We start from the raw sequence: 57,671 nt of genomic DNA, 5'->3' as shown, positions 1-57,671 counted from the left end.
ATTCCGCGCCGCGCGCAGCTCCGCGCTCGGTTTCGGTTCTCCGTAGCACCCGATGCTCACCTCACCGGAAGGACACCGCAGCCATGCTGACGGGCAGTAAGACCGAGATCAGCACCTTCAAGGGCCAGGAAAGGGCGCTGCGCGCCGACCGGATCGGTACGACCGGACTCCTGCTCTCGGTGCTGGCGGCCAGCGCGCCGCTCATGGTCGTCGCGGGCGTCATGCCCACGACGTACGGTGCGACCGGGATCGTCGGGCAGCCGCTGCTGTTCGTGATCCTCGGTGTGGTGATGGCGCTCTTCAGCGTCGGCTACGCGGAGATGAGCCGGCATGTGCACAACGCCGGTGCCTTCTACGCCTACATCGCCCGCGGCCTCGGCGCCACGGCCGGTGTCGGCGCGTCCTTTGTCGCCCTCGTCTCGTACAGCCTCATGCAGGTCGGCATCTACGGGATCTTCGGCTTCGAGGTCGTCGGCCAGCTCGACCAGCACTTCGACATATCCATCGACTGGTGGATACCGGCGCTCTTCGCGGTGCTGCTCACCGGCGGGCTGGGCGCGCTGAAGATCGACCTGAACGCCAAGGTGCTCGGCGTGCTGCTGGTCGTCGAATGCGCCCTGGTCGTCGTGTGCGACATCGCCTTCGCCGCGGACCCGGACAAGAGACAGGGCCTGTCCCTGACCGGCTTCGACCCCGGCACGCTGACGGGTGCGGGTCTCGGTATCGCGCTCTGCTTCGCCGTCGTCGGCTTCGTCGGCTTCGAACAGGCCCCCGTGTACGCGGAGGAGACCAGCCGTCCGGGGCGGGCCGTGGCGCGCGCGATGTTCCTCGCCGTCGCCTTCGCGAGCGTCTTCTTCGCCCTCACCGCATGGCTGATGGGTGTGGCCGCCGGTCCTTCGCAGATCGTCGGAGCGGCGCAGGAGCAGAGTGCGGGCCTGCTGTTCGGTCTCACGGAGTCGCGGCTCGGCGGGACCTTCACCGACCTGCTGCACGTGTTCTTCCTGACGGGCATCTTCGCCTCGATGCTCAGTTTCCACAACGTCGTCGCCCGCTACGCCTTCGCGATGGGCCGCGAGGGGCTGCTGCCCTCCGCCGTCGGCCGCACGTCGAAGTCGAGCGGTGCCCCCGCGATCGGCTCGATGCTGCAGACCGTGGTCTCCCTCCTCGTCGTGGTCGTCTTCGCGGTCACCGACGACAAGCCGGCCGGGGACCCGACCGTGCCGGTGCTGCGGCTGTTCACCTGGGGCGGCAACGTCGGCGCCGTCGGCGTCATCCTCCTCATGGCGGTCGCCTCGGCCTCCGTCATCGCCTTCTTCGTCCGCCGCGGGGCCGGCCGTGCCCAGATCTGGCGGCTGCTGAGCGCCGGCGTGGCCGGGGCCGCCCTGCTCTTCGTGCTCGTCTACGCGGTCAAGGACTTCGATGTGCTGATCGGTCCTGACCAGGACGCCGCGCTGGCCTGGATCCTGCCGGGCATCGTGGCGCTCTCCGGTGTCGTCGGCATCGTGCTGGGCCTGGTGCTGAAGGCCACGAAGCCCGAGGTGCACGCGCGTGTCGGCCTGGGCAACGAGGCGTTCCAGCTGGAGAAGGCCGCGGCCTCCGAGACCTCCGCCTGACCGCAGGCCACCGGCCCGCCACGCCCTGGAGGCGCGGCGGGCCGGTGGCGTTTCCGGGACCCGCCCGTCCGGCCCTTGCCAGGACTGGAACACGTTCCTAACATCACTGATGTGACATCAGTACTGTCAAAGTGATCGGGGAGCTGATGGACGTGCAGGCAGGCCCGGGCCCACTGGCCGGCGTCAGGGTCGTCGAGCTGGCCGGGATCGGCCCCGGGCCGTTCGCCGCGATGGTGCTGGCCGACCTGGGGGCCGATGTCGTGCGGGTCGACCGGCCCGGCGGTTCCGGGCTGGGCATCGACCCGTCGTACGACATCACCAACCGCAACAAGAGGTCCGTGCTGCTGGACCTGAAGTCCCCGCAGGGCCCCGCTGCCGTCCTCGACCTGGTCGAACGTGCCGACATCCTGGTCGAGGGATACCGGCCGGGCGTCGCCGAACGGCTGGGCGTCGGCCCCGAGCAGGCGCTGGCCCGCAACCCCCGCCTGGTGTACGGGCGGATGACCGGCTGGGGCCAGGAGGGCCCGCTCGCGCACACCGCGGGCCATGACATCGGCTACATCGCCATCACCGGCGCACTGGGCATGATCGGCCCGGCCGACGGCCCGCCGGCCATCCCCGCCAACCTCGTCGGCGACTACGCGGGCGGCTCGCTCTACCTCGTCATCGGCGTGCTCGCGGCCCTGCAGCACGCCCGCACCACCGGCACCGGACAGGTTGTCGACGCCGCGATCGTGGACGGCACCGCGCATCTGACCTCGATGATCCACGGCATGGTCGCGGCCGGCGGCTGGCAGGACCGGCGCGGCGCCAACCTGCTCGACGGCGGCTGCCCGTTCTACGGCGTCTACGAGACCGCGGACGGCGGCTACATGGCGGTCGGAGCCCTGGAGAAGCGCTTCTACGCCGAGTTCGCCGCGCTGCTGGAGCTCGGCGACGACGCCCCGGACCGCGGCGACCTCGCCCGCTGGGGCGATCTGCGCGCCGCCGTCGCCGCTCGCTTCAAGACCCGCACCCGCGAGGAGTGGACGGCCGTCTTCGAGCGGTCCGACGCCTGCGTCGCCCCGGTGCTGTCGCTGCGCGAGGCTCCCGCCCATCCGCATCTCGCCGCCCGCGGCACCTTCACCGAGGACGGCGGCCTCGTCCAGCCCGCCCCCGCGCCCCGCTTCTCCGCCACTCCCGGCGCCGTACGCCTCCCGCCCGCCCAGCCGGGCGCGCACACCGCGGAGGTGGCCCGGGACTGGCAGCTTCCCGCCCTCGACCAAAGCCCCGCCCTCGACCAAGGCCCCGTACTCGACCAAGGCCCCGCGCTCGACGCGTCCGAAAGCCTCCGAGGAGACAAATCCGTATGAAGCGTGAGATCTTCACCTCCGACCACGACGCCTTCCGTGAGACCGTGCGGACCTTCCTGGCCAAGGAGGCGCTGCCGCACCACGAGCGCTGGGAGAAGGCGGGCATCGTCGACCGGGAGGCATGGCTCGCCGCGGGCCGCCAGGGCCTGCTCGGTGTCGCGGTGCCCGAGGAGTTCGGCGGCGGGGGAGAGCCGGACTTCCGCTACGGGGTCGTCCTGGGCGAGGAGTTCACCAGGGCGGGCGTCTCGGGGCTGGCCATCGGCCTGCACAACGACATCATCGGCCCGTACCTCACCTCGCTGGCCACCGACGAGCAGAAGCGCCGCTGGCTGCCGGGCTTCTGCTCCGGCGAGATCATCACCGCGATCGCCATGACGGAACCGGGCGCCGGCTCCGACCTGCAGGGCATCCGCACCACCGCCGCCGACCACGGGGACCACTGGATCCTGAACGGCTCCAAGACCTTCATCTCCAACGGCATCCTCGCCGACCTCGTCATCGTCGTGGCCCGCACCGGCCACGAGCCCGGCCAGGAGGGAGCGAAGGGCCTGAGCCTGCTGGTCGTCGAGCGCGGTATGCCGGGCTTCGAACGCGGCCGCAACCTGGACAAGATCGGCCAGCACGCGCAGGACACCGCGGAGCTGTCGTTCAGTGATGTGCGGGTGCCGAAGGCCAACCTGCTGGGCGGCGAGAACCAGGCGTTCCTGCACCTGATGACCAATCTCGCGCAGGAGCGGCTGGCCATCGCGGTCTCCGGGATCGCCGCCGCCGAATCGGTCCTGGAGCTGACCACCGAGTACGTCAAGCAGCGCGAGGCGTTCGGCCGTCCGCTGGCCAAGCTCCAGCACATCCGGTTCGAGATCGCGGAGATGGCCACCGAGTGCGCCGTCACCCGCTCCTTCATCGACCGTTGCATCACCGAGCACAGCGCCGGCGGGCTCGACGCCGTCCATGCCTCGATGGCCAAGTGGTGGGCGACGGAACTGCAGAAGCGGGTCGCCGACCGCTGTCTGCAACTGCACGGCGGATACGGCTACATGGCCGAATACCGGGTCGCGAGGGCGTTCACCGACGGCCGTATCCAGACCATCTACGGCGGCACCACGGAGATCATGAAGGAGATCATCGGCCGTTCACTGCTCTCCTGATCCTCCGACCGACCTCCGGACCCCTCATTCCCGAAAGGCACCCGACGTGAGTCCCGAAGCGTACGTATTCGACGCCATCCGCACCCCGCGCGGCCGCGGCAAGGCCAATGGCGCACTGCACGGCACCAAGCCGATCGACCTGGTGGTCGGCCTCATCCACGAGATCCGCCGCCGGTTCCCCGGCCTGGACCCGGCCGCCATCGACGACATCGTGCTGGGCGTCGTCGGCCCGATCGGCGACCAGGGCTCCGACATCGCCAAGATCGCGGCGATCGCGGCGGGGCTGCCCGACACCGTCGCGGGTCTGCAGGAGAACCGCTTCTGTGCCTCGGGCCTGGAAGCGGTCAACCTGGCGGCGGCGAAGGTGCGCTCCGGCTGGGAGGACCTCGTGCTGGCCGGCGGCGTGGAGTCCATGTCGCGCGTCCCGCTCGGCACCGACGGCGGCGCCTGGGCGATGGACCCGATGACCAACTTCGAGACCGGCTTCGTCCCGCAGGGCGTCGGCGCCGACCTCATCGCCACCATCGAGGGCTTCTCCCGCCATGACGTCGACTCCTTCGCGGCCCTGTCGCAGGAGCGGGCCGCCGAGGCGTGGAAGGACGGCCGCTTCGCCCGGTCCGTCGTCCCGGTCCTGGACCGCAACGGCCTGACCGTCCTGGACCACGACGAGTTCATCCGCCCCGGCACCACCGCCGAGACCCTCGCTGCCCTCAAGCCGTCCTTCGCGACGGTCGGCGAGGCGGGCGGCTTCGACGCCGTGGCGCTGCAGAAGTACCACTGGGTCGAGAAGATCGACCACGTCCACCACGCGGGCAACTCCTCGGGCATCGTGGACGGCGCGGCGCTCGTCGCCATCGGCAACCGCGAGACTGGCGAGCGGTACGGCCTCACCCCGCGGGCCCGTATCGTCTCGGCCGCCGTGTCCGGCGCCGACCCGACGATCATGCTGACCGGCCCCGCGCCCGCCGCCCGCAAGGCGCTCGCCAAGGCGGGCCTCAGCATCGGTGACATCGACCTGGTGGAGATCAACGAGGCGTTCGCCGCCGTTGTGCTGCGCTTCGTCCGCGAGATGGGCCTGAGCCTGGACAAGGTCAACGTCAACGGTGGCGCCATCGCCATGGGCCACCCGCTCGGCGCCACCGGCGCGATGATCCTCGGCACCCTCATCGACGAACTGGAACGGCGCGATCTGCGCTACGGCCTGCTGACGCTGTGCGTGGGCGGCGGCATGGGCATCGCCACTGTCATCGAGCGCGTCTGACGCCGAGTCCAACCCCCTTACGGAGACCTTGAGATGAGCGAGTCCACCACCATCCGCTGGGAGCAGGACGGGAACGGCGACGGAATCGTCACCCTGATCCTCGATGACCCCAACCAGTCCGCCAACACCATGAACGCGGCCTTCGCCGACTCCCTGGACGCCGTCCTGGACCGGCTGGAGGCCGAGGCCGACACCGTACGCGGCGTCATCATCACCTCCGCCAAGAAGACCTTCTTCGCCGGCGGTGACCTGCGCGACCTGATCCGCGCCACGCCCGAGAACGCCGCCGACGTCTTCGCGGGCTCGATGCGCATCAAGGGCCGGCTGCGCCGCCTGGAGACCCTCGGCAAGCCGGTCGTCGCCGCGATCAACGGCGCCGCGCTCGGCGGCGGGTACGAGATCGCGCTCGCCTGCCACCACCGGATCGCCCTGGACGCCCCCGGCTCCAAGATCGGCCTGCCCGAGGTCACCCTCGGGCTGCTGCCCGGCGGCGGCGGAGTGGTGCGCACCGTGCGGCTGCTCGGGATCGCCGACGCGCTGCTCAAGGTGCTGCTGCAGGGCCGGCAGTACGCCCCGCGGCAGGCGCTGGAGTCCGGCCTCATCCACGAGGTCGCCACCGACCGCGAGGAGATGCTGGCCGGGGCGCGCGCGTTCATCGACGCGAACCCGCAGGTCCAGCAGCCCTGGGACGTCAAGGGGTACAAGATCCCCGGCGGCACCCCGAAGAGCCCGGCGTTCGCGGCGAACCTGCCGGCCTTCCCGTCCAACCTGCGCAAGCAGCTGGCCGGCGCCCCGTACCCGGCGCCGCGCAACATCCTGGCCGCGGCCGTCGAGGGCGCCCAGGTCGACATCGACACCGCGCTGGCGATCGAGGGCCGGTACTTCACCGAACTGGCCTGCGGCCCGATCTCGAAGAACATGATCCAGGCGTTCTTCTTCGATCTGCAGGCCGTCAACTCCGGTGCCAACCGCCCGCAGGGCATCGACCCGCGCCCGGTCACCAAGGTCGCCGTGCTCGGCGCCGGGATGATGGGCGCCGGCATCGCCTACTCCTGCGCCAAGGCGGGCATTCAGGTCGTCCTGAAGGACGTGTCCGCCGAGGCCGCCGAGCGCGGCAAGGCGTACTCGGCCGCCATCCTGGACAAGGCCCTCGCCCGGGGTCGCACCACCCAGGCCAAGCGCGACGAGCTGCTCGGCCGCATCAGGGCGACCGGTGACCCGCGGGACCTCGCGGGCTGCGACGCCGTCATCGAGGCGGTCTTCGAGGACCCGTCGCTCAAGCACAAGGTCTTCCAGGAGATCGAGGACGTCATCGCCCCCGACGCCCTGCTCTGCTCCAACACCTCGACGTTGCCGATCTCGCTGCTCGCCGAAGGCGTCAAGCGGCGGCAGGACTTCATCGGGCTGCACTTCTTCTCGCCCGTCGACAAGATGCCGCTGGTGGAGATCATCAAGGGCGAGCACACCAGCGAGGAGGCGCTGGCCCGCGCCTTCGACCTGGTGCGGCAGATCCGCAAGACCCCGATCGTCGTCAACGACTCGCGCGGCTTCTTCACCTCGCGCGTCATCGGGCACTTCATCAACGAGGGCGTCGCGATGGTCGGCGAGGGACTGGACCCGTCCTCCGTCGAGCAGGCCGCCGCTCAGGCCGGTTACCCGGCGAAGGTGCTCTCGCTCCTGGACGAGCTGACGCTCACCCTGCCGCGCAAGATCCGCGCGGAGTCCCGGCGTGCCATCGAGGCCGAGGGCGGCACCTGGCAGACCCACCCGGCCGACCGGGTCATGGACCGGCTGATCGACGACTTCGGCCGCACCGGTCGCAGCGGCGGCGCCGGGTTCTACGACTACGAGGACGGCAGGCGGACCCGGCTGTGGCCCGGCCTGCGCGAGCACTTCAGCAAGCCCGACGCGCGGATCCCGTTCCGGGACATGCAGGAGCGGATGCTCTTCTCCGAGGCCCTGGACACCGTCCGGCTCCTCGAAGAAGGCGTTCTGACCTCGGTGGCCGACGCCAACATCGGCTCGATCATGGGCATCGGCTTCCCCGCCTGGACCGGCGGCGTCCTGCAGTACATCAACGGCTACGAGGGCGGGCTGCCCGGCTTCGTGGCCCGCGCCGGCGAGCTGACGGCCGCGTACGGCGAGCGCTTCACCCCGCCCGCCCTGCTGGTGGAGAAGGCGGAGAAGGGCGAGACCTTCAGCGACAACTGACGGTTGCCGACAGGCGGCAGCTGTCGGCGTACGGGCTTCGGCCTCAGTCCCGCGCGGACGAGGTCGAAGCCCGCAGCTCCTCCGCCAGCGACCGTTGAAAGGCCGTCACCAGCGCCTGGACCAGCGCCGGTTGGATGTACTCGGTGAGCGCACGCATCCGGGCGGTCTCCTCCGGGCTCGGGTCGCCGTCCAGATAGGGCTGCCACACCTGCTCGCGGAAGAGCTTCTGCAGCTCGTGGGCGACGGCCCGGGTGTGCTTCAGCACGATCTCGCGGGTGGCGAGCACCGTCTCCAGCGGGATCGGCACGTCCAGCAGCCGCACCCCCAGGTGCAGCATCGCCGGATTGACGAGGAAGATCTCCGGGCGGTCGGTGCGGTCGAGCACGCCCATCGCCGACAGCCGGTCCACGTCGTGATCGGTCAGCTCCCGGCCCGCCCGCCGCTCCAGCTGCGCGCGCGGCGTCTCCTCGGCGGAGTCCGGCACCCAGGCGGCGACCAGCGCCCGGTGCATCGCCAGATCCTCCGCCGTGATGTCGGCCGGCAGCTGCAGGAGATAGCGCTCGATGGCGGCCAACGTCAGCCCCTGGTGCTGCAGTTCCTCGATCAGCGACAACCGGGCCAGGTGCTCGGGCCCGTAGAGCCCCACCCGCCGCGGACCCAGCACGGGCGGCGGAAGCAAGCCCTTGCTGCTGTAGAAACGAAGCGTACGGACGGTGACTCCGGCCCGCGCCGCCAGTTCGTCGACGGTGAGGCCGGCCGGCTGGATCAGGGACTGCGTCATGCGCTGCGCCTCGCTTCCGTCGGTACGCCGGTGCCGCCCCGGTCGATGCGGCGATCGTGCTCAACAGTATTGCTGTCTCAGCGATGGTGTGAAAGCTTGCGGTTCCCGTACCCCGCCAGGTTCCAGGAGACCGGCCGCCAGGCCGGCCAGGAGGCCGTCATGCCCACGATCCTGCGACTCCCCGCCGAACCGTCCGAGCTCACCCTCCCCGCGCTGCTGCTGCGCAACGCCGAGGACCACGGGGACCTCCCCGCGCTGTCCTGGCGTACCGCCGACGGATCCGGCTGGACCACCCTCACGTGGTCCGATGTCCGCCGCAAGGTGGCCGTCCTCGCCTCCGGCTACGCCGCGATCGGCGTGGAGCGCGGCGAGCACGTCCTGCTGATGATGGGCAACCGGCCCGAGCACTGGCTCTCCGACCTCGCCCTGGTCCACCTGGGCGCCGTGCCGGTCTCCGTCTACGGCACGGCCGCGCCCGAGCAGATCGCCCATATCGCCCGGCACAGCAGGGCCCGGCTGGTGGTCGTGGAATCGGCGCGGGAGGCCGCCCGGTGGGAGCCGCTCGTCGACGACCCGCAGACCCGGCTGCGCCGGCTCGTCGTGGTGGAACCGGGCGAGGCGGGGCCGCACGTCGCGTACTCCTCCATCGCCGCGCAGGGCGTCCGGCTGTACGACGCCGAAGCCTTCGACAAGGGCTGGCGCGCGGTGGGTGCGGCCGACCCGCTCACCGTCGTCTACACCTCCGGAACCACCGGCGACCCCAAGGGCGTCGTGATCTCGCACCGCAACGTGCTGCTCAACGGCATCGCGCTGGACCGCGTCGCGGACTTCCCCGGCCACGCCGCGCACATCTGCTACCTGCCCTTCGCCCACATAGCCGAGCGCATGCTCGGCATCTATCTGCCGGTCTTCCGGGCCGCGCACGTCCACCTCTGCGCCGATCCGCTGGCCGTCGCCGCGACCGCCAGGGAACTGCACCCGGTGCAGTTCTTCGGCGTGCCCCGGGTCTGGGAGAAGCTCACCTCCGCCGTGCGAACCGCGCTCGGTCTGCTGCCCGAGGAGCGGCGCGTGGCCTTCGACGCCGCCGCGGAGACCGCGCGAGCCGTGGTGAAGTGCCGCGAGCGCGGCGAGCAGCCGCCGGCCGCCCTGGCCGCGGCCTACGCCGAGGCGAAGGCCGGGGTGCTCGACCCGGTGCTGGCTCTGGCCGGCTTCGAACGGCTGGTCTGGACGGCGAGCGCCGCCGCGCCGATGCCCGTGGACATCCTGGAGTTCTGGGCCGGCTTCGGCCTCGTCATCGTCGACGCCTGGGGCCTGACGGAGACGACCGGCGTGGCCACCACCAACAGCCCCGGCGGCTTCCGGTTCGGCTCCGTCGGACGCCCGCTGGACGGGGTGGAGATACAGACTGCCGAGGACGGCGAGATCCTGGTGCGCGGACCGATCGTCTGCGACGGCTATCTGCGGCCGGACGGCACGGTGCTCTCCGCCACCGACGCCGACGGATGGTTCCCCACCGGGGACGTCGGCCGGATCGACGAGGACGGCTATCTGTGGATCACCGACCGCAAGAAGGAGATCATCGTGCTCTCCTCGGGCAAGAACGTGGCCCCTGCGGCGGTCGAGAACGCGCTGAAGGAGCACCCGCTGATCGGCCAGGCCCTCGTGCACGGCGACGGCCGCCCCTACCTCGTCGCGCTGCTCGTTCTCGACCCCGAGCCGGCCGCCGCCTGGGCCGGCCGCGAGGGCCCGGAGTTGCTGCGCGCCGAGATCGCCCGCGCGGTCGCCAGCGCCAACGCGCGGCTCAGCCGTCCGGAGCAGATCAAGCGCTACCACCTGCTCACCGAGGAGTGGGGACCGGCCACCGGAGAGCTCACACCGTCGCTGAAGCTGAAGCGCCGGGTGATCCGCAGTACGTACGCTGAGGAGATCGATTCCCTGTACGAGGGGTAGGACCCGTGCACCACCGACTCCTGCGCGCGGCGCTCTGCGCGCTGCTCCTCGTGACCGCGTGCGGGGCCGGCCGGCCCTCCGCGTCCCCGCCCGCGGACAGCCCCTCCGGTGTCGGTGATCCGCTGTTCCCGCTGGCGGGCAACGGCGGCTACGACGTCTCCCACTACGGGCTCGTCCTGGAGTACGACCCCGGCACCCGGCTGCTGCGCGGCACCGCGCGGATCACCGCGCGGGCCACCCGGGCGCTGACGACCTTCAACCTGGACCTGTCGGGACTGGAGGTCGGCAAGGTCACCGTTGACGGGGCCGGGGCCAAGAACTCCCGCGCCGGGACCGAACTGACCGTGCGGCCCGCCCACGCCGTCGTCGCGGGCGCGGAGTTCACCGCCGTCGTCGAGTACTCCGGCGTCCCCGGCACCATCCAGGACGCCGACGGCTCGCACGAGGGCTGGGTCCCCACCGACGACGGCGCGCTCGGCCTGGGCGAACCGGTCGGTTCGATGGCGTGGTTCCCCGGCAACAACCACCCCTCGGACAAGGCCGCCTACGACATCACGGTGACCGTGCCGGAAGGCCTGACCGCGGTGTCCAACGGCGAGCTCACCGACACCCGCACCTCGGGCGGCCGGTCCACCTTCCAGTGGCACAGCGCCGAGCCGATGGCGAGCTATCTGGCGACCGTCGCCATCGGGAAGTTCCAGGTGACCCGGTCGACCACGGCCTCGGGACTGCCGGTCTACGTGGCTGTCGACCCCCGCGAGGCGGGCGAGGACCGCTCCGGCGTGCTGCGCAGGATCCCGGAGATCGTGGACTGGGAGAGCGGGCTCTTCGGCCCGTACCCCCTCTCGTCCACCGGCGCCGTCGTCGACCGCGTCGACCGGGACATCGTCGACTACGCCCTGGAGACCCAGACGAAGCCGGTGTTCCCAGGCGACAGCAAGGGCACGACGCTGGACGAACCGACCCTGGTCCACGAACTGGCGCACCAGTGGTTCGGCGACTCCGTCACGCCCCGCACCTGGCGGCACATGTGGCTCAACGAGGGCTTCGCCACCTACGCCGAGTGGCTGTGGGACGAGCAGCACGGCGGGCAGAGCGCCCAGCAGCACTTCGACGCCGCCTACCAGGACGACACCCAGTGGGCGTTCCCGGCCGCCGACCCCGGAAAGCCGGAGAACGTCTCCGACGCCCCGGTCTACGGCCGCGGCGCGATGGTCCTGCACAAGGTGCGGCAGGCGGTGGGCGACGCGCGGTTCTTCGCCATCCTGCGTGGCTGGGCCGCCGGGCACCGGGGCGGGAACGTCGACTCCGCCGAGTTCATGGCGTGGTGCGAGAAGCAGTCCGGCAAGGACCTCTGGGGCCTGTTCGCCGCCTGGCTGTACGGCGACGGCCGCCCCAAGGCGCCCTAGGAGGCAGGGGTTGCGCCGCGCAGCGGGGCGCCGACCTCGTGCATGTGGCTGAGTGCCTGGGCGTACGAGTCGAGCAGCCCGGTCTCGGTGTAGCGGACGCCCAGCCGGTCGCAGTGCTCGCGGACCAGTGGCTGGGTGAGGCGCAGGTGCGGGCGGGGCATGTTCGGGAAGAGGTGGTGCTCGATCTGGTAGTTGAGCCCGCCGAGGAACCAGTCGGTGACCAGCCCGCCGCGTACGTTGCGGGAGGTGAGGACCTGGCGGCGCAGGTGGCCCCAGCGCGATCCCGGCTCCGGCATCTCCATGCCCTTGTGGTTCGGCGCGAAGGCGGAGCCCAGGTGCAGGCCGAACAGTGCGTGGTGCAGCAACGCGAAGGCGATGGCCTGTCCGACGGGCATCGCGATCAGCAACAGGGAGAGGTAGCCGAGGAGATGGGCGGTGAGTAGTGCGCCTTCGACGCCGCGCTCGCGGGCCGGGCGGCTCTTCAGGCTCTGGAAGCTGGAGACCTTCAGCGCGATGCCTTCCAGCAGCAGCATCGGGAAGAACAGCCGCGCCTGGTGCCGGGTGAGGAAGCGTGCGAAGCCCTGCCGTTCGACGGCCTGGGCCCGTGTCCAGACCAGCGCGCCCACCTCGACGTCCGGGTCCTTCTCGATGTGGTTGGGGTTGGCATGGTGGCGGTTGTGCTTGTCGTTCCACCATCCGTAGCTCATACCGAGCAGCAGATTCGCGTGCACCAGACCGATGAGCCGGTTGCGGTCCCGGCTGCGGGCTATCTGCTGGTGTCCGGCGTCATGTCCGAAGAAGGCGGTACGGGCGCCGAAGACCGCGGCCGGCAGGGCGAGGAGCAGCACCAGCCAGGAGCCGCCGAGCATCAGCACCCCGCCCCATATGCAGCCCAGTGCGGCCAGGTTCAGGGCGATCGCGGCGGCGTAGTACCCGGGCCTGCGTTTGAAGAGCCCGCGCTCCTTGACCTCCCGCAGCAAGGGGGCGAAATCGCTGCCCGCCGGACAGTCGGCGTCGTCGGAGGCGGCGGTGACAGGGGCTGCGAGAATGCTGACGGGGGGCATTGGTGCTCCTCGATGCTGGCGTGCGGAATCCGTACGTCGAACGTACGGATCAGCGGCCCGGAGCAGCCATGGCGGCATCACCCCAACCGCTGGGGTGCCAAGCCCCCGGATATTCGGGGGCTAGCCCCCGCACGGTCCTGTAAGTATGGGCTGCGTGAATGCAACAACCGACCACGCCGCCGAGTGGGAGACAGCCCCCCTGGCGCCAGGCCATCCCGAGGCATCCGCCCTGCTGCGGCAGTACTACGTCGAACTGGTCGCCCGGTACTACGACCGGCCGGCGACCGACGAGGAAGTGGACCAGGTCCTGCTGGAGGAACCCAGCGACGATCTGGTCCTCCCCACCGGTTACTTCCTGGTCGCACGCCGTGACGGTGTGCCGCTGGGCTGCCTGGGCGTCCGGGTGCTGGACCGGGACACCGCGGAACTGACGCGGATGTTCGTGCACGCCGACGCCCGGGGCCAGGGCGTCGCGAGCCGGCTGATCGCCGCCGCCGAGCAGGCCGCCCGCGACATCCTGGGCGTGGCCGTGCTGCGGCTCGACACCCGCAAGGACCTGATCGAGGCCCGCGCGCTGTACGCCCGGCACGGATACCGCGAGATCCCGCCGTACAACGACAGCCAGTACGCCGACCACTGGTTCGAGAAGAAGCTGGTCTGAGGCAACCGCGCACTTCCCCGAGCCGTTCACCACACCGTGGGCGCACGCGGGAGCCGGGCCGGCGCGGGCATAATGCACGCAGAAGTCCAGCGGAGAGAGCAGGTTCAGCATCGTGACGATGTCTGTTGCAGGGTCGGTCGGGCCGTCGGTCGAGCGCAGGATCGCCGAGGAACTCGGGGTACGGCAGGCACAGGTGCAGGCGGCCGTCGACCTGCTCGACGGCGGCGCCACCGTGCCGTTCATCGCCCGCTACCGCAAGGAAGCCACCGGCACGCTCGACGACGCGCAGCTGCGCACCCTGGAGGAGCGGCTGCGCTACCTGCGGGAGCTGGACGAGCGCCGGGCCGCGATCCTGGAGTCCATCGAGTCGCAGGGCAAGTTGGACGACGCGCTGAAGGCGCAGATCCTGGCCGCCGACTCCAAGGCGCGGCTGGAGGACATCTACCTGCCCTTCAAGACCAAGCGGCGCACCAAGGCGCAGATCGCCCGGGAGGCCGGCCTGGAGCCGCTGGCGGACGCGCTGCTGGCCGACCCCGGCCTCGACCCGCAGGCGGTGGCCGCCGGCTACACCGACGCGGAGAAGGGCGTCGAGGACGCGGCCGCCGCGCTGGAAGGGGCCCGCTCCATCCTCACCGAACGGTTCTCCGAGGACGCCGACCTGGTCGGCGAACTGCGCACCCGGATGTGGTCCAGGGGCCGCCTGGTGGCGAAGGTGCGCGAGGGACGGGAGGAGGCCGGCGCCAAGTTCTCCGACTACTTCGACTTCACCGAGCCGTTCGCCAAGCTCCCCTCGCACCGCGTGCTGGCCATGCTGCGCGGCGAGAAGGAGGAGGTCCTCGACCTCACCCTGGAGCCCGAGGAGCCGAGCGAGGGCCCCAGCAGCTACGAGCGCAGCATCTCGCACCACTTCGGCATCGCCGACCGGGGACGGCCCGGTGACCGCTGGATGGCGGACACCGTGCGCTGGGCCTGGCGCACCCGCTTCCTGGTCCGGCTCGGCATCGACCTGCGCGGACAGCTGCGCCAGGGCGCCGAGGACGAGGCCGTCCGGGTCTTCGCCTCCAACCTGCGCGACCTGCTGCTCGCCGCACCGGCCGGCACCCGGGCCACCATGGGGCTCGACCCCGGTTTCCGTACCGGTGTCAAGGTCGCCGTCGTGGACGCCACCGGCAAGGTCACCGCCCACGAGACGATCTACCCGCACGTGCCGCGCAACAAGTGGGACGAGTCGGTCGCCACCCTCGCCGAGCTCGCCCGCGAGCACTCCGTGGACCTGATCGCGATCGGCAACGGAACGGCGTCGCGCGAGACCGACAAGCTCGCCGCCGACCTGATCCGGCTGCACCCGGACCTGAAGCTGACCAAGGCCGTGGTCTCCGAGGCCGGCGCGTCCGTCTACTCCGCATCTGCCTACGCCTCCGCCGAACTGCCGGAGCTGGACGTCTCCATCCGCGGCGCCGTCTCCATCGCCCGGCGCCTGCAGGATCCGCTGGCCGAACTCGTCAAGATCGATCCCAAGTCGATCGGCGTCGGCCAGTACCAGCACGACCTGTCCGAGCTGAAGCTGTCGCGCTCGCTGGACGCGGTCGTCGAGGACTGCGTGAACGGTGTCGGGGTCGACGTCAACACCGCCTCCGCGCCGCTGCTGCGCCGGGTCTCGGGCATCACCGAGGGTCTGGCGGGCAATATCGTCGCCCACCGCGACGCCAACGGGCCCTTCCGGTCCCGCAAGGCGCTCAAGGACGTCGCGCGGCTCGGCCCGAAGGCGTACGAGCAGTGCGCGGGCTTCCTGCGGATCCCCGGCGGTGACGACCCGCTGGACTCCTCCAGCGTGCACCCCGAGGCGTACCCGGTGGTGCGGCGGATCAGCGCCACGGCTAAGACCGACATCCCGTCGCTGATCGGCAACGGCACCGTGCTGCGCGCCCTGAAGCCGCAGGACTTCGTCGACGACTCCTTCGGGCTGCCGACCGTCACCGACATCCTCGCCGAGCTGGAGAAGCCGGGCCGCGACCCGCGCCCCGCCTTCAAGACCGCCACCTTCAAGGACGGCGTCGAGGAGATGAAGGACCTTCAGCCCGGCATGCTGCTGGAGGGTGTGGTCACCAACGTCGCCGCCTTCGGCGCCTTCGTCGACGTCGGCGTCCACCAGGACGGCCTGGTGCACGTCTCGGCGATGTCCCAGAAGTTCGTCTCGGACCCGCGCGAGGTCGTCAAGCCCGGTGACATCGTGCGGGTGAAGGTCCTGGAGGTCGACATCCCGCGCATGCGCATCTCGCTGACGCTGCGGCTGGAGGACGAGGCCACCCCGCGCGGTCCGCGGGACGACCAGCGTCCGGCGGGCGGTGGCGGTGGTGGCGAGCGCCGGGGTGGCCCGCCGCGCCAGGCCCGGGGCGGCCAGGGCGGCCGGGGTGGCCGCGACGACCGTGGTGACCGCCGCGGCGGTGGTTCGGCGGCCCCGGCCCCCGGCGGCGCCATGGCCGACGCGCTGCGCCGCGCGGGCCTGGACAAGGGCAACGGCGGACGCTGACCCATCGTCGCATTTCTACGGCCGGCGCGGGCGCGCCGGCCGTAGAGTGGGCTCCCGCCGGTGCCGGGAACCAGGGGGTAAGCCGTGGGACGCTACGACCACTTACGCGAGATCCGCCGGCTCGATCCGGAGCGGGACTTCCTGCGCATCTACCGGATCTCCGCGACCCTCGAATTCCCCTGGGACTTCGCACGTGCCCTGGAACTCGCCCTCTACCGCACCTACGCCGTCCCCAGCATCGGGCGACTGCTCTCGGAGACCGCGGAGCTGACGGACCGTTCGCAGAAGCGCTACGACGACACCGCGCTGCTGCTCGATGCCGTCGTCGAGCACGGCTTCGCGAGCGAGAACGGCCGCACCGCGATCCGCCGCATCAACCAGATGCACGGGCGCTACGACATCAGCAACGACGATCTGCGGTACGTGCTGTGCACGTTCGTCGTCATGCCGAAGCGCTGGCTCGACGCGTACGGCTGGCGCCGGTTGTCGCAGCACGAGCTGCGCGCCACGGCCGCGTACTACCGCACCCTCGGCGCACAGATGGGGATCAGGGAAGTCCCGCGCACCTTCGAGGAGTTCGAGTCGCTCCTCGACGCCTACGAGCCGGCGCACTTCGGCTGGGACGAGGGCGGCCGCAAGGTCTCCGACGCGACCTTGGACCTGATGGCGTCCTGGTACCCGGCCCCGCTCGCCCCGCTGGCCCGCGCCGGTGCCCGCGCGCTCTTGGACGACTCGCTGCTGCGCGCCTTCCGCTACCCGGCGCCGTCCCCTGCCGGCAGGGCCGCGGTGCGCGGGGCGCTGCGGCTGCGGGGCCGCGCGGTCCGGCTGCTGCCGCCGCGCCGCACCCCGCACTACGCGCGCCAGAACCCGGAGATCAAGGGGTACCGGGACGGCTTCGACCTCGCGGAACTGGGCACCTTCGGGCCGGGCGGCTGTCCGGTGCCGCACAGCGTGCCGCCCGACCCGGCACCGCCCAATCAGGTGCCGCGCGACTGACGGCCGGGAAGCCGGGAAGCCGGATAGCCTGCCCTCGAGCAGCCGTTCCGGCCGCGGCGGTTCCCGGTGATCGCCTGGTGCGCGCTGCTGGGCCTGACGATCGCCGGGTCGCTCATCGTCATGCCGGCGGCCTGACCACCACGCGGCTTCGACGCCCGTCACTGCACAACCGCACCATCCGAACCGGAAGTTGTCTCGTATCCCTCTTCTGTCATGGCGGGTACAACCGCTACGGTCCGCCCGTGCTCATACATGCGCGGGGAACCCGCACCCAATGGATATCCGCCGTGGTGGCAGTACTCGCCGCCCTGGCCGCCGTACTCACCGCACCCACCGTCGCCAACGCGAACGGCCGGGACGCGGGGACGGTACGGCAAGGACTGAGCCAACCCGACTATTCCTATGCCGACGCCATCCGCGAATCGGTATGGGTGGACACCGGACTCGACGGCGACGCGGACGGCAAGGCCGACCGCGTCGCCGTCGACATCGTGCGGCCCAGTGAACCCGCCAAGGCCGGCCGGAAGATCCCGGTGATCATGGATGCCAGCCCCTACTACTCCTGCTGCGGACGCGGCAACGAGAGCCAGTTGAAGACGTACGACGCCAACGGCCACATCGTCCAGGCGCCACTGTTCTACGACAACTACTTCGTGCCGCGCGGCTACGCCGCCGTCCTGGTCGACCTGGCGGGCACCAACCGGTCCGACGGCTGTGTCGATGTCGGCGGGCGGTCCGACATCCAGTCCGCCAAGGCGGTCGTCGACTGGCTGAACGGCCGCGCCAAGGGCTACAGCGCCCGCGCCGGAGGCCAGTCGGTCACGGCGAGCTGGACCACCGGCGCCGTCGGGATGATCGGCAAGAGCTGGGACGGCACCATCGCCAACGGCGTCGCCGCCACCGGAGTACGCGGTCTGAAGACCATCGTGCCGATCAGCGCGATCAGCTCCTGGTACGACTACTACTTCCACCAGGGCGCTCCGCTCCAGGACGGCCCCGAGTGGCTGTCGGACGCCGTCGAGAGCCCGGACGCCCAGGCGCACTGCGCCGCGCAGCAGCAGAAGATCATCGCCGGCTCGCCGCGGACCGGTGACTGGACCCCGTTCTGGACCGAGCGCGACTACGTCAAGGACGCGGACAACGTCCGCGCCAGCGTCTTCGCCGTCCAGGGCATGCAGGACCTCAACGTCCGGACGAAGAACTTCGGTCAGTGGTGGGACGCGATCGCCGCCAACGGCGTCGAGCGCAAGGTCTGGCTGTCGCAGACCGGACACGTCGACCCGTTCGACACCCGTCGCACCGCCTGGGTGCCCACCCTGCAGCGCTGGTTCGACCACTACCTGCTGGGCGTGCGCAACGGCATCGAGCGCGAGCCGATGGCCGACATCGAGCGCACCCCCGACCACTGGACCACCGACCGTGTCTGGCCGCCGGTCGCGACCGTCGACACCCGGCTGAACCTGCGCGCCGGCACCACGCCCGGCGTCGGCACCCTCGGCACGAAGCCCGCCGCCCACGGCACCACCGCGTCGTTCACCGACGACCCGGCGCTGTGGGAGGAGGACTGGGCTGCCCAGCCCGACGCCGCCAACCCCGCCAGGACGGCCTTCACCACCGGGGTCCTCACCAAGGACCTGCGGCTGTCCGGCAGCGGCACGGTCACCGTCACCGCGACCTCCTCCACCACCAGCGCGCACCTGTCGGCGGTGCTGGTCGACCTCGGCCCGGCGACCATCCGTGACTTCCTGGGAGCGGGCGAGGGCATCAAGACCCTCGCCACCCGTTCCTGCTTCGGTGAGAGCACGCCCGGTGACAGCGCCTGCTTCCTCGACACGGCGGCGAACACCACCACCGTGGACCACACCGTGTTCAGCCGCGGCTGGGCCGACCTCGGCCACTACGCCTCCCTCGAGCACGGCGTGCCGCTGACCCCGGGCAAGCCGTACACGATGACCCTGAAGCTGGCCGCCACCGACCATGTGGTCCCGGCCGGGCACCGCCTCGCCGTGATCGTCGCGGGTACCGACGGCGGGCTGATCCTGCCTGCCGACACCACCCCGAAGGTCACTGTCGACCTGGCCCGTTCCGGGGTGAACCTGCCGCTCGTCGGCGGCTACGGCGCTCTGCACACCTCCACCGCAGCGGTCACCCCGCAGGCCCGGGGGCTGCGCGCTCCCGCCGCCCAGCGCCCGTTCTTCGACCGGCTCCCGGCCGCGGCACGGCTGGGCTGACCCGAACGGTCCCCGTCCCGGTCCGACCCGGCCGGGACGGGGAATCGTGTCATGGCGGGCACCGGGCTCCTCGTAGACTGCCCGGATGACTGCTGCTGCCCTCGACGAGACGTCCGAGACGAGCGACGCGCTGCGCGTCCTGCACCGCGTGTTCGGCTACGGGTCGTTCAGAGGCGCTCAGCAGGAGATCATCGATCATGTGGTCGCCGGCGGTGACGCCCTCGTCCTCATGCCGACCGGTGGCGGCAAGTCGCTCTGCTACCAGATCCCCGCGCTGGTGCGCGACGGCGTCGGGGTCGTCATCTCACCCCTGATCGCCCTCATGCAGGACCAGGTCGACGCGCTCACCGCCCTCGGCGTGCGGGCCGGCTTCCTGAACTCCACGCAGGACATGGACGAGCGCCGGTCGGTCGAGGCGGCCTTCCTCTCCGGCGAGCTGGACCTGCTCTACCTGGCGCCCGAGCGGCTGCGCTCCGAGGCGACGCTGCGGCTGCTGGACCGCGGCACGATCTCGCTGTTCGCGATCGACGAGGCGCACTGCGTCGCCCAGTGGGGCCACGACTTCCGGCCCGACTACCTCATGCTGTCCGCGCTGCACGAGCGCTGGCCGAAGGTGCCCCGTATCGCGCTGACCGCGACGGCGACCGAGGCCACCCACGGCGAGATCGCGTCCCGGCTGAACCTCAAGGACGCCCGGCACTTCGTGGCGAGCTTCGACCGCCCGAACATCCAGTACCGGATCGCCCCGAAGGACGACCCGAAGAAGCAGCTGCTGGAGCTGCTGCGCACCGAACACCCCGGCGACGCGGGCGTCGTGTACTGCCTGTCGCGCGCGTCGGTGGAGAAGACCGCCGAGTTCCTGGTGGGCAAGGGCATCGACGCGGTGCCGTACCACGCCGGTCTCGACTCGCGGGTGCGGGCGGCGAACCAGTCGCGGTTCCTGCGCGAGGACGGAGTGGTCGTCGTGGCGACCATCGCGTTCGGCATGGGCATCGACAAGCCGGACGTGCGCTTCGTCGCCCACCTGGACCTGCCCAAGTCCGTCGAGGGCTACTACCAGGAGACCGGCCGCGCCGGGCGTGACGGCCTGCCGTCGACCGCCTGGCTCGCGTACGGCCTCCAGGACGTCGTGCAGCAGCGCAAGATGATCGAGACATCCGAGGGCGACGAGGCGCACCGCCGCCGGCTGGGCACGCACCTCGAAGCCATGCTGGCGCTGTGCGAGACGGTCGAGTGCCGCCGGGTGCGCCTGCTGGCCTACTTCGGCCAGCAGAGCACCGCGTGCGGGAACTGCGACACCTGCCTGACCCCGCCCGAGTCGTGGGACGGCACCATCCCGGCGCAGAAGCTGCTCTCGACGGTGCTGCGGCTGGAGCGCGAGCGGCACCAGAAGTTCGGCGCCGGCCAGATCATCGACATCCTGCTCGGCAAGAAGACGGCCAAGGTCATCCAGTTCGACCACGACACGCTGTCGGTGTTCGGCATCGGCACCGAGCTCGGGGTGGCCGGCTGGCGCGGTGTGGTCCGCCAGCTGCTGGCCCAGGGGCTGCTCGCCGTCGAGGGCGACTACGGCACGCTGGTGCTCACCGAGGCGAGCGGCGAGGTGCTGGGCCGCAAGCGGGAGGTGCTGCTGCGGCGCGAGCCGGAGAAGGCCGCCCGCGCGGAGAAGTCGGCCAAGTCCCGCCGGGCCGCTCCCGTCGATCTGCCCGAGGCGCTGCTGCCGGTGTTCGAGCGGCTGCGCGCCTGGCGTGCGGCCAGTGCGAAGGAGCAGGGCGTCCCCGCGTACGTGATCTTCCACGATGCCACCCTGCGCGAGATCGCCACGGCCGCTCCGGCGGATCTGGCGGCGCTCGGCACCATCAGCGGGGTCGGTGAGAACAAGCTGGCGAAGTACGGTCAGCAGATCCTGGACACGCTCTCGGGCGTGGAGCGCGAGCCGGACTCACCGGAGGAGCCGGAGGGGTTCGCCGACGCGGTGGAGCCCGATGACGCGGAGGACCCGTCGGGGGAGCCCGACCCGGAGTTCTAGACCTGCCGACCGGCTCGCGCGGACCGGACCGCGCCCACGAGGGCGAGCCCCCACAGGACGAGGCTCGGCCACAGCAGCACGCGCCCGGCGGTCCCGGCCGCCGGGACGTCCGCCGCGGCGGCGACGGCGAGACAGGCCGCCGCCGTCATCCCGATCGGGAAGACCGTCGACCAGCGGCGGACGTCGTAGGTCAGGCGCGGCCACCGCACCTCGCCCACCAGCAGGACGGCGAACCAGCACAGGTCGAGCAGCAGCAGCACAAGGGTGAGCGTGCGCAGCGTCCCGTGCGCGTAAGTGGCCCAGTGCAGGGGTCCGTTCGCGGCGGACGCGGTGACGAGTTTGGAGCCGGCGAGCGCGGAGATGGCCAGGGCGCCGCCGGCCACCCACTGATCGCCGCTGCCCGTCTTCAGCTGGCCGACGTCGAAGCGCGGGAGCACCGCGGCGTAGAGCAGCAGGCCGAGCACGAAGCACCCCAGGGTGACCCACAACAGCCAGGTCAGCCGCTCGGCGAGCGCGAGGGTTCCGGCCAGCACCGCGAGGCCCTCGGTGGCGACACAGACCAGGAAGCCCGCTCCCGGCAGTCGCGGTTTCCAGTGCCGCACGACCGACGGCAGGAGTACCGGCCACAGCACGGCGGCCACGATCAGCAGGGCCACGGCCCATCCCTGCCGGTTCTGCAGCGACAGCCGGGTGCCCAGCACGGTCGTGGCGGCGACCGCGGTCAGCGCGGCAGGCGTTTCGGCCTGCGCCCGCCACGTCCCGATGTCCAGCAGCAGCCGTTCGGCGAAGAGCGCCGCGAGCAGCAGCCAGACCGCGACCGCCAGGACGAGGAAGACCGCGGAGGCCGCGTCGTACCCGGTCAGCCGCAGGACGACGGAGATGATCGCGGTGGCCATCGCGGCCCCTCCGGCGGCGGGGGAGCGGCCGGTCCACCAGTGCCGCGGCGTCACCCGGGCGAGCACGCGACGGTCAGTAGCGCAGGACGAGGGCGACCCGGCCGTCGTTAATGAGTGAGTCGTCCGGGACGAAGCGGACCTCGGTCTCCTTGTCCAGGGCGGCCTCGATGAGTTGGTCGACGACGTCCTCCTCGACGCCGTCGGCCGCGGTGCCGCCTTCGACCGGCACCAGGTGGCCGTCCTCGATACGGGCCGCGACCTGGAAGTGCTCCTCGACCAGCAGCAGCGATCCGCGGCCCTCGTTGACCGCCTTCCAGACCTCGTCGAGGCCGCCGGCGAAGCGGCGCCGGCCGCGCGCGGAGTCGAGCTGCTCCAGCGCTTCCGCGGTGCGCTTGACCCCGTACTCCTCGATCACCGGCCGCAGCCGCTCCGACAGCTCGTGGGCGGGTGCCTTGTCGAGCCCGGCGCGGTCGAGGCGGCCGACTAGATCCTGCGGGTGCTGGGACAGCTCCGCCAGGAGGGTGAGGGTGCCGGCCGCACCGACCAGGAAGACCGGTCGGCGTTCCTGGCCCAGCGCCTTGTCCAGGGCCGCGTCGACGGAGCGCAGGTACTGGCGCATCCGTTCCTCGCGCTGGTGGCCGGGGATGGAGCCGATGTTCGGCCCGGGGACGGCGTCCTCGGGGTCCGGGATCCCGGGCTCCAGCGGGAAGCCGTGGCGCTCGACGGGTACCAGCCGCTCGCCGGAGCCCTCCCAGAGCCGCGTCGCTTCCTCGGACACCACGAGCACCCAGTACGGGCGGGTGTACAGCCGCGCGGCGACGAGGTTGCGGGTCAGGTAGGTGTTGGCGAAGACGAGGCGTTCCTGGATCTCCACGGGGGAGGTCAGCTGCCAGATGTGCCGCTCCCCGGGAGCGAGCAGGACCAGGAGCCCGTCCTCCCCGTGCACGAAGTCGACGTCACCGGCGACCAGGTCCAGCTGTCCCTCCAACTCGATCCGGTCCGCGCGCGGGACCTGCGGGTCGTCCGTGAGGCGCTTGCGGGCCTCGTCGAGCAGATTGCGCAGCCGGATCGGGTCCTGCGCCGTCTCCGGCCGGTGGCGGTGGGTGGGCATCAGCAGCGAGACCGCCGGATAGGGCCGCGGCCGGCGCAGACCTTCGAGTACCGCGGGGGTCAGTTCACTGGTGTGCATGCTCGCCCTCTCCACATGCCCGCCGCGGGAGCGGGCGGATCCGTCCTACCAGGGGAACAGGCTTACGGGCGGAGCGCGACTTGCGGCGCGCCGGGCGGGGCGTCGCACGGCCGGTTCAACCTTCTGAACGTGGTTCTGCGGGTCAAAGGGAATCCTTCCGCAGATACCCGCCCAATCGATCGCCGGGTCAACGCAAAACCTTGACGTGTTCACGGGTTTCTTCTAACTTCGCCTCTCACCAAAGGTTCATACCAATGCACATGGTTCATGGATATGAATCAGTGCGGGAGTTGAGCCACCCCCACCGGAAGGCACCCCCCCATGCGCACCGGAACGACTCCGCGCCCCCCGCGCCGGCGGAGAACCCTGGTCCTCGCCTTCGCCGCCGTCGCCGGACTGCTCTGCGCCGGCCTCGTCGCGGGCCCCGCCCTCGCGGCCAAGACGGCACCCTCCGCAAGCCGGACGGTCTCCGCGGCACCCAAGAGCGGGACGGTCTCCGCGGCGCCGAAGAGCGGGACGGTCGCCGCCGCGCCCACCACGTTCACCCATCCCGGCGTCCTCACCAGTCGCGGCCAGCTGGACTTCGTCCGCGCCCAGGTCAAGGCGGGCGCCCAGCCCTGGAAGAGCGCCTACGACAAGATGCTCGCCGGCCCCTACGCGTCCCTGTCGCGCACCGCGAAGCCGCGCTCCGTCGTCGAATGCGGCTCGTACTCCAACCCCAACTACGGCTGTACCGACGAGCGCGAGGACGCCATCGCCGCGTACACCGACGCCCTGGCCTGGTACATCGGCCAGGACCACCGCTACGCCGACAAGGCCGTCCAGCTGATGGACGCCTGGTCCGCGGTGATCACCAACCACACCAACAGCAACGCGCCGCTGCAGACCGGCTGGGCCGGCTCGACCTGGCCCCGCGCCGCCGAGATCATCCGGTACACCGGAGCCGGCTGGTCCTCGACCGGTGTCACCCGCTTCGCCGCCATGCTGCGCACCGTCTACCTTCCGAAGGTCATCAACGGCTCCCAGAGCAACGGGAACTGGGAACTGAGCATGATGGAGGCGGCCATCGGCATCTCGGTCTTCGTGGAGGACCGCACCAGCTACGACAAGGCCATAGCCAAGTTCCGCGGCCGGGTGCCCGCCTACATCTACCTGCCCTCCGACGGCGCCCTCCCCAAGGCTCCGCCCGGCGGCAGCATCGACACCAGCGCGGAGATCATCAGCTACTGGCAGGGCCAGCGCACGTTCACCGCCGGCCTCACCCAGGAGACCTGCCGCGACTTCACCCACACCGGTTACGGCATCTCCGCCATCTCGCACATCGCGGAGACCACCCGCATCCAGGGCCAGGACCTCTACCCCGAGGTCGGTGAGCGGCTGCGCCAGGCGCTGGGCTTCCAGGCCAAGTACCAGCTCGGCGCGGCCGTACCGTCCACACTGTGCGGCGGACACCTCAACCTGGGCCTCGGCCCCGTCACCGAAGTCGGCTACAACGCGCTGCACAACCGGCTCGGCATCGCGATGACCAACACCCAGCAGCTCACCGAACAGCAACGTCCCGCGGGCTCCAACAACCTCTTCGTCGCCTGGGAGACCCTGACCCACGCCAACAACCCGGGCTGACCACCCGGCCGACAGATCCAGGTCCAGGTATCAGGTCCAGGTACCAGGTCCAGTTATAGGTCCAGGTCCGGGCCGGGCCGGTGCGGCGTCGCCGTTCTCCTAGGCTGGGGGTTCGATCACTCCTCCAGGAAGCGGCGCGCGATGCACCAGCCCGGCCCGGTACCCGATCCCACCGACATCCCGCCGTTCCCGGCCTCCGGCCGCAGGGTGCTGGTCAGCGGTGCCTCGCGCGGTCTCGGCCGGGCGCTCGCCCAGGCGTTCGCGGCCAACGGCGACCGGGTGGCGGTGCACTACGGGTCGCGCCGCGAGGAGGCGGAAGAGACCCTGGCGGTCCTGCCGGGAACGGGCCATGTCCTGCTGGGCGCCGACCTCGCGGACCCGGCGGCCACGGCCCGGCTGGCGGACGGGGCGGCCGCCGCCCTCGGCGGCATCGACGTCCTGGTGAACAACGCGGCCGTCAACACCCCGCACCCGCCCGCGACCACCGGCTACGAGCAGTGGGCCGACGCCTGGCAGCGGCATGTCGCCGTCAACCTGCTCGGCACGGCCAACCTCAGCCATCTCGCCGCGAACCTGATGATCGCCTCGGGCACCGGCGGCCGCATCGTCAACATCGGCTCGCGCGGTGCCTTCCGCGGCGAACCGGACCATCCCGCCTACGGCGCGACGAAGGCGGCGGTCCACGCACTGGGCCAGTCCCTGGCGGTCGCGCTGGCGCCGCACGGCATCGCGGTGGCGTCCGTCGCGCCCGGCTTCATCGAGACCGACCGGGTCGCCCACCGGCTGGCCGGCGCCGGCGGCGAGGCGATCCGCGCGCAGAGCCCGTTCGGCCGGGTCGCCGCGCCCGAGGAGATCGCGGCCGCCGCTCTGTGGCTCGCGTCGCCCGCGGCCCTGTGGGCCTCCGGGACCGTCCTGGACGTCAACGGCGCCTCCTACCTGCGGACCTGACGGACCGGGAGCGTTCCCGTGCCGTTCACGGCGGCCGGCATGTCTCCGTACGGGCCTTTCACTCGAACGTGTGAAATGTGCGGCGGCTGCGCGGGGCGTGGCGTCGAGAACGGCGTCGGTGTGCATGCCCGCTACGAGCCGCTGGACGCGGTCCCGGCCGCCGTGCGGGCGGACGCCCGGTCCTGACACGCCCGGTCCCGGAGTCTCCCCACTCGGCGGATCCCAGCGGGCGATCACCGGAGGCGGCCCGCATGGTGAAGGGAAGGCCGCCGCAACGAGCGGCCGGATCCACCGTTCGAGAGGCACCACCGTGACCGACAGCTTGCACGATCTGCGCCGCTGTACCTTGGCGATCGATCTGGGGGCTGCACGGACTCGCGTCTATGCGAAGCGCGCCGGACTGATCGTCGACGAACCGAGCCTGGTGGCCGTCGACATCCGCAACGGGCGGCTTGTCGCGGTCGGCGCCCTGGCCGAGCGCATGGCCGGCCGTACCGCCGAATACGTGCGCGTGGTCCGTCCGTTCTCCGGAGGCACCGTCGTCGATGTGGACATGGGCACGCTCATGCTGCGCCAGCTCCTGGGCGACAAGGCGCGCCGGGCCTGGCTCCGCCAGTCCAAGCCGCGGATCGCGGCAGCCATACCGTTCGGCGCGGGACCGCAGGCGCGCCAGATCCTGGCCGAGACGCTGACCGACCTCGGGGCCCGGCAGGTGGAGCTCGTCCACGCCCCGCTCGCCGCCGCCGTGGGTTCGTCGATCCCGGTCGGACAGCCCGAAGGCAGCATGATCGTGATCTGTGGTGCGTCCGAGACCCAGGTGGCGGTGCTCTCCTTCGGAGGGATCATCGCGGGCGAGGTCCTCCCGGTCGGGGGCAACGCCATGGACGACGCGGTCCTCGAACACCTGCGGATCCACCACGATCTGATACTTCCGCACCAGGGCCTGCTGCCCCTGCACCAGGTGCTCTCCGAGGCGGTTGCCGAGCCGCAGTCGAGCACCGAGGTGCACGGCAAGGACGTGTCCAGCGGACTCGCCCGCTCGCTGCGCCTCGAAACCGGCGGGGTGCGGGACGCGATGCGCGACCCGCTCGCCGCGCTGGTGAGCGGTATCGGCCGGGTGCTGCGGCGCTGCCCGCCCGACCTGGTGGTCGACATCGCCGACCGCGGGATCATCCTCACCGGCGGCAGCGCCGTCCTGCACGGTCTCGACACCATGTTGGGGGCCGCGACCGGCATGCCGGTGCACATCACGAAGGACCCCGCGCTCTCCACCGTGCTGGGTCTGGGCATGATGATCGAATCCGCCGAGGCCGTGGAGCCCGCTGCCGAAGCCGAGGTGCCGGTTGCCGAAGAGGTGACGGAACCCCGGTCGGAGAGCGCCGTGCGGGCGGCGAGCCAGGAGCTCGCATGACCGCCCGGTCGTGCGGGAGAGCCACGTCCATACCTAAACCATCCGGGGAACGCCCCGGGGTCGGGAGCGCGTGATGACCCTGGCGCCGGTTCTGGAGCGCTTGCGACGGTGCACCGTCGCCGTGGACCTGGGAGCCGACAGGACCCGGGTCTACCTCAGGGGCCACGGCCTGATCGCCGACGAGCCCAGCGTCGTCGCGTTCGACACCGAGCGCGGCGAGGTGGTCGCGATCGGCACCACCGCGGAACAGCTGACCGGCCGCGCACCGGAACACCTCCTCGTCATCAAACCGGTGGCGGGCGGCATGGTGGTCGACGTCGAGATGGCGCGGCGCCTGCTCCGGCATGTGGCCGGGTCCAGGCTGCGCCGGGCGCGGCTGCGCACACCGGTCCTCAGGGCTGCCCTGAGCCTTCCGTACGACGCCCCGCCGGTGGCGCGGCGCACCGCGTTCGAGACGCTGGCGGGGCTCGGGCTGCGGCGGGTCGAACTCGTCGACTCGCTGCTGGCGGCGGCCGTCGGCTGCGGACTGCCCGTGGAGTACCCGGAAGCCGCCATGATCGTGCTGGCGAACTCCGACAGCACGCAGGTGGCTGTGCTCTCCATGGGCACGGTGGTGGCCGCCGAGACGGTGCCGGTGGGGAGCGACACCATCGACCGGGCCGTCGTGGAGTACTTCCGCGGCCACCACGAACTGGCGCCCTCCTTCGAGACCGTGCGCTCGCTGCGCCAGGCGATCAGCGGTACGGCACTCACCGCAGAGCCGGACGTCGAGCTGAACGGCCGGGACATCGTCAGCGGCCTGGCCCGCTCGGTGACGGCCGACGCCCACGCGGCACGTGACGCGATGAGCGGCCCGCTGCGCCCGATCCTCGACGGGGTCAGCATGGTGCTGCGGCGCTGCCCGCCCGACCTGGTGGTCGACATCGCGGACAGCGGACTCACCCTCGGCGGTTCGGTCTCCCGGCTGCCGGGCCTGGACTCGCTGCTCCGGAAGGCCACCGGGCTGCGGGTGCAGATCGCGGAACATCCGGACGGCTGCGTGGCGCGGGGGATGGGCGCGATGATCGAAGGCAGGGTCCTTCCGGCGCGCCAGAGCGTGGCGGCCAGGTGACCACCGCTGAGGATTTCCCCCCGAGTAGGGGTGAGGCAGGCCCCACCTCCTGTCGGGTGTGTGGACCCATGGAGCCGCGGGGCGCGGGACGGAAGGGTGAGGGGAGCAGCGACCCAGTGCTCACCGCACCTTTCCACGGCAGGGGAAGTCCATGTCCCGCACAGCCCTTTCTGCACGCACGGCCCTTGCGGCACACAGCGCCCGTACAGAGCCCAACGCCCGTACGGCGCGCAGCGCCCGTACCGCTCGAGCCGCGGCCACCGCGCTCGTCGTAGCCCTCGTCGCCGGCACGCCGGCTGCCGCCCTCGCGGCCGACGGCAGTCCCGCCGCGGCGACCAGAGCCGGCGCCGTCCAACATGCCGACGGGCGGGGCGCGTTGCTCTCCGCCGTGCCGGTGGCCCTGCTCAACCGTACGAAGACGGACGCCTACGTCGAGAGCCAGGGCTTCGACGTGCCCGGCGCCCGGTACGCGACGGCCTCGTACCGCATCACGTACCGCACGATCGGCGCCGACGGCCGGCCGACCACCGCCAGCGGGCTCGTCGTCCTGCCGGTCGGAGGCCCCCGCGAGCTGCGGACCGTCGCCTACGAGCACGGCACGCGCGCCGAGAAGAAGGGTGTGGCCTCCACCGACCCGGACACCGCGGACCGCGCCGTCGCGGTGATGTTCGCGGGCGCCGGATTCGCCGCCGTCGCCCCCGACTACCTGGGACTGGGCACCGGCCCCGGGCACCACCCGTACATGGACATCGGCACGGAGACCAGCGCCTCGCTGGACATGCTGCGTGCGGCCCGCGCGTTCGCCGCCGGGCACGGCCGGACGCTGGACCGGCAGGTGCTGGTGACCGGTTTCTCCCAGGGCGGGGTGGCCGCGATGGGGCTCGGCCGGGCGCTGCAGGGCGGGGCCGACCCGTACTTCGGGCTGCGGGCGCTCGCGCCGGTGAGCGGCCCGTTCGACGCGCGCGGCGCGGAGCTTCCGGCCGCTTTCGACGGACGACTCGACCCGGCCATCGCGGCCTACTACCTCGGCTACTTCACGACGTCCTGGAACCGGCTGCACCCGCTCTACGGATCGCCCTCCGAGGCGTTCCTGCCGCCCTACGACCGGACCGTGGAGAAGCTCTTCGACGGCAGCCACAGCGACCAGGAAATCCTCGGCGCGCTGCCGGGCGACCCGCGGAAGCTGTTCACCCCGGCCTTCATCGACCGGCTGCAGCACCCCACGGGCGCCTTCGCCGAGGCGCTGAGCGTCGGCGACTCCACCTGCTCGGCCTGGACGCCGCGGGTGCCGGTACGGATCTTCGCCACGGACACCGACCGGGACGTGGCGATCGCCAACAGCCTGCACTGCCAGGCGCAACTGCGGTCCCACGGGGTGCACGCACCCCTGGTCCACGCGGGCGATGCGGGGCACATGGCGTCGCCGCTGGCGGCCTACCCGCAGATCCTGAGCTGGTTCGAGGAACTGCGCCGGAACTGATCCGGTCCGGCCCGAGTGCGTTCTGTCCGCGTTCCGACCGCGTTCCGACCGCGTGCCGTCCCGTCCGCTCCCGGCCCGGAGCTGAACCGGAGTCGGCCCCGAGAGGATTCGAGGCCGACCCGGGGCCGACCCGGAGCCGATTTCGGACCGAACCCGCGCGGATCCGGAATTCAATGCCGAACTGCCTCTTGGCGATTGTTCGTTGCGGTGCTTGAATACTCCCGCCCGGTTAGGAAAGTTTCCTAACTAAGGCGAGGGCAACCTCCCGAGCCCCGAAGTGGCCGCCCCCCGGCCGGAAGCGGAGAGCACGTGAACGACCACCGCGCAGGACGATCCCGCAAGCGACTGACCCTTCTTATAGCTACCGGACTGCTGGCAGCGGGCGCCACCCCCCTGGTGATCGCGGCCAACGGCAACGCCGCTGAGCCGGTTGCGGTGCACAGCGCCGGAGTCAAGGCGGCGGGCGTCGGGCTCGACGACGCCCACAAGAAGGACATCGCGATGCAGCTGGTCTCCAGCGCCGAGAACTCGTCGCTGGACTGGAAGGCGCAGTACAAGTACATCGAGGACATCGGCGACGGCCGCGGCTACACCGCCGGCATCATCGGCTTCTGTTCCGGTACCGGCGACATGCTGGACCTCGTCCAGCTGTACACGGACCGCAAGCCCGGCAACGCCCTGGCCAAGTACCTTCCCGCGCTGCGCAAGGTCAACGGCACCGAATCGCACTCGGGCCTCGGCTCCGCCTTCGAGAGCGCGTGGAAGACCGCCGCCAAGGACAGCGCGTTCCAGCAGGCACAGAACGACGAGCGGGATCGCGTCTACTTCAACCCGTCCGTCAACCAGGCCAAGTCCGACGGCCTGCGCGCGCTCGGCCAGTTCGCGTACTACGACGCGATCGTCATGCACGGGCCCGGCACGGACAGCACCAGCTTCGGCGGCATCCGCAAGGCCGCCATGAAGAAGGCCAAGACCCCCGCCCAGGGCGGAAACGAGACGACGTACCTCAACGCCTTCCTCGACGCCCGCAAGGCGGCGATGAAGACCGAGGAGGCGCACAGCGACACCAGCCGTGTCGACACCGAGCAGCGCGTCTTTCTCCAGAAGGGCAACTTCGACCTCAACCCGCCGCTGAGCTGGAAGGTCTACGGCGACAGCTACAACATCGCCAACTGATCGACTTCGGGGGCGGGCCGAAACCGGATCATCCGGTGCGGCCCGCCCCCAACAGCCGCTCCACGTGCGCCCCTTGTGGTGGCCAAATCGTTGCGTCTACCCTGTGGGGCGCCAGTCCGGCCCCCGGTTGTGGAAGAGGACGAGGTCTATGCCCTTACGTGGTCGTCACCGCCGCTACCGGCCCAGCCGGGTCTCGCAGGCCTCCCTGACCGTCACCGCAGGCGGTGCGGGTCTCGCCCTACCGCTGATCAGCGTCAGCGGGGCGGCAGCGGCTCCGCTCAGCACCTGGGACAAGGTCGCGCAGTGCGAGAGCACCCAGGACTGGAGCATCAACACCGGTAACGGCTACTACGGCGGGCTGCAGTTCGCGTCGAGCACCTGGAAGGCCTACGGCGGTACCGCGTACGCCTCCCGCGCCGACCTCGCCTCGAAGTCCGAGCAGATCGCGGTCGCGGAGAAGGTACTGCGCGGCCAGGGGCCGGGCGCATGGCCGGTCTGCGGGCCCAGGGCCGGGCTCACCCGCGACAGCGCGGCGCCGCAACAGGCCCCGGCACACCCGAAGAAGACCACTCCCGTGAAGACACCGGTGAAGGTCTCCACGAAGGCCGCGCCCGCCAAGGCCGCACCGGCCGCCAAGCCCTCCTCGCCCGCGACGCCCGGCCGGACCACGGCCGACGCGTATGTCGTCGTCAGCGGTGACACGCTGTCAGGTATCGCGGCGGACCATCGCACCAAGGGCGGTTGGCCGCAGCTCTACGCCGCCAACCGGCAGGTCGTCGGCGGCGACCCGGACCTGATCTTCCCCGGCCAGCATCTCAGTCTCACCGGCACCGAACGGCCCGTGGCCAGGACGCAGGCGCCCGCCGCGAAGCCGCAGCAGCGCGCGAAGTCGGCGCCCGCCAAGGCACCCGCCAGGCCGGCGGCGACGCACAGCACGGTGCAGAAACCGGCACAGAAACAGGCACAGTCCAGATCGCAGACCTTCATGGCACCGGTCAGCGGCGTCAGCCCCAGCACCCCATACCACGCCTCCGGCTCCAGCTGGTCGAGCGGCTACCACACCGGCGTCGACTTCCCCGTCTCCACCGGCACCTCGGTGAAGGCCGTCGGCAACGGGACGGTCGTCTCCGCGGGCTGGGGCGGCGCGTACGGCTACCAGGTCGTCATCCGCCACCCGGACGGCAGGTACAGCCAGTACGGGCACCTGTCGCAACTGTCCGTACGGGCCGGGCAGCCCGTCAACCGCGGCCAGCAGATCGGCCGTTCCGGATCCACGGGCAACGCCACGGGGCCGCATCTGCACTTCGAGATCCGCACCGGGCCCGAGTACGGCTCGGACATCAACCCCCTCACCTACCTGCGGGCACACGGCGTCAGCATCTGACGCCGGCCGGACCGCCGGCACCCGACCTCGAGCCGACCCGGCACGGCCGTCGGCCGCCGGGACGAGGGAATTCACTCTTTCGAGGGACAACGAGCAGCGGGCACTACCGCGCGCGTGAAGGCGGGCATGCCTTCATGACGACAGGTCAGGACCGGCCCAGGTATCCCTCCGAGGAGTCACCATGACGCTCCCTCAGCTGCTGAACGTCTTCACCAGCCGGCAGCAGACCGACTCGCCCGTCCCCAGCGGGGCGTCCGGCGCCCTCGACCTGGTGGTGGACCTGGGAACGGCGACGACCCGGGTGCACAGCAGGAACGGCCCGGTGAGCGAGGGCGCCTCGGTGGTCGCCGTGCGCACCGGGACCAACAAGGTGCTGGCGATCGGCGAGGACGCCAGACGGATGCTCGGCCGCACTCCACCCGGCATCGTGGCCACCTCCCCGCTGCGCCACGGGGCGATCACCGAGTTCGAGGCGGCGTCGCGCCTGCTGTGGCACGTGCTGGGACGCAGACGGCAGTGGACGGCGTGGGCGCCGCCCCGGGTGATGGTCACCGTCCCGGTCCTGGCGACCTCGGTGGAGCGCCGGGCCCTGCAGGACGCGTTGCACGCGGCCGGAGCCCGCCAGGTGCGGATGCTGCCCAAACCGATGGCCGCCGCGATCGGCGCCGGGCTGCCGGTGTGGGACGGCGACGGGTGCATGGTCGTCGACGTCGGGGCCGGAACCACCGACGTGGCCGGGTTCGCCTTCGGCAGCATGGTCGCGTCCGCGTCCACCGCCGCGGCCGGTGACATCTTCGACGAGGCGATCGCCGCGCACCTGGAGAGCCATCACGGGCTGGCGCTCGGCGTCCGGTGGGCCCAGGACATCAAGACCGAGCTGAGCGGTACGGCCGGAGCCCCCGGCCCGTCCTCGCTCTCCGTGACCGGCCTCGACGGCGGCACCGGCCGGCCCCGTACCGTGCACGTGACCAAGGCCGAACTGGCCGAGGTCGTGGCACCGTACGTCCGGACGATCGCCGAGACGGTCGGCGCGGTACTCGAACAGAGCCCCGCCAGTGTCGCCGACGACATCGCGCGCCAGGGTCTGGTGCTGACGGGCGGCGGCTCGCTCATGGGCGGCCTGCGCGAACTGCTCGCCGAACGGGTGGGCATGCCCGTCCACCCGGCGGCCGATCCGATGTCCTCGGCGATCCTCGGGGCCCGCAAATACCTCACCGAGGCGAAGTTCCTGCCCCAGCAGATGCTCCCGGTCTGACCCGGAGCAGATGTTCCTGATCTGACCCGGGGCGGATGCTCCCGGTCCGACCCGGCTGGCCGGCCGGCGCGCGGCCTTGTTGTCGCCGCCGCGCCGCCTAGGGTTCCGGCATGAACAACTCCTGGAAGCCCGGCGGACCGCTGCGGACCCGGCTCCTCGCAGTCGGCGCCGCCACGCTGACGGTCGCGGTGGCGCTGGGTGTCAGGGCCGGCGCGCCGGGGCCGGTCGGGAAGTACGCCGGGGACGCGCTGTACAGCGTGCTGCTCCTCGCGCTGGTCGTCCTGGCCGCGCCCCGGGTGAAGCCCCTGACGGCCGGTGCGGTCGCCCTCGCCGCCAGCTGGGCCGTCGAGTTCTTGCAGCTCAGCCCGGTGCCCGGTGAACTGTCCGCGCACAGCACGCTCGCGCGGCTGGTCCTCGGCTCCACCTTCAACGCGCCCGACCTGTTCTGGTACGCCGTCGGAGCGGCGTTCGGCTGCCTCGTCCACGCCGGGCTGAGGGGCGGCGCGACCGAGCGCGGTGAGCCTGCGCAGCCGCCCGGGATCCCATGTTGAACGCGTTCAGATTGCGGCGTACAGTCGCTGTCGTACGGTCGAATTGAACGCGTTCAACATAGGGGTGGGGCGCTGTGACGGCTCTGGTGAACCTGATCGTCATGCTGGGCATGCTCGTCGTGGTCCCGTGCGGACTCACGCTGATCAACGGGCCGGGTCTCGCCGTGGTCCGTACGTTCTGGCTGGTCGGCGCCGTGCCGGGGAGCGTGGCGCTGTGGCTGCCGCGCGGCGGCCCGGCGACCGCGCTCGCCGTGGTCTATGCCCTCGCCACCGTGGCTCTCGCCGCCACCGCTCCGCTGCGGCTGGCCCGCACCCGGTCGCTCGCGCCGCGGGAGATCGCGGTCCTGACCGCGCTCGTGACCCCGTCGGTGGCCGGACTGGCGCTGGTCGCAGAGCGTTCGGGCCATCGGCTCTTCGGCTTCGACCTGAAGATCCTCGAGCTCACCGTGCCGCACTTCCACTTCGCCGGCTTCACGGCCGCACTGATGGCCGGGCTGGTCTGCCGCGCGACCCCCGGCCGGATCACCGGCCGGCTCGCCGCGTTGAGCGTGCCGGTGGGAACGCTGCTCGTCCTGGCGGGCTACTTCATCGACGACTGGGCCGAACTCGCCGGGGCGGTCGTCCTCACCGCCGGCATGTGGCTCGTGGCCCTGCTCACCTGGCGCGACATCCGCACCGGCGCCCCCGACCGGCTCACCCGCGCCCTGCTCGGCACCTCGGCGGCCGTGCTCCTGGCGACGATGCTGCTCGCCCTGAGCTGGGCCCTCGGCGAAGCCACCGGCATTCCGCACCCCACGCTGACCTGGATGGCGGCCACCCACGGCCTCGGCAACGCCCTCGGCTTCGCGCTGTGTTCGGTGCTCGCCTGGCGCCGGCTGCGGCAGCCAGTCCAAGAACCGGCCCAAGAACCGGCCCAACAACAGGCCGAAGAGCCGGAACCCGGCGAACGGCTGGAGACGGACGAAGGGCCGGCACCGGCCCGTGGCGGTGTCGTGAGGCGCGTCCTGACGGCGGGTGTCCCCGCATGACGCCGAACCCCGGGCCGGAGCCCGTCGCGAACGCCGGCCATGACCGGGTCCAGGACCCGGTCCCGAACTATCCCGAGTTCGGCGCCACCCAGCACGAGGAACTGCCCGACGGATACCACCACCTGCGCCACCAGGTCCTGATCGGACAGGGCCGGGACGTCTTCGAGGCGGCCGGCGCCGCCGTCACCACCTGGCGGATGCACCGCGAGGCCGGGGTCCGGATCCGGGCCGGAGCGCCGCGCGCGGAGCCCGGGATCGCGGTCGAGTGCGCGATCGGCGTCGGCCCGTTGCGGATCGCCGCCCCGTGCCGCGTGGTGTGGACCGTCTACGAGACCCGGCGGATCGGCTTCGCGTACGGAACGCTGAGCGGGCATCCGGAGTGCGGCGAGGAGTCCTTCGTCGTGGAGCTCCTTCCCGACGATTCCGTACGGTTCACGGTCACCGCGTTCAGCCGCCCGGGCCGCTGGTACACCCGCCTGGCCGGGCCGCTCGTCCCGCTGTGCCAGCGTCTCTACGCCCGGCACTGCGGCCGCACGCTGCGGCGGCTGGCCGCCGCGCCGCCGACGGATCCGGCGCCGCGGGGGTAGTCCGGGACCCCGGACGGGAGCCGGGGACAGCAGAGCCGCGAGCGAGCGCTGTCGCAATGCCGTGTTCACTTCTTGAACACACAGTCGTGCATCACGGATCCATTGCTTCGTGAACCGACCTCTTACATTGCTGACACGTGTCATCTACGCTCACCGACAACGCCCCGCCGAGGCCTCCGGAGCCGGTCGATGCGACTACTGGCGCGCGTTCTCTTCGCCCTGCCCCCGTTCCGCTGTCTCTTCCGTTCGAAGGGTCCACCGATGAGCACACTGCTACCCGAAGAAGGTCCCCCGGTCCTCGCGCCCGGGGGCCCCGACGAGGTCATGCGCCCCGTCAACCGCTACCGCCTGGGCCCCCTGTACGTCACGCTCCCGCTCGCGAACATCGCCCTGTACTTGCTGTGGCTGGGCGTGGGCAGCTTCCTGCTGCCGATCCAGGTCGCGCAGATCACCGGCACGAACGACACGGGGGCACTGTCCACGGCGAGCACCACGGGCGCCATCCTGGCGACCGTCGGCAACCCGATATTCGGCCAGCTCTCGGACCGCACCCGCTCGCGCTTCGGCCGCCGCGCCCCGTGGATCCTGCTCTGCGCGGGGATGGGCGCACTGGCGCTGATCGGCCAGGCGCACGCGAACTCGATCGCCATGCTCGGACTGAGCTGGGGCGTCGTGCAGTTCATCATGAACGGCTACCAGGCGGCGCTCACCGCCTGTATGCCGGACCGGGTCCCGCAGTCCAAGTACGGCACGTTCTCCGCCCTCGTCGGACTCGGCGTGCCGCTCGGCACCATCGTCGCGGCCCTGGTCATCGGCGGTGTGCCGGGCAGCAAGTTCGGACTCGACGGCGTCATCGGCGGCTTCGGCGGCCGGTTCGCGGGGGAGAAGGGCTACTACCTGATCGCGGCCTGTGTCGTCGTCGCCGCGCTGCTGTTCACCGTCCTGTCGCCCGACACGTCCGCCCGGGACCTCCCGCGGCAGAAGTTCGACCTGCGGGCGTTCCTGTCCAACTTCTGGGTCAACCCCAAGGAGCACCCCGACTTCATCTGGGCGTTCCTGTCCCGACTGGGGGTGATGCTCGGCTACTTCGTCGTCCTGACCTACAACATGTACCTGCTGGCCGACTACATCAAGATCCCGCCGCAGGACCTGCTCCCCACGGTCGGGTTCCTGATGATCGTCAACGCGGTCTGCACGATCGCCGCCGTCGTACTGATCGGCCCGCTCGTCGACCGCGTCGGCAGGATGAAGCCCTTCGTCCTGGCCTCCGGCATCGGGGCGGCGCTGGCACTTACCATTCCGATGATCTCGCCGACCGAGGGCGGAATGGTCGCCTACAACGTCGCGGGCGGTGTCGCCTTCGGCGTCTACATGGCCGTCGACATGGCCCTGATCACCAAGGTCCTGCCGGCCACCGCCGACGCGGGCAAGGACATGGGCCTGATCAACATCGCCAACGCCGGCCCGCAGATCCTCGCTCCGACCGTCGCCGGCTGGATCGTCAGCGCCAGCGGGTACGAGGCACTGTTCCCGGTGGCCGCCGCAGTCTCCCTCGCGGGAGCCGTTCTCGTCCTGCGCGTGCGGGGTGTGCGATGAGACTCCGTGACCACCGCGGCACCGTCACGACGCTGCTCGCCGCCGGAACACTCGTCCTGCCGCTGAGCGGCAGCGCGAACGCCGGAACCAGCTCCCACCACAACAGCACGCCGCTCGCCGGGATGAGAATCCTGATGAGCAACGACGACTCCATGCAGATGGCCCGCCCCAACGCCTCAGACGGCAAGGGCCTCTACGAGGTGCGCCGCGCGCTGTGCTCCGCCGGTGCCGATGTCGTCGTCATGGGGCCCTGGGCCAACCAGAGTGGCGCGGGCACGGGCGCCGCCGGCAGCGGCTCGCTCACCCTGCAGCGACGTACGGTCCTGCCGGCCGGCTACGGCCAGGACTGCGCGGGCGCGCCCGCCGCCGGCGCCGTCTTCGGCGTGTGCAAGGGCGCCGCCGCATGCGACGCCGGCGGCGTGAGCGCCACCCCGGTCGACACCGTCCGGCTCGCGCTGAACGGCGGCCTCGCCGCCAAGGCGGGCTGGACGACCGGCCCCGACCTCGTCGTCACCGGCAGCAACTACGGGCCCAACGTCGCCTCGGTGGTGAACGACTCCGGCACCGTCAGCGCCGCGCTCGCCGCCATCGAGGAGGGCACACCCGCCGTCGCCCTCAACAGCTCCTACGACCCGACGGTCACCACCTCCCTGGAAGTCGCCGACCGAACCTACCGGCAGACGGCCGACTTCGGCGCCGCCTTCATCGCCTCCCTGCGCGACCACGGGCTGCTGACCACCGACTTCGTCGTCAACGTCAACTACCCGTACCTCGCCGAAGGGCAACACCCCCGGAACGCGGTCTGGTCATCGGTGGGCACCCAGAAACTGATCCAGCCCCGCTACGCCCAGACCGCCCCGAACGGCGACACGTTCACGGTCGGCGGCGCCCTGTGCGCCGCAGGCGACCCCAAGTGCCGCCCCGAGGCCAAGCGCGACGCCGACTACCGGCTGCTGCAGCAGGGGAACGTCACCGTCACCCCCATCACTCCTGACCGGACGTTCGAGGGCCGTGAGGCCGGGCGGCTCGAACGCTTCGTCAGGACCGGCCGCTGACCTGACCTCAGCGGCCGGACGAGGACACCGGCCCCGGCACTCCGGAGGGGAAGTGCCGGTGCCGGTGCCCTCGCACCGCACCACCGTCGTGCGCCGGCCGGAAGGCATCGCGACACACCGCCGTGCGCGAACCAGCCGACAGCGCGCGGCGCCGCCCACGTCCCGCGCCGCCCGCGCCGCCCGCGCTGAGCGCGCGAGCCGACAAGTCGACAGAACGGAACGAACCCCCGTGCCCCAGGACCCGACGACCCGTCCACCGATCCGTACACCCCTGCTCCAGGCACCCGACGGCACGCCCTTCCGGGACCTCAACGGCAACGGCGTCATGGAACCGTACGAAGACCCCCGGCTGCCCGCCGCCGAAAGGGCGGCCGACCTCGTCGGGCGCATGACGCTGGAGGAGAAGGCGGGCCTGCTCTTCCAGACCATGGTCGGGATCAACCCGGACGGCACCCTCGTCGAGCCGGAGAGCGGCGCCCCGGACGACGACCCCATGCGCGCCTCCACCTCCCGCATGGTGACCGGCAAGCTGATGAACCACTTCAACCTGTTCGGCGCCGCCGCCCCGCGCCGGATGGCCGAGTGGAACAACCGCCTGCAGGCGCTCGCCGCGACCACCCGGCTCGGCATTCCGGTGACGATCTCCACCGACCCGCGCAACGGGTTCATGGACAACCCGGCCGCCACCGTGCACACCGAAGGGTTCTCGCTGTGGCCCGAGCCGCCGGGCCTCGCCGCCATCGGTGACGAGGAACTGGTGCGTCGGCACGCCGACATCGTCCGCCGCGAGTACCTCGCGGTCGGCATCCGTCTCGCCCTGCACCCCATGGCCGACCTGGCGACCGAACCGCGCTGGGCACGCGTCGTCGGTACCTTCGGATCCGACGCGGGCCTGGCCGCCCGCATGGTCGCCGCGTACATCCGCGGGCTGCAGGGCGAGACCCTCGGCACCGGCAGCGTCTCGACCATGACCAAGCACTTCCCCGGCGCCGGACCACAACTGAACGGCGAGGACGCGCACTTCGCCTACGGCCGCGAGCAGGTCTACCCCGGCGACAACTTCAAACACCACCTGATCCCCTTCGAGGCCGCGTTCGAGGCGGGGACCTCACAGATCATGCCGTACTACGCGATGCCCGTCGGCACCGAGTACGAGGAGATCGGCTTCGGCTTCAACAAGGGCGTCATCACCGGGCTGTTGCGCGGCACCTACGGGTTCGACGGCATCGTCTGCACCGACTGGGGCCTGGTCACCGACTCGGAGATCTTCGGCGCGCCCTTCCCCGCGCGCGCCTGGGGCGCGGAACACCTCGACCGGCTGACCCGCGTCGAACGCATCCTGGACGCCGGCGCCGACCAGCTCGGCGGCGAGGCCTGCCCGGAACTCGTCGTCGAGCTGGTGCGCGGCGGCAGGGTGAGCGAGGAGCGCATCGACCTCTCGGTGGGCCGGCTGCTGCGCGAGAAGTTCGTCCTGGGCCTCTTCGACGATCCCTACGTGGACCCCGACGAGGCCGCCCGGATCTGCGGCAGCCAGGAGTTCCGCGACGCGGGCACCGCGGCCCAGAGCCGCTCCGTCACCGTGCTCACCGACCGCCCGGCGCCGTCCGCCGCCCCGCTGCTGCCGCTCGCCACCGGGCTGCGGCTGTACACCGAGGGCATCGACCCCGACGTCGCCGCCCGGTACGGCACCGTGGTCGGCACCCCGCAGGAGGCGGATGTCGCGGTGCTGCGTATCGCCACCCCGTTCGACCGGCGCACCGAGGGCTTCGAATCCTTCTTCCGCGCCGGCCGGCTGGACTTCACCGAGGACGAGCTCCGCCCGATCCTCGACGTCGCCGACGCGGTGCCCACGATCGTCGACATCTTCCTCGACCGGCCCGCGGTGATCCCGGACATCGCGGAGCGGGCGGCGGCCCTGGTGGGGAACTTCGGCGCCTCGGACGCCGCGGTGCTGGACGTCCTCTTCGGCAGGGCCGCCCCCGAGGGGCGCCTGCCCTTCGAGCTGCCCCGATCCATGGCCCAGGTCGAAGCAGGCCACGAAGACATCCCCAACGACTCCGGCAACCCGCTCTTCCCCTTCGGCCACGGCCTCACCCTCGCCTGACGCCGCCGACCGTCCGCGCTCCGCCGTCCGTCCGCCCGTTCCGCGGGCGGGCGGCGGGCGGCAGGGCCGCGGTGGCGGTGCGGGCTACGACGTCGGGGCGCCGCGCACGGTCAGCTCGGCGAGGAGCTGCCGGGTGGCCTCGGTCACCGCGTCCACCGCGTGGTCGAAGGCCTCGCGATTGTGGGCGGCCGGGGCGCGGAATCCGGAGACCTTGCGGACGTACTGCAACGCCGCCGCCCTGATGTCCTCGTCATGGACCTCGGGCGTCATCGGCGGTCGGAGAGTCTTGATGCTTCGGCACATGCCTCCAGTGTGCTCCGCCCCTCGGACAGTCGGCCGGGACAGCCGGTCGGTACTGTCGTCCCACGGGGGCAGCGGACCATGCCGCCGCTGGGCGCTTCCGCCGTACGACCGACACCTGACGGGGGTGGACATGAGCAAGCAGCCGACCGTGGCCCAGCGTCGCCTGATCACCGCCGCCGACGCGAACACCGGGCTGCTCCGCGGCTCACAGGCGGTGCTGGACGCCCTCTGCGGCCAGGGGCTCGCCATGAAGCACCCGCGCGCCCCCCACCGCTGCTATCTGACCCCGGCAGGACTCGCGCTGCGCACCGAGTTGCTCGCGCCCCCGCCGGAACCACCGCCCGACGCTCCGCCCGAGGTGGCGACCTTCGCCGCGCGCACCGGGCACGAGACGGCGACGACGGACGATCCGCGCCGGGCCCGGGAGGTCGGCGTCGCCTGGGAAGGCCTCCTGGAGCTGCGCCGCGTCACCAACCGGGGGGTCATGGACGTGCCCTGCCCGTGGGAACGCGGCCACCTCGTCCCCGGGGCCGCGCTGGCCCTGGAAGCGGCCGGGTGCCGCCCGGCGGTGGACGGCGGGAAGGCCGAGAACGGCATCGACGGATACCGGGTCGGCCCGGCGCAGCAGCAGCCCGAGGCAGTGCGGGTGAACTGGACCGGCGGCGGCTCCGCCGGGTCCGCCGCCCTCGGGACGGCCGCCTGCGCGACTGCCCTGGAGCGGGCAGGTTGGCAGGTCACCGAGCATCCGGACGGCGCCGGCGGCCGTTTCCTGCTGGCCTCGCCGCGTCGCGCGTGACGGGGGCCTCGCCGCGTACAGCACTATCGCTGTACGCTGGTGCAATGTCGAAGCATGTGACGATCCGCCTTGACGAGGAATTCCTCGAGCGACTCAAGGTCCGCGCCGCTGAGCAGGGCACCACGGTCACCGCTCTGATCACCGAGGCCGCCAGGCGCGAGCTGGACGAGAACCGTGACCGGTTCCTGGCCGCGGCGGCGGACTTCAACAACGAGGAGAACTGGGCGTACGTCCAGGAGAGGTTCGGCCCTAAGTCGTGAAGATCGACCTGACCTGGGCCTGGAACGTCCTCGCCCATCACCTGCCGTCCGACCCCACGGTCTGGGACCCTTCGGGCATCGAGGCTGCCATAGCCCGTCATGCCTCCGATCTTGTCATGGCGCCCGACAGCCCCGGCCACGACACGGCCTGGCGGGCCGCCGCGCTGCTGCACACGCTGACTGTGTGCCCGCCGCTGGAATCGCCGATGAACGAGTTCTACGCGATGGCCATGACCCGTTCGTACTGCGCTGCGGCGGGCTGGAAGACGCTGCCGGACACGGTCGCCCTCGGTGATCTGGTGGACCGGGTCAAGACCCACAGGACCGGGATCCAGCAGGTCGCCGAGGTGCTGCGCCCGTTGAGCTGAGGCTGGGGACGTCAGCCGGTCGCGGCTGGGCCCGGCACCGGGAGCGGGTTCGCCGGGCAGTTGGTGTCGTGGGGCGGGGCGGTTCCGGTCAGCAGATAGTTGGTGACGATGCTGTCCACGCACGTGTTGCCGTTCCGGTACTGGCCGTGGTCACCGGCGCCGGTGACCGTCACCAGACGTGAGCCGCGCAACTGGTGGTGGGCTGCCACCGCTCCCTCGTAGTACGTCGCCGGGTCGTGGACGGAGTTGACCATCAGGACGGTCGGCAGTCCGGTGCCGGTGACCTTGACCGGAGGTGCCGGGGGCGTTGGCCAGGCCGCGCAGACGGCGGCGAAGGCCAGTTCCCTGGCGCCGGCAAGTGGGTAGGCCGCCGCGTCCTTCGCGCTGCGCTTCAGCCAGCCGTCCATGTCCCGGGACCACGGGGTGTCGGTGCAGGTCACCGAGAAGAACTCCGCGACGAAACCCGGGCTGAGGTAGGAGCCGAAGGTGTCCACGACGCGCTGTCTGTCCGCCGGGGTCGCGCTGTCCCAGTGGTCCAGGGCGGTGAGCGCGCCGGCCAGCCCCTCGAACTGAGCGGAGGCGTTGTACATGGCCTGGATCGTGCCGTTGTCGAACTGGTTGGGCCCCAGCGCCAGCGTCCCGACGGTCGGTGGGTGGTCGTGGAGGGCGAGCCGGCGTGCCTCCCAGTGAGCTTTCGCCGCGGCGGCGGTGGTGCCGTAGTGGTAGACGGAGTCGTAGCGGGCGAGCCAGGGCAGGAAGTCCTGCTCGAAGCGGCGCTGGAAGCTCATCGGCTGGCCGCCCATGAACGACTCCCAGGTGCCGTTGAACGCGATGTTGCTGTCCAGCACGACCCGCTCGACGCGCTGGGGGAACTCCGTCGCGTAGTAGGCGCCGATCATCGTCGCGTACGAGGGCCCGTAGTACGAGATCTTCCGTACGCCGAGCAGCGAGCGGAACAGGTCCATGTCGCGGACCGTCTGGTCGGTGGTGATGTAGCGCGCCAGGTCGCCGCTGCGGCTTTGGCAGTCGGCGGCCAACTGGCGTGAGCGGGCGATGACCTGGCCTACGGCCGCGGGGGAGCGGTCGCGGAAGTCGCCGGCGAAGAACGCCTGGAACTCCTGGTCCGTCTGGCATCGCACCCGCGTACTGCGGCCGAGGCCGCGCTGGTCGAAGCCCACCACGTCGTAGACGGCGGCCACCGAGGGCAGGTCCTTCGCGAACCCTTCGGGCCGCCCCAGGCCCGACGCGCCGGGGCCTCCGGCGGCCATCATCAGCACGCCGCGCCGCCGTGCGGGGTCGTCGGCGCGGTGCCGGGACACCTCCACGGTGAGGTCCTGGCCGGCTCCGGGGTGGTGCCAGTCGCGCGGGACGGTCATGGCGGCGCACTCCAGCGTCGAGCCGGGGTCGCAGGGCGCCCAGTCGAGCCGCTGGTCCGCGTAGCGCGCGGGTACCGGTGGTTGCTGCCCTGCGGGCTGCACCGCGGCGGCGGGCAGCACCGCGCCCGCCAAGGCTGCCACCACGGCGCCGGACACTGCGGAGATCCTCCACCGTGACATGCCGAAGCTGAACATCGTTCCTCCTGGAAGGTGTTGCTGTCGCACTCCCGATGTTCCGGCGTACCGGGCCGAAGATCGATCCCGCTGGTGCCACCGCGCCGGTGGTACCAGTGCCACCTCGAGGACGCCCGTCCGCCGACCCGTCCGCTGATCCGTCGGCCGACCCGTCTGCTGATCCGTTCGTCGATCCTTCGGCCGATCAGGGTGCCGGGTGCCGGTCGCGGTGATCAACCGGCTCGGTATCCTGCACCCCGACGCAGGCGAAGAAGTCTCCGCGCCGCGCCCCGAAGGCCGCAGGAAGGGACCGGTGACTCACATGGCGAGCGCGCCGAACGTGTCGAACACCCGTGATGTCTACATCGTCGACGCCGTCCGCACCCCCGTCGGGAAGTACGGGGGCGCGCTGTCCGGCGTCCGCCCCGACGACCTGGCGGCCCATGTCCTGAAGTCCCTGGTGGACCGTTCGCCGGAGCTGGACCCGGCCAGGATCGGGGATGTCTTCTTCGGCAACGCCAACGGCGCGGGCGAGGAGAACCGCGATGTCGCGCGGATGGCCGTCCTGCTCGCGGGGCTGCCGGTCTCGGTGCCGGGCGTGACCGTCAACCGGCTGTGTGCCTCCGGGCTGGAGGCGGTGGTCCAGGCGTACCGGGCGGTCGCCCTCGGGGATGTATCGATCGCTGTCGCGGGCGGCGTCGAGTCGATGAGCCGCGCCCCCTGGGTGCTGCCCAAGCCCGACCGTGCCTTCCCGGCCGGCCATCAGGAGATGTACTCCACGACCATCGGCTGGCGCATGGTCAACCGGCGCCATGAACCCGCGTGGACGATTCCGCTGGGCGAGGGCGCGGAGCTGATCGCCGACAAGCACGGCATCACCCGCGAGCAGCAGGACGCCTTCGCCGTCGCGAGCCATGAGAAGGCGGCTCGGGCCTGGAAGGACGGTCTGTACGATGCCGAGGTCGTCCCCGTCGACGGCACCACGCTCGTACGGGACGAGACGATCCGCGAGAACACCTCCCTGGAATCGCTGGCCAAGCTCAAGACGGTGTTCCGCGAGGGCGGCACCGTCACAGCGGGCAACGCCTCGCCGCTCAACGACGGCGCCGCCGCCCTGCTGATCACCGACGAGGCGGGTCTGGCGGCCACCGGCCGCGAACCGCTGGCCCGCATCCGGGCGAGCGCCGTGTCCGGCATCGAACCGCAGTACTTCGGGCTCGGCCCGGTCGCGGCGGTCGACCGCGCGCTGGCGCGGGCCGGCCGGAGCTTCGGCGATCTGCGCACCTTCGAGCTCAACGAGGCGTTCGCCGCCCAGGCCCTCGGCTGTTTCGCGGAATGGCCCGGTCTCGATCCGGCGGTCGTCAACCCGCGGGGCGGTGCCATCGCCATCGGGCACCCGCTCGGCGCGTCCGGCGCCCGTATCGCGGGCGCCGTCGCCCATCAGCTGAAGGCGGCGGGCGCCGGTACCGGACTCGCAGCGCTGTGCATCGGGGTGGGACAGGGCCTCGCCCTGGTCCTTGAGCGCTGATGCGGACAACGGTCGGGATCATAGGCGGCGGTCCCGCCGGACTGCTCCTGGCGCGGCTGCTCCACCTGGCGGGCGTCGACAGCGTCGTCCTGGAGGCCCGCGACCGCGCGTACGTCGAACAGCGGCAGCGTGCGGGGATCCTGGAACAGGCCACCGTGGACGCGCTGCGCGCGTGCGGGGCCGGGGAGCGGATGGACCGGCAGGGGCTGATTCACGACGGTGTCGAGCTGCGGTTCGACCGCCGGGCGCACCGTATCGACTTTCCGTCCCTCACCGGCGGGCGCCGGGTGATGGTCTACGCCCAGACCGAGGTGGTCAAGGACCTCATAGCCCTGCACCTTGACGGTGGCGGGCCGCTGTTGTTCGAGGCGCCGGCCACGGCTGTCGAGGGCGCGGACACCGACACGCCCGTCGTCCGCTTCACGCACGAGGGCCGCGAGCGGACTCTGGAGTGCGACTACGTGGTGGGCTGCGACGGTTTCCACGGCGTGGCGCGCGAGGCGATTCCCGAGAGCGCGCGGCAGACGTTCGAGCGGGTGTACCCGTATTCGTGGCTGGGGATCCTGGCGGACGTGGCGCCGTCGTGCGACGAGCTGATCTACGCGCACTCACCGCGTGGTTTCGCGCTGCACAGCATGCGTTCGCCCCTGGTGAGCAGGCTGTATCTGCAGGTGCCCAACGGCGAGGATCCCGCCGACTGGCCGGACGGGCGAATCTGGGACGAGCTCGACGCCCGCTTCGCGATCGACGCCGACTGGAAGCTGGAGCGGGGTCCGATCACCGCCAAGTCCGTGCTGCCGATACGCAGTTCGGTCACCGAGCCGATGCGGTACGGGCGGGTGCTGCTGGCCGGCGATGCCGCGCACATCGTGCCCCCGGCCGGTGCGAAGGGCCTGAACCTGGCCGCCGCCGACGTGATCGTCCTGGCGCGGGCGCTGGCGGCGCTGCGGGACACCGGGTCGGCGGAGCTGCTCGACGCCTACTCGCGGACGTGTCTGCGGCGGGTGTGGCGGGCGGAGCACTTCTCGTACTTCTTGACCACCACGCTGCACAACGAGCCGGGGCAGACGCCGTTCACCACGCGGCTGCAGACCGCCCAGCTCGACCGGATCGCCGGCTCCACCGCCGCCGCCACCGACTTCGCGGAGAACTACACCGGCCTGCCGATCGGCTGACACACCTGAAGCGTCCGGCGCGTCCGGCGAACGCGCGCACCGGCACCCCCTCCCCCCGTGAGAGCGGGTGCCGGTGCGCGTTCGCGCCGCAGGGCGGCCGTCGGCCTCGTGCGCTGAGGCCCCCTGCGGTCAGGTGGCGTCCGGCGCCACCCCGGTGAGCAGCGCGAACTGGGCGCCCGCCGGGTCCAGGAGCATGGCCAGCCGGCCCACCCCGGGCGCGTCGTCCGGCGGCATGATGGCGGTGGCGCCGTGGGCGACGGCCGTGGCGAAGGTGGCGTCGCAGTCGGCCGTCCCGAAGTACGGGTGCCAGTTCGCCGTGCTGCCGGGACCGGTGCCGCCCGGCGGCAGCTCCATGAGGCCGCCGTGCTCCGCCTCGGCGTCGGTGCCGGACGGGCGGATGAGGGTGTAGGTCATGCCGGGCATCGGGGCGTCGTTGTAGTCCCAGCCGAGGACCTTGTGGTAGAAGGCCTTCGCGGCGGCCGCGTCGGTGGTGTGCAGCTCGACCCAGCACAGCGCGTTGTCGGCGGTCACCAGGTCCAGGCCCTTGTTGTCACCGGGCTGCCAGACATTGAACGCGGCACCGGCCGGGTCGGCGAAGACGGCCATCCGGCCCATGGTGAAGACATCCATCGGCGGGAACGGCACGGTGCCGCCGGCCTGCTCCACGGCTTTGGCGGTGGCGTCCGCGTCGGGCGACATGAAGTACGGCGTCCAGCGCGGTTCCACGCCCTCGACCATGATCGGGCCGACGCCGGCGACGGTCTTGCCGTCGAGCACGAACATCCCGTACCCGCCCGCGTCGGGACCGGCGGACTGGAAATCCCAGCCGAAGACCGCGTTGTAGAACGCGGCCGACGCCGGAATGTCGCGGCTCGCGAGGTCGAGCCAGTTCGGCGCGCCCGGGACGTAGTTGGTGGAGAGCATGAGGGGTTCCTTCCAGCTGTTCTCGCGGTGCCTGCCCGTCGAGGGGTCCGGGCGCGGCCGTCAGGTAGGTAGACGATGCGGTGCTGCAGAACTCATCGTCCCCGCGCGCCGCATTTCTGGCGACTTGTGGTTCTTGGTAATACATCCGATATCTGATGTCTGTCATGTCCGAATCACCACTGGGTCCTGGATGGTCCAGAAGGTCAAAGATCCAGCCAGTAGTTGGTGCAACGATAATTGTTAGGGTTCTTGACAGATGTTTCAGCGCTGCTAGATTCCGCTTAAAGGTCCAACCTTTGCTACCCGACCAGCCCCCGATGCAGGGGATTCAGGGTGAGGGGATCATGAACGGATTACGTGCTCTGACGGCCGCGCTCGCGGCCTGCGCCGCTCTTGTCGCGCTGAATGGTCCACCGGCGGCACCCGTGCCGACAGCCGCGTCGGCCCAGGCCCCGGCTGCGGCCCCGGGCTTCGCCCCCGGTGTCGCAGCCCCCGATGTCGCCGAACCCGGTGTCGCCGCGGCCGGTACCGACTGGTCGGTGGCGATGACCGACTCGACGATGGCGCGCTTCACTCCCAGCCAGATCGGCGGCTGGTCGTACCCCGTAGGCCTCTACCTCTACGGCCAGTACCTCGTCTACCAACGCACCCACAACCCGAAGGACCTGGCGTACATCAAGAGCTGGGTGGACCGGTTCGTCGACAGCAAGGGCACCATCGGCCAGAGCTTCAACAACCTGGACAGCATGCTCGCCGGCCGGCTGCTGGTGATCATGCACCACGAGACCGGCCAGACGAAGTACAAGACCGCCGCCACCAAGATCCGCAACCGGCTGGCCACGTATCCCAGGACCTCCGACGGCGGGTTCTGGCACGCCGACTCGGACAGCCGCGCCCACCAGCTCTGGGCCGACGGCACGTTCATGGTCAACCCGTTCCTCGTCGAGTACGGGCGGGAGTTCAACGACGCGACCTACGCCGACGACGAGACGACCAAGCAGCTGGTGGTCTACGGAACCCACCTCCAGCAGCCGAGCGGTCTGCTCAAGCACGCCTACGACGAGTCGAAGACCGCGAGCTGGGCGAACCCGTCCACCGGACTGGCCCCGGAGTATTGGTGCCGGGCCGTCGGCTGGTACGGCATGGCGGCCATCGACGTACTCGACAACATTCCGGCGAGCCAGCCCCGGCGGGACCGGCTGCTGACCATCCTGCGCAACCTGGCGGCCGGTATCGAGCGCTACCAGGACCCGGCCACCGGGCGCTGGTTCCAGGTCGCCGACAAGGGCACCCACTCGGACGACTGGACCGAGACGTCCTGCTCCAGCATGTTCACCTTCACCCTGTCCCGCGCGGTGGAGCAGGGCTACATCGACCCGCACTACGCGGCGGTGGCCCAGCGCGGCTACCAGGGCGTGCTGGGCAGGATCTCGCTCGGCGGCGACGGCCGGACCAACCTCTCCGACATCTCCATCGGGACCAATGTCGGCAGCTACGCCTACTACATCGGGCGCACCCGGGCCACGAACGACTTCCACGGCCTCGGCGCCTTCCTGATCATGAACGAGCAGCTCCGGAGGACCACCACCGGCAGCAGCTCACCGACGGCCGGGGAGTGACGTGATGAAGAGAATTGCTGTTCTGGTCGGCGTCGCCCTGTTCGTCTTCCTCGGGCTGTCACAGGCGCCCGCCATGGGAAGCACGGCCGGCTCCGCACGCGGCGCCGCACCCGGCGCGGCGGCCCCGGCGGCCGCCGAGTTCAACGTCCGGGACTACGGCGCGACGGGCAACGGCTCGACGAACGACACGGCCGCCGTCAACAAGGCGATCACCGCCGCCAATGCCGCCGGCGGCGGCACCGTCCGCTTCCCTTCCGGCAGCTACAAGTCCGCCAACTCCATCCATCTCAAGAGCAATGTGACCATCCAGCTGGACTCGGGTTCCACACTCACCGGTTCCGGCGCGGACACCTACGACGCTGCGGAGTCCAACGCGTACGACGCGTACCAGGACTACGGGCACAGCCACTTCCACGACGCCATGATCTGGGGCGACCGGCTCACCAACATCGGTTTCACCGGATCCGGGACGATCGACGGCGGCTCCAACCTCATCACCGGAAATCCGAAGGCGGGCGAGGCGGACAAGATCATCTCGCTGACGCGCTGCAACGGCCTGACGCTCAGCGGGATCACCCTGCGGCGCGGCGGCCACTTCGCCGCGCTCATCAACGGCTGTTCCAACGTGACCTCGGACCATCTGACGATCGACACGGCGAGCGACCGTGACGGCTGGAACATCATCAGCACCACCAACGCCGTGATCACCCATGCCCACATCGCCGCCAACGACGACGCGCTCGTCTTCAAGAGCGACTACGCGCTCGGCGCGAAACTCCCGAACGGCCATGTCGTCGTCCATGACTCACAACTCTCGGCGCGCTGCTGCAACGCGCTGATGTTCGGCTCCGAGACCTGCGGGGACTTCACCGACTACCAGTTCCAGACGATCGCGATCACCGGCGCCGACAAGTCGGGCCTCGGCATGGTCTCCATGGACGGCGCCAACATCTCCGACGTCCACTATCGCGACATCACCATGACTGGCGTGCGCTCGCCCATCATGCAGAAGATCGGCACGAGAAAACGCTGCGGCAACAGCCCTGGCGTCGGTCACATCAGTGACATCACCTACGACAACATCACCGCGACCGGCGCGTCACCCGCCTTCAGCCCCACGCTGTGGGGCGAGTCCGGCGGCAACCACATCGACGGTGTGACGTTCACCAACGTCAACATCACCGTCCCGGGCGGCAGTGGCACCACGGCCGTGACCGTCCCGTCCAACAACCCCACCGATTACAACCCGAACAGCATCGGCACCCGCCCCGCCTACGGCTGGTACCTGCACAACGCCAACAACATCACCTTCACCGACAGCTCGGTGCGCTTCGCCGCCAACGACGGCCGGCCGGCCGTCCTGGCCAACACCGGCAGCACGGTGAGATTCGACCACTTCACCGCCCAGCGCGGTACCAACAGCCCGTACGACCTGGGTTTCCAGACCGTCGCCGGCTACTGCGTCGCCAACAGCGCCAACACCACCGGCGGGGCGCTGCGCGTCAACTCCACCGGCTCGACCCCGGGCTGCGCGCCGCCCTCGGCCGCACGGTACGAGGCGGAGGACGGCTCGTACTCGGCGGGCGGCACGGTCGACACCGACCACACCGGCTACAGCGGGACCGGCTTCGTGAACTCCGCGAACGCCGTCGGCGCCTACGTCCAGTGGACGGTGAACGCCGCGCAGGCGGGCACCGCGAAGGTCACCGTCGGCTACGCCAACGGCACCACGGCCGACCGCCCGATGGACATCACCGTCAACGGCGCCGCGGTCCCGGCCGGGACCGCCTTCGGCGGCACCGGCGGCTGGGACACCTGGCGCACCGCCGTCATCTCCGTCCCGCTCCAAGCGGGAGCCAACACCATCCGCGCCACCGCGACGACCGCGGCGGGCTGCCCCAACCTCGACTACCTGGACGGTCCCGCATGAACGCAACGGTCAGGAGGACGGACAGAAGCCCGGACAGAAGCACGGACCGACGGACGGCCGTGCGGCTGCTGGCCGTGGTCGCGCTGATCCTCGGCGCCCTGCTGCTGCCCGGTACCGCGGCGCGGGCCGATCTGCAGAACCCGCGGCAGGATTTCCTGCGCGGCTCGACCAGCGGGTTGTTCCTGCACTGGGGCGAGCGCACGGCGCCCGCGCACACCGACTGCGCCCAGTGGGAATCCGACGTCACCAAGGGCGGCTGGACCCCGGAGTACTGGGTCAACGAGGCCCAGAAGCTGCATGCGCAGTACCTGGTCCTCGCCACGTTCCACAGCCGGCTCGGCTACGCCCGGCCCTGGCCGTCGGCGATCCCCGGCAGCTGCAGCACCCACCGCGACTTCCTCGGCGAGCTGATCACCGCCGCGAACGCGAAGGGCCTGCGGGTCATCCTCTACATGACCGACGACCCGCAGTGGCATGCGGAGGGCGGCCACGAGTGGCTCAACTCGGGCGCGTACTCGTCGTACAAGGGCAAGACCGTCGACCTCACCACCCGCGACGGCTTCGGGGAGTTCTCCTACGACAACTTCTTCGAGGTCATGAACCGCTATCCCACGTTGGGCGGGTTCTGGATCGACAACGACAACGCGTACTGGGAGAGCCACAACCTCTACGCGCAGATCTACCAGAAGCGCCCCAACTACACGATCAGCAACAACAACGAAGACACGCCCATCATGGACATGATCAGCAATGAGCAGAAGACCGGCATGTCCCCGGCGTACGACTACCCGCAGGCGCTCTACACCGCCGCCCCCCGGCTGACCGAAGCCGACTTCAAACTGCCCTCCACCGGGGCCTGGTGGTACGACGGCTCCAACCCCGCCGTCGACCGTGCCCTCACCCTTGGCCGGCTGGTCACCAACGCCGGATCGTCCGTGAAGGCGCTGATGGCCGAGACCGCCCAGGTCAACGGCAAGTTCCCATCGAATCAGGAGGCCTTCAACACCTTCGCCGACAGCTATCTGAAGCCGATCTGGGAATCGCTGCACGGCACCGAGGGCGGCGGCTACATGTACGGCGGTCTGCAGCCCGGGGCCTGGAACGACGGCGCCCGCGGTGTCACCACCGTCAGCACGTCCGACCCCGAACGGCAGTACATCCACGTCGTCACCCCGCCGTCGACGAGCACCCTGCGCCTGCGCGACAACGGGTACCGGATCTCCGCCGTCAGCAATCTGCGCACCGGCGCGCCCATCGCCTTCAGCCAGTCCGGCGGCAGCCTCACCCTGAACGGCCTCGGCGGCTGGGACCCGTACGACACGGTCTTCAAGGTGACCACCAACGGTCGTACCGGGATCCTTCCGGCCTCCTCGTACACGATGAGCGCCGGCGCCTCGGCGAGCGGTCACGGCGCCGCTTCGGCGGCCGACGGCAGCTATCTGACGTACTGGGACAGCAACCAGACGCTGCCCGTCCGGCTCGACTTCGACCTCGGATCGTCGAAGCCGGTGCGGTACGTCGGCATCAACCAGCGGGAGGACTCGGTCAGTTACGCCCGCTCCGGGACCGAGCAGTCGGCGCGCATCAAGGGCTACAACGTGTACGTCAGCAGCGACGGCACGACGTGGGGGAGTCCGGTGAAGTCCGGCACCCTGCCCAGTGCGCGGGGGGTCGCGACCATCGACATCCCGGCCGTCACCACCCGCCATGTCCGTCTCGAAGTGACCAGCACCTACGCCGCCTCGACCGACACCGCGCGCTACAAGCGGCTGCGGATCGACGAGACCTGGATCGGCTCCGCGTACGCGACCGGGAGCACGAGTCCGCCCCCAGCCCGCTACGAGGCGGAGGCCGCGGCCTTCTCCGCGGGCAGCACCGTCGACTCCGACCACACCGGGTACACGGGGTCCGGTTTCGTCAACACCGGTAACGCGTCCGGCGCCTACGTGGAATGGACGGTCGACGCGGCGACCGCCGGGACCGTGCCGCTGGCCGTCCGCTACGCCAACGGCACCACGGTCAACCGTCCGATGGACATCGCGGTGAACGGCACGACCGTGGTCACCGCGCGGGCCTTCAACGGCACCGGCGACTGGAACACCTGGGCGGACTCCACGCTGACGGCGGCGCTTCACGCGGGGGCCAACACGGTCCGGGTGACCGCGACCACCGCGACCGGTGCGCCCAATCTCGACCATCTGGACGTGGGGTAGGGGGAGTGTCCCGGGAGGGCTCGTGGGCCACGATCGGCGAACGGTTCTCCCGGGACCTCTTGACAGAAGGTCCGTGCGGCGCTCCTATGCATGCTTAGTTAGGAAACTTTCCTAACATGTCCGCGTCATCCGTTCCGCTGTCCTGAGGGAAGGTCCCCACGTGCGCATTCCCATCCCCCGAAGACTCCTCGGTCTGACCCTGACCGCCTCGCTCGGCCTGCTGCTTCCGCTGGCCACCGAGGTACCGCAGGCCCAGGCGGCCCCCACCCGCTACGAGGCCGAGAACGCGACGCTGTCGCAGTCCGCCGTCGCCACCAACCACACCGGCTTCTCCGGTACCGGCTTCGTCGACTACACCAACATCGCCGGCTCCTCCGTGGAGTTCACCGTGACCGCCGCGGTCGCGGGCAGCAGCACCCTCGTCCTCGGATTCGCCAACGGCACCACCGTCAACCGTCCCATGGACATCGCGGTGAACGGCACGACCGTGGCGTCCGGAGTCTCCTTCGCGGGCACCGGCTCGTGGGACACCTGGCAGACCAAGACGCTCACCGCCACGCTGGCGGCGGGCACCAACAAGATCCGCGCCACCGCGACCACCGCCAACGGCGGACCCAACCTCGACTACCTCGACGCCAACTCCCAGGGCGGAGGCGGCGGTGGCCCCACCGTGCCGTTCGGCAGCCACCAGTTCCCGTACACCGCAGGGACGCTCAAGCCCTCCGGCGCGCAGAGCACCATCGACCAGGCCGTCGTCACCACCTACAACCAGTGGAAGGCCGCCTTCGTCAAGCACAACTGCGGCAACGGCTGGTACGAGGTCATCTCGCCCGACGCCGACCACCCGTACGTCGCCGAGGGCCAGGGGTACGGCATGGTCGTCACCGCGCTGATGGCGGGCGCCGACACCAATGCCAGGACCGTCTTCGACGGCATGGTGAAGTTCATGCTCGCGCACCCGTCGGTGAACAACGCCAACCTGCTCGCCGCCGAACAGGACAGCTCCTGCAAGAGCGTCGACGGCTCGGACTCCGCGACCGACGGCGACCTCGACGTCGCGTACGGCCTGCTGCTCGCCGATCGGCAGTGGGGGAGCACCGGCACCTACAACTACAAGAACCTCGCGGTCCAGCACATCAACGCCATCAAGGCCAGTGAGGTCAACTCCACCACCCACCTGATGCTGCTCGGCGACTGGAGCGGCTCCGGTGAGTCCCACCACTGGATCACCCGGTCCTCGGACTGGCTGATCGATCACTTCCGCGCCTTCAAGGCGGCGACCGGCGACAGCGCCTGGGACACCATCCGCACCGCCCACCAGAACCTGATCACCCAGCAGCAGGCGAGCTACGCGCCCAACACCGGCCTGCTCGCCGACTTCGTGGTCAACACCAACACCACTCCCAAGCCCGCCGCGGGAGAGGTGCTCGAAAGCCCCAACGACGGGGACTTCGGATGGAACGCCTGCCGCGACCCCTGGCGGCTGGGCACCGACGCGGTCACCAGCGGCGACCCGGCGTCCCTCGCCTCGGCCCGCAAGCTCAACACCTGGATCAAGACCAAGACCGGTGGCAACCCCGCCAGTATCGTGACCGGCTACCACCTCAGCGGATCGACGTTCGACAGCGGCCACGACATGGCCTTCACCGCACCGTTCGCCGTCGCCGCCCTGACCGACCCCGGCTCCCAGGCCTGGCTCGACGCACTGTGGAACAAGCTGGCCGGCACGCCCATCGACGCCTCGCTCTACTACGGCGGCAGCGTGCAACTGCAGTCGATGATCGTCGTCTCCGGCAACTACTGGATTCCCTGACCGCAGCGGTGGGGCACCTCCCAGCGCTAGTTGGGAGGTGCCCCACCGCTGGGGCCGCGGCGGTTACGGCGTGGCCCGCCCGTAGAGCACCAGGGCCCACACCAGGCAGCCGAGCGCGCCCGTGGCGGCGAGTGCGCGCAGGAGGTTCCAGCGGACCCACCGCGCCTCGAACCGCTCGCGGACCGCGGCGAGGGCGGAGGCGCCGGCCGACCCGGGGTCACCGGCCGCTGCGAGCTCGTCGTTGAGCGGGATGTTGACGGCGAACGTGAAGACCAGCGTCAGCACGTACAGGCCGGCCGCGGTGCCGATCCAGGGCAGCGGCCCGTCCGGAGCGTCCCCCGGCAGGTGCAGCGCCCCGGCCAGGACGGTGAGCACCAGCGCCCCGCCGAAGCCGAGGGCGAACCAACCGTTGAGGATCTTCACGTTGATCCACTGCATGGTGCCGACGAACGTCCGGTCGTCGGTCTTGCGCAGACCGGGCATCACGGCGCAGGCGAAGGCGTAGTACAGGCCCGCCATCAGCGCCGTGGTGATCGTGGCGCCCACCAGTACGACGGTGCGGAACTCGTCCATCCTCGAAACCTCCCTCGCCGGACCACCGTGCGGTGGAGCGGTCATGGGGACAGTCAAGCCCGAACAGCCGGATCAGGCCATGATTGAGAGCCTCAACTCCATACGCGTGCGTCCACACCGGCGTCTAGGCTGAGAGACATGGACGCACTCGCCGGTCTCCTGGACGGGCCTCGGGCCCGCGGCGCATTCCTGATGCGGTCGATCCTGGACCCGCCGTGGTCCCTTCGGATCGAGGACCGCGCTCCGCTCACGCTGATCTCCCTGGTGCGCGGCGAGGCGTGGGTGATCCCCGAGAACGGTGCCGCGGTGTGTCTGCGCGCCGGCGATGTCGCCGTCGTCCGCGGTCCCGACCCGTACATCGTCGCCGACGCCCCGGACACGCCGCCACAGATCGTGATCCACCCCGGGCAGCGCTCCACCACCCCGGACGGCGAAGAGCTGTGCGAGGTCATGGACTTGGGAGTGCGCACCTGGGGGGACAGTCCGGACGGCGCGACGATGCTGTTCACCGGCACCTATTCGATGGACGGCGAGATCAGCCGGCGGCTGCTGGAAGCCCTGCCCACGCTGCTGGTGCTGCCCGCCGACTCGTGGGACTGCCCGCTCGTCGCCCTGCTGAGCGAGGAGATCATCAGGGACGAGCCGGGCCAGGAGGTCTTCCTCGACCGGCTGCTGGACCTGCTGCTGATCGCCGTCGTCAGGACGTGGTTCTCCCGGCCGGAGGCCGAAGCGCCCACCTGGTACCTGGCGTTGGCCGATCTGGTGGTGGGCCAGGCGCTGCGGCTGCTGCACGACCATCCGGCGCACCCATGGTCGGTGGCCACGCTGGCGGCGAAGGTCGGGGTGTCGCGCGCCGCGCTGGCCCGGCGCTTCACCGAACTCGTCGGCGAGCCGCCGATGGCGTACCTCACCGGCTGGCGGCTGGCCCTCGCCGCCGATCTGCTGCGGGAGCCCGATGCCACGGTCGCCTCGGTGGCCGGAAAGGTGGGCTACGGAAGCGCATTCGCGCTGAGTACCGCCTTCAAACGGGTCCGGGGGATCCGGCCCCAGGAGCACCGGGCAGGCGTGTGACGGTTCAGGGTTCCCTCCGTTGTTCTACGGGACCGGGCGAGTCCTTCGTAGGGTTGGCCCACCCAGGGGCGTCGGGTGCGGCTTTCAAGCCCGGACGCCGGGCACGGCGGTGTATGTCACGACGAAGCACGTGAAGCCCCTGGAAGTGGCCTCTCATCAAGGCCCACTTCAGCCAGGGGCTTCACGTGCTCGACTTCACGTGCTCGACGGCGGGGCTCGAACATCGGGGCTACCGATGTCAGACCCCCGCGCTACTCCGCATGGTCACGCCGGTTACGGGGAAGGGTTCACTGCCCGGGCGCCAGCACCGGGCTGTTGTGATAAGCGGCGATCAGCCACCGGCCGTCCCGCTTCTCGAAAACCCAGGTCGCGTTCACCTTGCCCGCGTCCGGAACCTCGCTCTGGCCGGCGAACAGGATCCCGGATTCGCTGACGACGATCGCGGCGTCCCTGCCGACGAAGCGGAGGCTGAGCTGCTGGTTCTGGGTCGAGCTGCCCTTGAGCGGCCCCTCGAAGGCCAGGGCCATGTTCTCGCGGATCACGTCACGGCTGTCGCGGAGCGAGCCGGTCATGATGGCGGTGGCGTCAACGGTGTAGTTGGCGACCATGCCGTCGGCGTCGCCCGCCTCCCACGCCCTGTAGGAGGCAACCAGTACGGCCTGGATGGCGGCCATGTCGTCCGCACGACTGTCTGACATGGGAATCTCCCTTGTGATCGGCTCGCCGGGGGTGTTCCGGCGAACTCGTCACTACATACCGGCGGCGGGGTCGTAACTCATCGCGCCTGCGGTAAGAACTGTCGGGACGTGCTCGACGGCGCGGTCCCGGCCCGCCCGCAGCCGGGTTCATCGCGCGGCGGTGAAGTCGCGCAGCACCTGCGGCAGGGCCTTGAGAACCGTCGACGAGTGGTCGACATTC

At 71.0% G+C, this 57,671-nt stretch carries 47 protein-coding genes (2 of these 47 running past the window's edge); 37 read left to right on the top strand and 10 right to left on the bottom strand.

The window, feature by feature from the left end:
- The 6 genes from AC07DC_RS02565 to AC07DC_RS02540 form a co-directional block, all read left to right on the top strand.
- Positions 1-46, top strand: partial view of a hypothetical protein gene (locus AC07DC_RS02565; RefSeq protein WP_478911129.1) — the 3' portion only. It extends 911 nt beyond the left edge of the window; the window shows 46 of its 957 coding nt (coding positions 912-957); the start codon falls outside the window, past its left edge; it ends in the stop codon at positions 44-46.
- A gap of 37 nt (positions 47-83) precedes the next feature.
- Entirely contained in the window at positions 84-1,613 is a 1,530-nt protein-coding gene (locus AC07DC_RS02560; RefSeq protein WP_478911127.1) for an APC family permease, read from the top strand.
- 146 nt (positions 1,614-1,759) lie between these two features.
- On the top strand, positions 1,760-2,965 hold the full coding sequence (locus AC07DC_RS02555; protein WP_478911125.1) for a CaiB/BaiF CoA transferase family protein: 1,206 nt from the start codon (positions 1,760-1,762) through the stop codon (positions 2,963-2,965).
- On the top strand, positions 2,962-4,113 hold the full coding sequence (locus AC07DC_RS02550; RefSeq protein ID WP_478911123.1) for an acyl-CoA dehydrogenase family protein: 1,152 nt from the start codon (positions 2,962-2,964) through the stop codon (positions 4,111-4,113). The genes AC07DC_RS02555 and AC07DC_RS02550 overlap by 4 nt, the downstream gene beginning before the upstream one ends.
- A 46-nt stretch (positions 4,114-4,159) precedes the next feature.
- The gene (locus tag AC07DC_RS02545) at positions 4,160-5,374 is read left to right on the top strand and encodes an acetyl-CoA C-acetyltransferase (protein ID WP_138355207.1); all 1,215 of its coding nucleotides are present in this window, start codon (positions 4,160-4,162) and stop codon (positions 5,372-5,374) included.
- Between the two features lie 33 nt (positions 5,375-5,407).
- Positions 5,408-7,585 carry a 3-hydroxyacyl-CoA dehydrogenase NAD-binding domain-containing protein gene (locus AC07DC_RS02540; protein ID WP_478911121.1) on the top strand — a complete coding sequence of 726 codons (2,178 nt, stop codon included), beginning with the start codon at positions 5,408-5,410 and terminating at the stop codon, positions 7,583-7,585.
- 43 nt (positions 7,586-7,628) lie between these two features.
- On the opposite strand, the gene AC07DC_RS02535 is transcribed toward AC07DC_RS02540, so the two are convergent.
- Positions 7,629-8,366, bottom strand: coding sequence for a MerR family transcriptional regulator (locus AC07DC_RS02535; RefSeq protein ID WP_478911120.1), 738 nt, complete (start codon positions 8,364-8,366; stop codon positions 7,629-7,631).
- A gap of 159 nt (positions 8,367-8,525) precedes the next feature.
- On the opposite strand from AC07DC_RS02535, the gene AC07DC_RS02530 reads away from it, so the two are divergent.
- Both AC07DC_RS02530 and AC07DC_RS02525 read left to right on the top strand, forming a co-directional pair.
- Positions 8,526-10,316, top strand: coding sequence for an AMP-dependent synthetase/ligase (locus AC07DC_RS02530; protein ID WP_478911118.1), 1,791 nt, complete (start codon positions 8,526-8,528; stop codon positions 10,314-10,316).
- Positions 10,317-10,321: 5 nt separating this feature from the next.
- On the top strand, positions 10,322-11,725 hold the full coding sequence (locus tag AC07DC_RS02525) for a M1 family metallopeptidase (RefSeq protein WP_478911116.1): 1,404 nt from the start codon (positions 10,322-10,324) through the stop codon (positions 11,723-11,725).
- Here the strand turns inward: AC07DC_RS02525 and AC07DC_RS02520 are convergent.
- Entirely contained in the window at positions 11,722-12,789 is a 1,068-nt protein-coding gene (locus AC07DC_RS02520; RefSeq protein WP_478911115.1) for an acyl-CoA desaturase, read from the bottom strand. The genes AC07DC_RS02525 and AC07DC_RS02520 overlap by 4 nt on opposite strands.
- A 145-nt stretch (positions 12,790-12,934) precedes the next feature.
- Between AC07DC_RS02520 and AC07DC_RS02515 the strand changes: the two genes are divergently transcribed.
- The 5 genes from AC07DC_RS02515 to recQ all read left to right on the top strand — a co-directional run bounded on the left by AC07DC_RS02515 (position 12,935) and on the right by recQ (position 21,236).
- Positions 12,935-13,450 carry a GNAT family N-acetyltransferase gene (locus AC07DC_RS02515; protein WP_478911113.1) on the top strand — a complete coding sequence of 172 codons (516 nt, stop codon included), beginning with the start codon at positions 12,935-12,937 and terminating at the stop codon, positions 13,448-13,450.
- A gap of 118 nt (positions 13,451-13,568) precedes the next feature.
- Complete coding sequence (locus AC07DC_RS02510; protein WP_478911111.1) at positions 13,569-15,980, top strand: Tex family protein; 2,412 nt, start codon at positions 13,569-13,571, stop codon at positions 15,978-15,980.
- An 84-nt stretch (positions 15,981-16,064) separates the two neighbouring features.
- Positions 16,065-16,976: an oxygenase MpaB family protein gene (locus AC07DC_RS02505; protein ID WP_478911109.1), complete on the top strand. Its 912-nt coding sequence runs from the start codon at positions 16,065-16,067 to the stop codon at positions 16,974-16,976.
- 242 nt (positions 16,977-17,218) lie between these two features.
- Entirely contained in the window at positions 17,219-19,207 is a 1,989-nt protein-coding gene (locus AC07DC_RS02500) for a Xaa-Pro dipeptidyl-peptidase (RefSeq protein ID WP_478911107.1), read from the top strand.
- 85 nt (positions 19,208-19,292) lie between these two features.
- Complete coding sequence (gene recQ / locus AC07DC_RS02495; protein ID WP_478911105.1) at positions 19,293-21,236, top strand: DNA helicase RecQ; 1,944 nt, start codon at positions 19,293-19,295, stop codon at positions 21,234-21,236.
- Here the strand turns inward: recQ and AC07DC_RS02490 are convergent.
- Positions 21,233-22,198, bottom strand: coding sequence for an SLAC1 family transporter (locus AC07DC_RS02490; protein WP_478911103.1), 966 nt, complete (start codon positions 22,196-22,198; stop codon positions 21,233-21,235). The two genes, recQ and AC07DC_RS02490, sit on opposite strands and share 4 nt — an antisense overlap.
- Positions 22,199-22,205: 7 nt before the next feature.
- Positions 22,206-23,321, bottom strand: a complete 1,116-nt coding sequence (locus AC07DC_RS02485; RefSeq protein WP_478911101.1) for a baeRF3 domain-containing protein — start codon at positions 23,319-23,321, stop codon at positions 22,206-22,208.
- Positions 23,322-23,642: 321 nt separating this feature from the next.
- Here AC07DC_RS02485 and AC07DC_RS02480 point away from each other — a divergent pair, with 321 nt between their 5' ends.
- The 14 genes from AC07DC_RS02480 (at position 23,643) to AC07DC_RS02415 (ending at position 40,630) form a co-directional block, all read left to right on the top strand.
- A complete protein-coding gene (locus AC07DC_RS02480; protein ID WP_478911099.1) occupies positions 23,643-24,944 on the top strand; it encodes an alginate lyase family protein in 1,302 nt (433 codons plus the stop codon).
- 141 nt (positions 24,945-25,085) lie between these two features.
- Entirely contained in the window at positions 25,086-25,892 is an 807-nt protein-coding gene (locus AC07DC_RS02475; RefSeq protein WP_478911097.1) for an SDR family NAD(P)-dependent oxidoreductase, read from the top strand.
- A 310-nt stretch (positions 25,893-26,202) separates the two neighbouring features.
- Positions 26,203-27,303, top strand: a complete 1,101-nt coding sequence (locus AC07DC_RS02470) for a rod shape-determining protein (protein ID WP_478911095.1) — start codon at positions 26,203-26,205, stop codon at positions 27,301-27,303.
- 73 nt (positions 27,304-27,376) lie between these two features.
- Entirely contained in the window at positions 27,377-28,414 is a 1,038-nt protein-coding gene (locus AC07DC_RS02465; protein WP_478911093.1) for a rod shape-determining protein, read from the top strand.
- A 151-nt stretch (positions 28,415-28,565) separates the two neighbouring features.
- Positions 28,566-29,894: an alpha/beta hydrolase family protein gene (locus AC07DC_RS02460; RefSeq protein ID WP_478911091.1), complete on the top strand. Its 1,329-nt coding sequence runs from the start codon at positions 28,566-28,568 to the stop codon at positions 29,892-29,894.
- 309 nt (positions 29,895-30,203) lie between these two features.
- Complete coding sequence (locus tag AC07DC_RS02455) at positions 30,204-31,070, top strand: chitosanase (RefSeq protein ID WP_478911089.1); 867 nt, start codon at positions 30,204-30,206, stop codon at positions 31,068-31,070.
- Between the two features lie 148 nt (positions 31,071-31,218).
- Positions 31,219-32,454 (top strand): transglycosylase family protein, encoded by a 1,236-nt coding sequence (locus tag AC07DC_RS02450; protein WP_478911087.1) that lies wholly within the window; start codon positions 31,219-31,221, stop codon positions 32,452-32,454.
- Between the two features lie 181 nt (positions 32,455-32,635).
- A complete protein-coding gene (mreB, locus tag AC07DC_RS02445; RefSeq protein WP_478911085.1) occupies positions 32,636-33,709 on the top strand; it encodes a rod shape-determining protein MreB in 1,074 nt (357 codons plus the stop codon).
- 110 nt (positions 33,710-33,819) lie between these two features.
- A complete protein-coding gene (locus AC07DC_RS02440; protein ID WP_478911083.1) occupies positions 33,820-34,260 on the top strand; it encodes a ribosomal maturation YjgA family protein in 441 nt (146 codons plus the stop codon).
- 74 nt (positions 34,261-34,334) lie between these two features.
- Positions 34,335-35,288 carry a YndJ family protein gene (locus tag AC07DC_RS02435; protein ID WP_478911081.1) on the top strand — a complete coding sequence of 318 codons (954 nt, stop codon included), beginning with the start codon at positions 34,335-34,337 and terminating at the stop codon, positions 35,286-35,288.
- Complete coding sequence (locus AC07DC_RS02430) at positions 35,285-35,875, top strand: DUF1990 family protein (protein WP_478911079.1); 591 nt, start codon at positions 35,285-35,287, stop codon at positions 35,873-35,875. The genes AC07DC_RS02435 and AC07DC_RS02430 overlap by 4 nt, the downstream gene beginning before the upstream one ends.
- A gap of 261 nt (positions 35,876-36,136) precedes the next feature.
- The gene (locus AC07DC_RS02425; protein ID WP_478911077.1) at positions 36,137-37,471 is read left to right on the top strand and encodes an MFS transporter; all 1,335 of its coding nucleotides are present in this window, start codon (positions 36,137-36,139) and stop codon (positions 37,469-37,471) included.
- Positions 37,468-38,526: a 5'/3'-nucleotidase SurE gene (locus AC07DC_RS02420; RefSeq protein ID WP_478911075.1), complete on the top strand. Its 1,059-nt coding sequence runs from the start codon at positions 37,468-37,470 to the stop codon at positions 38,524-38,526. The genes AC07DC_RS02425 and AC07DC_RS02420 overlap by 4 nt, the downstream gene beginning before the upstream one ends.
- A gap of 229 nt (positions 38,527-38,755) precedes the next feature.
- Entirely contained in the window at positions 38,756-40,630 is a 1,875-nt protein-coding gene (locus tag AC07DC_RS02415) for a glycoside hydrolase family 3 protein (RefSeq protein ID WP_478911073.1), read from the top strand.
- 84 nt (positions 40,631-40,714) lie between these two features.
- Here AC07DC_RS02415 and AC07DC_RS02410 read toward each other — a convergent pair whose 3' ends face one another.
- Positions 40,715-40,933, bottom strand: a complete 219-nt coding sequence (locus AC07DC_RS02410) for a DUF2277 domain-containing protein (protein ID WP_478911071.1) — start codon at positions 40,931-40,933, stop codon at positions 40,715-40,717.
- A 130-nt stretch (positions 40,934-41,063) separates the two neighbouring features.
- On the opposite strand from AC07DC_RS02410, the gene AC07DC_RS02405 reads away from it, so the two are divergent.
- From AC07DC_RS02405 to AC07DC_RS02395, 3 genes are read left to right on the top strand one after another with little or no spacing between them, the layout of a single operon-like run.
- Positions 41,064-41,729: a hypothetical protein gene (locus AC07DC_RS02405; protein WP_478911069.1), complete on the top strand. Its 666-nt coding sequence runs from the start codon at positions 41,064-41,066 to the stop codon at positions 41,727-41,729.
- Between the two features lie 44 nt (positions 41,730-41,773).
- The gene (locus AC07DC_RS02400) at positions 41,774-41,989 is read left to right on the top strand and encodes a ribbon-helix-helix protein, CopG family (protein WP_138355234.1); all 216 of its coding nucleotides are present in this window, start codon (positions 41,774-41,776) and stop codon (positions 41,987-41,989) included.
- Positions 41,986-42,357 carry a hypothetical protein gene (locus AC07DC_RS02395; RefSeq protein ID WP_138355235.1) on the top strand — a complete coding sequence of 124 codons (372 nt, stop codon included), beginning with the start codon at positions 41,986-41,988 and terminating at the stop codon, positions 42,355-42,357. The genes AC07DC_RS02400 and AC07DC_RS02395 overlap by 4 nt, the downstream gene beginning before the upstream one ends.
- Positions 42,358-42,368: 11 nt before the next feature.
- Here AC07DC_RS02395 and AC07DC_RS02390 read toward each other — a convergent pair whose 3' ends face one another.
- Complete coding sequence (locus AC07DC_RS02390; protein ID WP_478911066.1) at positions 42,369-43,889, bottom strand: alpha/beta hydrolase; 1,521 nt, start codon at positions 43,887-43,889, stop codon at positions 42,369-42,371.
- 340 nt (positions 43,890-44,229) lie between these two features.
- On the opposite strand from AC07DC_RS02390, the gene AC07DC_RS02385 reads away from it, so the two are divergent.
- On the top strand, positions 44,230-45,435 hold the full coding sequence (locus AC07DC_RS02385; RefSeq protein ID WP_478912575.1) for a thiolase family protein: 1,206 nt from the start codon (positions 44,230-44,232) through the stop codon (positions 45,433-45,435).
- Positions 45,435-46,610, top strand: coding sequence for a 4-hydroxybenzoate 3-monooxygenase (locus AC07DC_RS02380; protein WP_478911064.1), 1,176 nt, complete (start codon positions 45,435-45,437; stop codon positions 46,608-46,610). The genes AC07DC_RS02385 and AC07DC_RS02380 overlap by 1 nt, the downstream gene beginning before the upstream one ends.
- Before the next feature lie 129 nt (positions 46,611-46,739).
- On the opposite strand, the gene AC07DC_RS02375 is transcribed toward AC07DC_RS02380, so the two are convergent.
- Positions 46,740-47,534: a VOC family protein gene (locus AC07DC_RS02375; protein ID WP_478911062.1), complete on the bottom strand. Its 795-nt coding sequence runs from the start codon at positions 47,532-47,534 to the stop codon at positions 46,740-46,742.
- Positions 47,535-47,878: 344 nt separating this feature from the next.
- Here AC07DC_RS02375 and AC07DC_RS02370 point away from each other — a divergent pair, with 344 nt between their 5' ends.
- The 4 genes from AC07DC_RS02370 to AC07DC_RS02355 all read left to right on the top strand — a co-directional run bounded on the left by AC07DC_RS02370 (position 47,879) and on the right by AC07DC_RS02355 (position 55,109).
- Positions 47,879-49,153, top strand: a complete 1,275-nt coding sequence (locus tag AC07DC_RS02370; protein ID WP_478911061.1) for a glycoside hydrolase family 88/105 protein — start codon at positions 47,879-47,881, stop codon at positions 49,151-49,153.
- Positions 49,154-49,157: 4 nt separating this feature from the next.
- Positions 49,158-51,083, top strand: a complete 1,926-nt coding sequence (locus tag AC07DC_RS02365; RefSeq protein WP_478911059.1) for a glycosyl hydrolase family 28 protein — start codon at positions 49,158-49,160, stop codon at positions 51,081-51,083.
- Positions 51,084-51,142: 59 nt separating this feature from the next.
- The gene (locus AC07DC_RS02360; protein WP_478911058.1) at positions 51,143-53,296 is read left to right on the top strand and encodes a discoidin domain-containing protein; all 2,154 of its coding nucleotides are present in this window, start codon (positions 51,143-51,145) and stop codon (positions 53,294-53,296) included.
- A 160-nt stretch (positions 53,297-53,456) separates the two neighbouring features.
- Positions 53,457-55,109 (top strand): glycosyl hydrolase family 8, encoded by a 1,653-nt coding sequence (locus AC07DC_RS02355; protein WP_478911056.1) that lies wholly within the window; start codon positions 53,457-53,459, stop codon positions 55,107-55,109.
- 63 nt (positions 55,110-55,172) lie between these two features.
- Here AC07DC_RS02355 and AC07DC_RS02350 read toward each other — a convergent pair whose 3' ends face one another.
- Complete coding sequence (locus AC07DC_RS02350; RefSeq protein ID WP_478911054.1) at positions 55,173-55,682, bottom strand: anthrone oxygenase family protein; 510 nt, start codon at positions 55,680-55,682, stop codon at positions 55,173-55,175.
- 138 nt (positions 55,683-55,820) lie between these two features.
- On the opposite strand from AC07DC_RS02350, the gene AC07DC_RS02345 reads away from it, so the two are divergent.
- On the top strand, positions 55,821-56,753 hold the full coding sequence (locus AC07DC_RS02345) for an AraC family transcriptional regulator (protein ID WP_478911052.1): 933 nt from the start codon (positions 55,821-55,823) through the stop codon (positions 56,751-56,753).
- A gap of 287 nt (positions 56,754-57,040) precedes the next feature.
- On the opposite strand, the gene AC07DC_RS02340 is transcribed toward AC07DC_RS02345, so the two are convergent.
- Together AC07DC_RS02340 and AC07DC_RS02335 are read right to left on the bottom strand one after the other, a co-directional pair.
- Positions 57,041-57,451, bottom strand: a complete 411-nt coding sequence (locus AC07DC_RS02340; protein WP_478911050.1) for an SgcJ/EcaC family oxidoreductase — start codon at positions 57,449-57,451, stop codon at positions 57,041-57,043.
- 147 nt (positions 57,452-57,598) lie between these two features.
- Positions 57,599-57,671: the 3' end of an SGNH/GDSL hydrolase family protein gene (locus tag AC07DC_RS02335; RefSeq protein WP_478911048.1), read on the bottom strand. Its footprint extends 1,172 nt past the window's final position; 73 of the gene's 1,245 nt are visible here — the last part of the coding sequence; the start codon falls outside the window, past its right edge; its stop codon occupies positions 57,599-57,601.

The organism is Streptomyces sp. NPDC045021 (assembly GCF_056432645.1).
Note: the sequence above shows the minus strand (reverse complement) of the source record. Positions and strands in the feature narration are given on the sequence as shown.

What these genes read in the sequence shown, in the direction of transcription:
- AC07DC_RS02405 (WP_478911069.1), top strand. Translation starts at nt 41,064, where the DNA reads ATGAGCAAGCAGCCGACCGTGGCCCAGCGTCGCCTGATCACCGCCGCC.
- AC07DC_RS02535 (WP_478911120.1), bottom strand. Translation starts at nt 8,366, where the DNA reads ATGACGCAGTCCCTGATCCAGCCGGCCGGCCTCACCGTCGACGAACTG.
- AC07DC_RS02465 (WP_478911093.1), top strand. Translation starts at nt 27,377, where the DNA reads ATGACCCTGGCGCCGGTTCTGGAGCGCTTGCGACGGTGCACCGTCGCC.
- AC07DC_RS02345 (WP_478911052.1), top strand. Translation starts at nt 55,821, where the DNA reads ATGGACGCACTCGCCGGTCTCCTGGACGGGCCTCGGGCCCGCGGCGCA.
- AC07DC_RS02420 (WP_478911075.1), top strand. Translation starts at nt 37,468, where the DNA reads ATGAGACTCCGTGACCACCGCGGCACCGTCACGACGCTGCTCGCCGCC.
- AC07DC_RS02410 (WP_478911071.1), bottom strand. Translation starts at nt 40,933, where the DNA reads ATGTGCCGAAGCATCAAGACTCTCCGACCGCCGATGACGCCCGAGGTC.
- AC07DC_RS02440 (WP_478911083.1), top strand. Translation starts at nt 33,820, where the DNA reads ATGAACAACTCCTGGAAGCCCGGCGGACCGCTGCGGACCCGGCTCCTC.
- mreB (WP_478911085.1), top strand. Translation starts at nt 32,636, where the DNA reads ATGACGCTCCCTCAGCTGCTGAACGTCTTCACCAGCCGGCAGCAGACC.
- AC07DC_RS02425 (WP_478911077.1), top strand. Translation starts at nt 36,137, where the DNA reads ATGAGCACACTGCTACCCGAAGAAGGTCCCCCGGTCCTCGCGCCCGGG.
- AC07DC_RS02560 (WP_478911127.1), top strand. Translation starts at nt 84, where the DNA reads ATGCTGACGGGCAGTAAGACCGAGATCAGCACCTTCAAGGGCCAGGAA.
- AC07DC_RS02540 (WP_478911121.1), top strand. Translation starts at nt 5,408, where the DNA reads ATGAGCGAGTCCACCACCATCCGCTGGGAGCAGGACGGGAACGGCGAC.
- AC07DC_RS02530 (WP_478911118.1), top strand. Translation starts at nt 8,526, where the DNA reads ATGCCCACGATCCTGCGACTCCCCGCCGAACCGTCCGAGCTCACCCTC.
- AC07DC_RS02350 (WP_478911054.1), bottom strand. Translation starts at nt 55,682, where the DNA reads ATGGACGAGTTCCGCACCGTCGTACTGGTGGGCGCCACGATCACCACG.
- AC07DC_RS02370 (WP_478911061.1), top strand. Translation starts at nt 47,879, where the DNA reads ATGAACGGATTACGTGCTCTGACGGCCGCGCTCGCGGCCTGCGCCGCT.
- recQ (WP_478911105.1), top strand. Translation starts at nt 19,293, where the DNA reads ATGACTGCTGCTGCCCTCGACGAGACGTCCGAGACGAGCGACGCGCTG.
- AC07DC_RS02385 (WP_478912575.1), top strand. Translation starts at nt 44,230, where the DNA reads ATGGCGAGCGCGCCGAACGTGTCGAACACCCGTGATGTCTACATCGTC.
- AC07DC_RS02480 (WP_478911099.1), top strand. Translation starts at nt 23,643, where the DNA reads ATGCGCACCGGAACGACTCCGCGCCCCCCGCGCCGGCGGAGAACCCTG.
- AC07DC_RS02365 (WP_478911059.1), top strand. Translation starts at nt 49,158, where the DNA reads ATGAAGAGAATTGCTGTTCTGGTCGGCGTCGCCCTGTTCGTCTTCCTC.
- AC07DC_RS02510 (WP_478911111.1), top strand. Translation starts at nt 13,569, where the DNA reads ATGTCTGTTGCAGGGTCGGTCGGGCCGTCGGTCGAGCGCAGGATCGCC.
- AC07DC_RS02515 (WP_478911113.1), top strand. Translation starts at nt 12,935, where the DNA reads ATGGGCTGCGTGAATGCAACAACCGACCACGCCGCCGAGTGGGAGACA.
- AC07DC_RS02400 (WP_138355234.1), top strand. Translation starts at nt 41,774, where the DNA reads ATGTCGAAGCATGTGACGATCCGCCTTGACGAGGAATTCCTCGAGCGA.
- AC07DC_RS02520 (WP_478911115.1), bottom strand. Translation starts at nt 12,789, where the DNA reads ATGCCCCCCGTCAGCATTCTCGCAGCCCCTGTCACCGCCGCCTCCGAC.
- AC07DC_RS02340 (WP_478911050.1), bottom strand. Translation starts at nt 57,451, where the DNA reads ATGTCAGACAGTCGTGCGGACGACATGGCCGCCATCCAGGCCGTACTG.
- AC07DC_RS02475 (WP_478911097.1), top strand. Translation starts at nt 25,086, where the DNA reads ATGCACCAGCCCGGCCCGGTACCCGATCCCACCGACATCCCGCCGTTC.
- AC07DC_RS02430 (WP_478911079.1), top strand. Translation starts at nt 35,285, where the DNA reads ATGACGCCGAACCCCGGGCCGGAGCCCGTCGCGAACGCCGGCCATGAC.
- AC07DC_RS02450 (WP_478911087.1), top strand. Translation starts at nt 31,219, where the DNA reads ATGCCCTTACGTGGTCGTCACCGCCGCTACCGGCCCAGCCGGGTCTCG.
- AC07DC_RS02550 (WP_478911123.1), top strand. Translation starts at nt 2,962, where the DNA reads ATGAAGCGTGAGATCTTCACCTCCGACCACGACGCCTTCCGTGAGACC.
- AC07DC_RS02460 (WP_478911091.1), top strand. Translation starts at nt 28,566, where the DNA reads ATGTCCCGCACAGCCCTTTCTGCACGCACGGCCCTTGCGGCACACAGC.
- AC07DC_RS02380 (WP_478911064.1), top strand. Translation starts at nt 45,435, where the DNA reads ATGCGGACAACGGTCGGGATCATAGGCGGCGGTCCCGCCGGACTGCTC.
- AC07DC_RS02485 (WP_478911101.1), bottom strand. Translation starts at nt 23,321, where the DNA reads ATGCACACCAGTGAACTGACCCCCGCGGTACTCGAAGGTCTGCGCCGG.
- AC07DC_RS02555 (WP_478911125.1), top strand. Translation starts at nt 1,760, where the DNA reads ATGGACGTGCAGGCAGGCCCGGGCCCACTGGCCGGCGTCAGGGTCGTC.
- AC07DC_RS02375 (WP_478911062.1), bottom strand. Translation starts at nt 47,534, where the DNA reads ATGCTCTCCACCAACTACGTCCCGGGCGCGCCGAACTGGCTCGACCTC.